The 53,206-nt window shown below is 65.3% G+C and carries 51 protein-coding genes (1 of these 51 running past the window's edge); 34 read left to right on the top strand and 17 right to left on the bottom strand.

Annotation, left to right across the window (positions count from 1 at the left end; genetic code table 11):
• The first annotated feature begins 249 nt into the window (after positions 1–249).
• Positions 250–2,373, top strand: a complete 2,124-nt coding sequence (locus QZ471_RS14690) for an EAL domain-containing protein (RefSeq protein WP_295465000.1) — start codon at positions 250–252, stop codon at positions 2,371–2,373.
• Positions 2,374–2,377: 4 nt separating this feature from the next.
• Here the strand turns inward: QZ471_RS14690 and QZ471_RS14685 are convergent, their stop codons facing one another.
• Complete coding sequence (locus QZ471_RS14685) at positions 2,378–2,839, bottom strand: YaiI/YqxD family protein (protein ID WP_295464998.1); 462 nt, start codon at positions 2,837–2,839, stop codon at positions 2,378–2,380.
• A gap of 100 nt (positions 2,840–2,939) precedes the next feature.
• Here QZ471_RS14685 and QZ471_RS14680 point away from each other — a divergent pair, with 100 nt between their 5' ends.
• Positions 2,940–3,704 carry an SDR family NAD(P)-dependent oxidoreductase gene (locus QZ471_RS14680; RefSeq protein ID WP_295464996.1) on the top strand — a complete coding sequence of 255 codons (765 nt, stop codon included), beginning with the start codon at positions 2,940–2,942 and terminating at the stop codon, positions 3,702–3,704.
• Between the two features lie 9 nt (positions 3,705–3,713).
• On the opposite strand, the gene QZ471_RS14675 is transcribed toward QZ471_RS14680, so the two are convergent.
• From QZ471_RS14675 to QZ471_RS14665, 3 genes are read right to left on the bottom strand one after another with little or no spacing between them, the layout of a single operon-like run.
• A complete protein-coding gene (locus QZ471_RS14675) occupies positions 3,714–4,349 on the bottom strand; it encodes a LysE family transporter (protein WP_295464994.1) in 636 nt (211 codons plus the stop codon).
• Between the two features lie 4 nt (positions 4,350–4,353).
• Positions 4,354–4,932, bottom strand: a complete 579-nt coding sequence (locus QZ471_RS14670) for a mechanosensitive ion channel family protein (protein ID WP_295464992.1) — start codon at positions 4,930–4,932, stop codon at positions 4,354–4,356.
• Complete coding sequence (locus tag QZ471_RS14665; RefSeq protein ID WP_295464990.1) at positions 4,932–6,842, bottom strand: ATP-binding cassette domain-containing protein; 1,911 nt, start codon at positions 6,840–6,842, stop codon at positions 4,932–4,934. The genes QZ471_RS14670 and QZ471_RS14665 overlap by 1 nt, the downstream gene beginning before the upstream one ends.
• A gap of 47 nt (positions 6,843–6,889) precedes the next feature.
• On the opposite strand from QZ471_RS14665, the gene QZ471_RS14660 reads away from it, so the two are divergent.
• Positions 6,890–7,354 (top strand): TIGR02444 family protein, encoded by a 465-nt coding sequence (locus QZ471_RS14660; RefSeq protein ID WP_295464988.1) that lies wholly within the window; start codon positions 6,890–6,892, stop codon positions 7,352–7,354.
• Here the strand turns inward: QZ471_RS14660 and rsd are convergent.
• The 8 genes from rsd to QZ471_RS14620 all read right to left on the bottom strand — a co-directional run bounded on the left by rsd (position 7,351) and on the right by QZ471_RS14620 (position 14,660).
• Positions 7,351–7,827 (bottom strand): sigma D regulator, encoded by a 477-nt coding sequence (gene rsd / locus QZ471_RS14655; protein WP_295464986.1) that lies wholly within the window; start codon positions 7,825–7,827, stop codon positions 7,351–7,353. The two genes, QZ471_RS14660 and rsd, sit on opposite strands and share 4 nt — an antisense overlap.
• A gap of 108 nt (positions 7,828–7,935) precedes the next feature.
• Positions 7,936–8,421, bottom strand: coding sequence for a disulfide bond formation protein B (locus QZ471_RS14650; protein ID WP_295464985.1), 486 nt, complete (start codon positions 8,419–8,421; stop codon positions 7,936–7,938).
• 229 nt (positions 8,422–8,650) lie between these two features.
• Complete coding sequence (locus tag QZ471_RS14645) at positions 8,651–9,859, bottom strand: heme biosynthesis HemY N-terminal domain-containing protein (RefSeq protein ID WP_295464983.1); 1,209 nt, start codon at positions 9,857–9,859, stop codon at positions 8,651–8,653.
• Positions 9,856–11,028: a uroporphyrinogen-III C-methyltransferase gene (locus tag QZ471_RS14640; RefSeq protein ID WP_295464981.1), complete on the bottom strand. Its 1,173-nt coding sequence runs from the start codon at positions 11,026–11,028 to the stop codon at positions 9,856–9,858. The genes QZ471_RS14645 and QZ471_RS14640 overlap by 4 nt, the downstream gene beginning before the upstream one ends.
• 17 nt (positions 11,029–11,045) lie before the next feature.
• Positions 11,046–11,804, bottom strand: a complete 759-nt coding sequence (locus QZ471_RS14635) for a uroporphyrinogen-III synthase (RefSeq protein WP_295464979.1) — start codon at positions 11,802–11,804, stop codon at positions 11,046–11,048.
• On the bottom strand, positions 11,801–12,739 hold the full coding sequence (hemC, locus tag QZ471_RS14630; protein WP_295464977.1) for a hydroxymethylbilane synthase: 939 nt from the start codon (positions 12,737–12,739) through the stop codon (positions 11,801–11,803). The genes QZ471_RS14635 and hemC overlap by 4 nt, the downstream gene beginning before the upstream one ends.
• Before the next feature lie 93 nt (positions 12,740–12,832).
• Positions 12,833–13,579: a LytTR family DNA-binding domain-containing protein gene (locus QZ471_RS14625; RefSeq protein WP_007161369.1), complete on the bottom strand. Its 747-nt coding sequence runs from the start codon at positions 13,577–13,579 to the stop codon at positions 12,833–12,835.
• A gap of 4 nt (positions 13,580–13,583) precedes the next feature.
• Positions 13,584–14,660, bottom strand: coding sequence for a sensor histidine kinase (locus tag QZ471_RS14620; protein ID WP_295464974.1), 1,077 nt, complete (start codon positions 14,658–14,660; stop codon positions 13,584–13,586).
• A gap of 129 nt (positions 14,661–14,789) precedes the next feature.
• Between QZ471_RS14620 and argH the strand changes: the two genes are divergently transcribed.
• Entirely contained in the window at positions 14,790–16,184 is a 1,395-nt protein-coding gene (gene argH, locus QZ471_RS14615) for an argininosuccinate lyase (protein ID WP_295464972.1), read from the top strand.
• A 299-nt stretch (positions 16,185–16,483) separates the two neighbouring features.
• The gene (locus QZ471_RS14610; protein ID WP_295464970.1) at positions 16,484–17,248 is read left to right on the top strand and encodes an endo alpha-1,4 polygalactosaminidase; all 765 of its coding nucleotides are present in this window, start codon (positions 16,484–16,486) and stop codon (positions 17,246–17,248) included.
• Between the two features lie 8 nt (positions 17,249–17,256).
• Here QZ471_RS14610 and QZ471_RS14605 read toward each other — a convergent pair whose 3' ends face one another.
• Together QZ471_RS14605 and QZ471_RS14600 are read right to left on the bottom strand one after the other, a co-directional pair.
• Positions 17,257–18,156: an NAD(P)-dependent oxidoreductase gene (locus QZ471_RS14605; RefSeq protein WP_295465013.1), complete on the bottom strand. Its 900-nt coding sequence runs from the start codon at positions 18,154–18,156 to the stop codon at positions 17,257–17,259.
• A gap of 75 nt (positions 18,157–18,231) precedes the next feature.
• Positions 18,232–19,218 (bottom strand): magnesium transporter CorA family protein, encoded by a 987-nt coding sequence (locus tag QZ471_RS14600; RefSeq protein ID WP_295464968.1) that lies wholly within the window; start codon positions 19,216–19,218, stop codon positions 18,232–18,234.
• Between the two features lie 54 nt (positions 19,219–19,272).
• Here QZ471_RS14600 and QZ471_RS14595 point away from each other — a divergent pair, with 54 nt between their 5' ends.
• Positions 19,273–19,551: a hypothetical protein gene (locus tag QZ471_RS14595; protein WP_295464966.1), complete on the top strand. Its 279-nt coding sequence runs from the start codon at positions 19,273–19,275 to the stop codon at positions 19,549–19,551.
• Here the strand turns inward: QZ471_RS14595 and rnk are convergent.
• The gene (rnk, locus tag QZ471_RS14590; protein ID WP_295464964.1) at positions 19,548–19,931 is read right to left on the bottom strand and encodes a nucleoside diphosphate kinase regulator; all 384 of its coding nucleotides are present in this window, start codon (positions 19,929–19,931) and stop codon (positions 19,548–19,550) included. The two genes, QZ471_RS14595 and rnk, sit on opposite strands and share 4 nt — an antisense overlap.
• 190 nt (positions 19,932–20,121) lie before the next feature.
• Positions 20,122–20,451 carry an iron donor protein CyaY gene (gene cyaY, locus QZ471_RS14585; RefSeq protein ID WP_017639386.1) on the bottom strand — a complete coding sequence of 110 codons (330 nt, stop codon included), beginning with the start codon at positions 20,449–20,451 and terminating at the stop codon, positions 20,122–20,124.
• A gap of 169 nt (positions 20,452–20,620) precedes the next feature.
• On the opposite strand from cyaY, the gene QZ471_RS14580 reads away from it, so the two are divergent.
• The 17 genes from QZ471_RS14580 to QZ471_RS14500 all read left to right on the top strand — a co-directional run bounded on the left by QZ471_RS14580 (position 20,621) and on the right by QZ471_RS14500 (position 39,003).
• Positions 20,621–20,746, top strand: coding sequence for a lipoprotein (locus tag QZ471_RS14580; protein ID WP_007161378.1), 126 nt, complete (start codon positions 20,621–20,623; stop codon positions 20,744–20,746).
• A gap of 9 nt (positions 20,747–20,755) precedes the next feature.
• Positions 20,756–22,003, top strand: coding sequence for a diaminopimelate decarboxylase (gene lysA / locus QZ471_RS14575; protein ID WP_295464958.1), 1,248 nt, complete (start codon positions 20,756–20,758; stop codon positions 22,001–22,003).
• Between the two features lie 12 nt (positions 22,004–22,015).
• Positions 22,016–22,846, top strand: coding sequence for a diaminopimelate epimerase (gene dapF, locus QZ471_RS14570; RefSeq protein WP_295464956.1), 831 nt, complete (start codon positions 22,016–22,018; stop codon positions 22,844–22,846).
• A complete protein-coding gene (locus tag QZ471_RS14565; RefSeq protein WP_295464954.1) occupies positions 22,843–23,529 on the top strand; it encodes a DUF484 family protein in 687 nt (228 codons plus the stop codon). Before dapF ends, QZ471_RS14565 begins: the two co-directional genes overlap by 4 nt.
• Before the next feature lie 18 nt (positions 23,530–23,547).
• Complete coding sequence (gene xerC, locus QZ471_RS14560; RefSeq protein ID WP_295465011.1) at positions 23,548–24,441, top strand: tyrosine recombinase XerC; 894 nt, start codon at positions 23,548–23,550, stop codon at positions 24,439–24,441.
• Positions 24,438–25,148, top strand: a complete 711-nt coding sequence (locus QZ471_RS14555) for an HAD-IA family hydrolase (protein WP_295464952.1) — start codon at positions 24,438–24,440, stop codon at positions 25,146–25,148. The genes xerC and QZ471_RS14555 overlap by 4 nt, the downstream gene beginning before the upstream one ends.
• A gap of 1,061 nt (positions 25,149–26,209) precedes the next feature.
• The gene (locus QZ471_RS14550) at positions 26,210–27,589 is read left to right on the top strand and encodes a pyridine nucleotide-disulfide oxidoreductase (RefSeq protein ID WP_295464950.1); all 1,380 of its coding nucleotides are present in this window, start codon (positions 26,210–26,212) and stop codon (positions 27,587–27,589) included.
• 44 nt (positions 27,590–27,633) lie between these two features.
• Positions 27,634–28,806, top strand: a complete 1,173-nt coding sequence (locus QZ471_RS14545) for a DegT/DnrJ/EryC1/StrS family aminotransferase (RefSeq protein WP_295464948.1) — start codon at positions 27,634–27,636, stop codon at positions 28,804–28,806.
• A gap of 19 nt (positions 28,807–28,825) precedes the next feature.
• On the top strand, positions 28,826–30,361 hold the full coding sequence (locus tag QZ471_RS14540; RefSeq protein WP_295464946.1) for an oligosaccharide flippase family protein: 1,536 nt from the start codon (positions 28,826–28,828) through the stop codon (positions 30,359–30,361).
• A 1-nt stretch (position 30,362) separates the two neighbouring features.
• The gene (locus QZ471_RS14535; RefSeq protein ID WP_295464944.1) at positions 30,363–31,298 is read left to right on the top strand and encodes a glycosyltransferase; all 936 of its coding nucleotides are present in this window, start codon (positions 30,363–30,365) and stop codon (positions 31,296–31,298) included.
• Between the two features lie 56 nt (positions 31,299–31,354).
• A complete protein-coding gene (locus tag QZ471_RS14530) occupies positions 31,355–33,568 on the top strand; it encodes a polysaccharide biosynthesis tyrosine autokinase (RefSeq protein ID WP_295464943.1) in 2,214 nt (737 codons plus the stop codon).
• A gap of 30 nt (positions 33,569–33,598) precedes the next feature.
• Positions 33,599–34,117 carry a transcription/translation regulatory transformer protein RfaH gene (rfaH, locus tag QZ471_RS14525; RefSeq protein WP_295464941.1) on the top strand — a complete coding sequence of 173 codons (519 nt, stop codon included), beginning with the start codon at positions 33,599–33,601 and terminating at the stop codon, positions 34,115–34,117.
• A gap of 33 nt (positions 34,118–34,150) precedes the next feature.
• Positions 34,151–35,149, top strand: coding sequence for a glycosyltransferase (locus tag QZ471_RS14520; protein WP_295464939.1), 999 nt, complete (start codon positions 34,151–34,153; stop codon positions 35,147–35,149).
• Positions 35,146–36,393 carry a glycosyltransferase family 4 protein gene (locus tag QZ471_RS14515; RefSeq protein WP_295464937.1) on the top strand — a complete coding sequence of 416 codons (1,248 nt, stop codon included), beginning with the start codon at positions 35,146–35,148 and terminating at the stop codon, positions 36,391–36,393. The genes QZ471_RS14520 and QZ471_RS14515 overlap by 4 nt, the downstream gene beginning before the upstream one ends.
• A 29-nt stretch (positions 36,394–36,422) precedes the next feature.
• On the top strand, positions 36,423–37,511 hold the full coding sequence (locus tag QZ471_RS14510) for a glycosyltransferase family 1 protein (RefSeq protein ID WP_295464935.1): 1,089 nt from the start codon (positions 36,423–36,425) through the stop codon (positions 37,509–37,511).
• A 55-nt stretch (positions 37,512–37,566) separates the two neighbouring features.
• Positions 37,567–37,755: a hypothetical protein gene (locus QZ471_RS14505; protein WP_295464933.1), complete on the top strand. Its 189-nt coding sequence runs from the start codon at positions 37,567–37,569 to the stop codon at positions 37,753–37,755.
• Positions 37,756–37,800: 45 nt separating this feature from the next.
• Positions 37,801–39,003, top strand: a complete 1,203-nt coding sequence (locus QZ471_RS14500; protein ID WP_295464930.1) for a glycosyltransferase family 4 protein — start codon at positions 37,801–37,803, stop codon at positions 39,001–39,003.
• 3 nt (positions 39,004–39,006) lie between these two features.
• Here the strand turns inward: QZ471_RS14500 and QZ471_RS14495 are convergent, their stop codons facing one another.
• Positions 39,007–39,870, bottom strand: coding sequence for an oxaloacetate decarboxylase (locus QZ471_RS14495; protein WP_295464929.1), 864 nt, complete (start codon positions 39,868–39,870; stop codon positions 39,007–39,009).
• Between the two features lie 226 nt (positions 39,871–40,096).
• Between QZ471_RS14495 and QZ471_RS14490 the strand changes: the two genes are divergently transcribed.
• The 11 genes from QZ471_RS14490 to QZ471_RS14440 all read left to right on the top strand — a co-directional run.
• On the top strand, positions 40,097–41,305 hold the full coding sequence (locus QZ471_RS14490; protein WP_295464927.1) for a methyltransferase: 1,209 nt from the start codon (positions 40,097–40,099) through the stop codon (positions 41,303–41,305).
• Between the two features lie 137 nt (positions 41,306–41,442).
• Positions 41,443–41,655, top strand: a complete 213-nt coding sequence (locus QZ471_RS14485; protein ID WP_295464925.1) for a hypothetical protein — start codon at positions 41,443–41,445, stop codon at positions 41,653–41,655.
• Between the two features lie 469 nt (positions 41,656–42,124).
• The gene (locus QZ471_RS14480; RefSeq protein WP_295464923.1) at positions 42,125–43,534 is read left to right on the top strand and encodes an undecaprenyl-phosphate glucose phosphotransferase; all 1,410 of its coding nucleotides are present in this window, start codon (positions 42,125–42,127) and stop codon (positions 43,532–43,534) included.
• 160 nt (positions 43,535–43,694) lie between these two features.
• Complete coding sequence (locus tag QZ471_RS14475) at positions 43,695–44,132, top strand: low molecular weight protein-tyrosine-phosphatase (protein WP_059230464.1); 438 nt, start codon at positions 43,695–43,697, stop codon at positions 44,130–44,132.
• A 15-nt stretch (positions 44,133–44,147) separates the two neighbouring features.
• Positions 44,148–46,361, top strand: a complete 2,214-nt coding sequence (locus QZ471_RS14470) for a polysaccharide biosynthesis tyrosine autokinase (protein WP_295464921.1) — start codon at positions 44,148–44,150, stop codon at positions 46,359–46,361.
• A 203-nt stretch (positions 46,362–46,564) separates the two neighbouring features.
• Positions 46,565–47,440 carry a glycosyltransferase family 2 protein gene (locus tag QZ471_RS14465; RefSeq protein ID WP_295464919.1) on the top strand — a complete coding sequence of 292 codons (876 nt, stop codon included), beginning with the start codon at positions 46,565–46,567 and terminating at the stop codon, positions 47,438–47,440.
• Positions 47,433–48,173: a WecB/TagA/CpsF family glycosyltransferase gene (locus QZ471_RS14460; protein ID WP_295464916.1), complete on the top strand. Its 741-nt coding sequence runs from the start codon at positions 47,433–47,435 to the stop codon at positions 48,171–48,173. The genes QZ471_RS14465 and QZ471_RS14460 overlap by 8 nt, the downstream gene beginning before the upstream one ends.
• 81 nt (positions 48,174–48,254) lie before the next feature.
• The gene (locus tag QZ471_RS14455) at positions 48,255–49,532 is read left to right on the top strand and encodes a hypothetical protein (RefSeq protein WP_295464914.1); all 1,278 of its coding nucleotides are present in this window, start codon (positions 48,255–48,257) and stop codon (positions 49,530–49,532) included.
• Between the two features lie 69 nt (positions 49,533–49,601).
• A complete protein-coding gene (locus QZ471_RS14450; RefSeq protein ID WP_295464912.1) occupies positions 49,602–50,873 on the top strand; it encodes a flippase in 1,272 nt (423 codons plus the stop codon).
• Positions 50,874–50,900: 27 nt separating this feature from the next.
• A complete protein-coding gene (locus QZ471_RS14445; protein ID WP_295464910.1) occupies positions 50,901–51,935 on the top strand; it encodes a glycoside hydrolase family 5 protein in 1,035 nt (344 codons plus the stop codon).
• A 282-nt stretch (positions 51,936–52,217) separates the two neighbouring features.
• A protein-coding gene (locus QZ471_RS14440) for a polysaccharide biosynthesis/export family protein (protein WP_295464908.1) crosses the window boundary here: on the top strand, positions 52,218–53,206 show its 5' portion. Its footprint extends 124 nt past the window's final position; only the first 989 of its 1,113 coding nucleotides appear in the window; the start codon lies at positions 52,218–52,220; the stop codon falls past the right edge of the window.

Raw genomic sequence — 53,206 nt, 5'->3', positions numbered from 1 at the left:
CAGCGGCGGACCGCCATGGACGTCGTTGCCACTCCTCGCCATAGCCCTGCTATGACTCGTCGCGGCGCCTAGCCCACGAACAAAAATCACTCGCCAATTCTTGCGCGAACTTCTGAAACACCACACTGGCGTCGGCCATCTCCCGTTCCCCTACGCCCGTCGGTACAATTAAAGACGTGGTCGTTCCTGCCGATGTCCTGAGCATCGTCCCCTCCTTTCGTGCCTTCTGCGGCAAGCTGGCGATTGAGCATGCTGAATTTCTCCACCTTGCTTCCCCCTGGTTACCAGGTCCTTGGAGCCTACGACTACGAGGGGTTGCTGGTCGTCTTGTCGTACCTCATCGCCAGTGCTGCCGGCTACACCGCCCTGGCCATGGCCGACTGGGTGACCACCAGCCGTTCGCGCCGTGGCAGCGAGCTGGCCAAGCTGATCGGCGCCATCGCCCTGGGCGGTGGCATCTGGTCCATGCACTTCCTTGCCATGCTGTCGTTCAAGATCAGCATCCATGTGCATTACGACCCGCTGCAGACCCTGACTTCGCTGCTGATCGCCATCGCGGTGTCCTACACGGTGATGCACCTGATCGGGCGCGAGTCCCTCAGCGCGACCCAGTACCTGCTCGCCTCCCTCGCCGCCGGCCTGGGCATCGCCGCCATGCACTACACCGGGATGCTGGCCATGCATTCGGTGGCCCAGCAGCTCTACGATCCGCTGCTGGTCGCGGTCTCCGTGGTGATCGCCAGCCTGGCCTCGCTGGCGGCTCTGCTGCTGGCCTTCCGGCTGCGCGGTCGGACCGGCCTGCGGACCATCTGGCTGCGCCTGCTGGGTAGCCTGGGCCTGGGGTTCGCCATCGTCTCGATGCACTTCACCGGCATGGCCGCCCTGACCCTGGCCGTCCCCGTCGGCTTCGTGTCGGAAGACTCGCCAGGCATGATCCAGCACCTGGAGCTGGGCACCGGCATCGCCATCGGCACCCTCTTCATCATCATGGCTGGCCTGCTCGCCGCCTGGGCCGGCGAGCGCTTCCACGCCCAGCGCCTGCGCCTGGAGCGCGTCTCCACCACCCTCGACCAGATCAGCCTGCACGACCCCCTCACCCATCTGCTCAACGGCTCGAGCTTCATCCAGACCGTCGACCGCGCGGTGAGCCAGGCTCGCAAGGATGAACAATTCGCCCTGCTGATGCTGGACGTCGATCACTTCAAGCGTATCAACGATAGCCTCGGCCATGCCTTGGGCGATGAATTGCTGGTGCAGGTGGCGCAGCGGATTCGTGCGGTGCTGGACAACGATCTGCCCCTGGCGCGCTATGCCGGCGATGAATTCAGTCTGCTGCTGCCACTCGGTACCCGAGGCGACAGCCAGCCGCTGGCCCTACGCCTGCTGGAACAGCTGCGTCCGCCCTTCGAGCTCGCCGGGCAACGTATCGCCATGACCTTCAGTCTGGGTGTCGCCCACTACCCCCTGGACGGCACCGATGCCGGCCAGTTGTTGCGCAGCGCGGGCCTGGCGGTCGGCCACTGCAAGCGCAGCGGACGCAATCGTAGCCTGAGATTCGCCAACGAACTCCAGCGTGAGGCCGACGACCTGCTCAGCCTGGAGATGGATCTGCGCCATGCCCTGACCCAGGGCGGGCTGCACCTGGCCTACCAGCCCATCGTCGTCCCCGACGGCCGACCGGTGGCCATGGAAGCCCTGGTGCGCTGGCAGCATCCGACCCTGGGCGCCCTGAGCCCGGAGCGCTTCGTCCGCGTCGCCGAAGAGACTGGCCTGATCGGCGAGCTGGATGGCTGGGTCATGCGCCAGGCCTGCGCGGATATCGCTCAGCTGTATCGCGAGGGCTATCGCGACCTGCGGGTCTCGGTGAACTGCTCGGCGCTGAATCTCGGCGACCGCCTGCTGCCCCAGGCCATCGCCAGGGCCCTGCAGGCCGAAGACCTGCCCGCTTCGGCTCTGATCCTTGAGGTCACCGAAAACGCACTCATGCACAGCCTCAACGTGGCCATCGAGGTGATCGGCGAGATCCGTAAGCTGGGTGTGCGCGTCTCCATCGACGACTTCGGCAGTGGCTACTCATCGCTGGCCTATCTCAGCCGCCTGCCGGTGGATTCGCTCAAGGTGGATCGCGCCTTCGTGCGCACCATTCCCCATCAGGACAACGACATGGCCATCGCCGCAGCGATCATCGCCATGGCGCACAAGCTGGGGCTCAAGGTGGTGGCCGAAGGGGTGGAGACCGTCGAGCAGCGTGACTTCCTGCACGCCAACGACTGCGATTTCATGCAGGGTTACCTGTTCAGCCGCCCGGTCCCGCTACCGCAACTCAGAGCCTGGCTGCAGCAGCAGGCCAGCGTCACCGCGCTGCCGGCCTGACCGTCTAGCCGACCGCTTCGCGCTGCAAGCGGGTGATCAGGCGATCCAGCGCATTGGCGAAGGCCTGGCGGTCACGGTCGCCATAACCCGCCTGGCCGCCGCCCATCTGGCCCTGGTCGCGCAGATCGCTCATCAGGTTGCGCATGGCCAGGCGCTGGCCCATGTTGCGCTCGTCGAACTCCTGGCCTCGAGGGTCCAGGGCGGCCACCCCCTTCTTCACCAGTCGATCGGCCAAGGGAATGTCGCTGCAGATCACCAGGTCGCCCGGCTGCGCCTGTTCGACCAGATGGTCGTCGGCGGCATCCGGGCCGCTGGGTACCACCACCAGGCGTACACGGGCGAAGGGTGGCTTGATCTGCGGCTGGCCGGCCACCAGCACCACCTCCAGCTTGCGCTTCAAGGCGAACTTGCAGACCAGCTCCTTGGCGGCGCGCGGACAGGCATCGGCATCGATCCACAGGATCACGGGGAAATCTCCGGTAAAAGCCCAGGATACCGCGCCGCGCCGGCGCACCCCAGCGCAGCGGCGCGGTCGGAAGGAATACCTGTCCCCTTGGAGTTCGCCCATGAGCTTCTGGCAACGCCTGGCGCAGCCGGCCCAGGCCCTGGTGTACGGGGCCACCGGCGGTCTCGGCTTGGCCCTGTGCGAACAGCTGCTGGCGCGCGACGACGTTGCGCGGGTCTGGGCCTGCGCGCGCCACGCCGAGACGCATGAGGCCCTGGCAGCGCTGGAGCGGCAGCATGGCCCGCGCCTGCGCCGCCTCGACGTCGATCTGCTCACCACAACCGATCTGGCAGCCCGGCTGGCGGACGAGGTGCCGCGCCTGGATCTGCTGCTGTGCACCTCGGGGCTGCTGCAGGGCGAGCGGGCGCGTGCCGAGAAGAGCCTGGCGCAGGTGGATCGGGCCGGGCTGCTGGAAAGCTATCTGGCCAATGCCGTGCTACCGCTGCTGCTGATCCGCCAGCTGACGCCGCTGCTCAAGGGCCAGCACCCCTGTCAGATCGCGGCACTGTCGGCGCGGGTCGGCTCCATCGGCGACAACCAGCTAGGTGGCTGGTATGGCTATCGGATGGCCAAGGCCGCGCTGAATCAGGGACTGCGCTGCGCCAGCATCGAGCTCACCCGGCTCAATCCCCAGAGTTGCGTGCTGGCTCTGCATCCCGGCACCACGGACACGGCGTTGTCCCGGCCCTTCCAGGCGCGGGTACCGGCGGACAAGCTGTTCACGCCCGCCTATGCGGCAGAGCGCTTGCTGGAGGTGCTGGCCGCCCGTACGCCGGCCGAGACCGGCAGTTTCTGGGATTGGCAGGGGCAGTCGGTGGTCTGGTAGCGCCCGGATTCAGATTGCGGCGCGGCGCACCGTGGACAGCAGCGCTGCGGCGGCGAGAAAGAGGCTGGCGAAGACGCGGTTGGTGATGCGCTGCTGTCGTGGGGTGCGCAGCAGGGTCAGCACCCGGGCAGCCAGCCCGGTGTAGCCGGCCATCACGATCAGGTCGACGCTGATCATGGTCAGGCCGATGATCAGGTACTGCGCAGTCAGGGGGGCGTGGGGATCGACGAATTGTGGCAGCACCGCGAGCAGGAAGATCAGCGCCTTGGGGTTGCTCACGTTGACCAGGAAGCCGCGCAACACCAGCGCAGCGATGCGTGGTGGCAGGCGCTCACCCACCACCTGCTCACCCAGGTCCAGCGGCGCCGCGCGCCATTGGCGGATGGCCAGGTAGGCGAGATAGGCCACGCCGAACCACTTGATGAGCGTGAAGGCCAGCTGGGAGGTGGCGAGCAGCGCCCCGACACCCACGGCGACCACGGCGATCTGCAACGCCAGCCCCAGTTGCAGGCCGAGCGCCGTCCAATAGCCGCGGCGAAAGCCGTGATTGACGCCGGCGCTCATGGAGGCGATGGCCCCTGCCCCCGGCGAGAGGCTGATCAGCCAGCAGGCAATGAAGAAACCGGTCCAGACCTGCAGACTCATGGATTCACCTGTCGAGATGGAAATCGAAGGACCCGTCGGCATCGCGCCAGCGACGGACCGACTTCTGGAAGAACTGGGTATTGGGGATCTGCACCAGGGCGCCTTCCTGCTGCTCGTCCAGCTCCTGCAGGGTCACGAAGAGCATATTGATCGCCACCACCCGGCCCTTGATGCCCGGTTTGTCCGAGGCGTCCAGCACCTCGATGCGATCGCCCAGGCGGAAGGGGCCGACGGTGAAGATCAGCACCGCGCAGAACAGGTTGGAGAGCACGCTCCAGATGGCGAAGAAGGCTACCGCGGCCACGGCGACGAAACCGGAAATGGCCGTCCAGAGCACCGCCGCGGACACCCCGAAGCGCTCCAGGGCCATGAGGATGGCACTGCCCATGATCAGCCAACGCAGGGTGCCGCGCAGCCCAAGGACGATCTGCGGCGGCAGCGGATAGCGTTCGCCCAGCCCGGTGACGGCCCGCGCCACGATGCGTTGCAACACGTAGCCGATGAGCAGCACCAGGGCGACCTGGCCAGCCACCAGCAGGTAGTCGCCCCACCCCGGCAGCCAGGTCTGCAGCCATTCCTTCATCAGGCCCCCTCGAGTTCGGCTTGCAGGCCTTCCAGTCGCTCCAGGGCCTCCAGCCACTGCTCTTCCAACTCGGCCTCACGGGCCTTGGCGGCGGCCTGGTCGGCCAGCGCCTGGCGCAGCTCCTCCTTGCGCGCGGCGTCGTAGAGACCGCTGTCGCCCAACCGCGCTTCCAGAGCGGCGAGCTTTTCCTGCACCTTGCCCAGCTCCGCTTCCAGCTTGTCGGCAGCCTTCTTGAGGGGCGCCAGCTGCTGGCGCAGGGCGGCAGCGGCCTGGCGCTGGGCCTTGCGGTCGGTCTTGTCGACCGCCGCGCCGTCACCGGCAAGGGTCGGCTCCTGGCGGGCGCGGAAGTCCACCAGCCAGCGGCTGTAGTCGTCCAGGTCGCCGTCGAAGGCCTGCACCTTGCCGTCGGCCACCAGCAGGAATTCGTCGGTGGTGCTCTTGAGCAGGTGTCTATCGTGGGAGACGACCAGCACCGCCCCGGCGAACTCCTGCAGCGCCAGGGTCAGCGCCAGGCGCATGTCCAGGTCCAGGTGGTTGGTGGGTTCGTCCAGCAGCAGCAGGTTGGGCTTCTGCCAGGCGATCAGCGCCAGGGCCAGGCGGGCCTTCTCACCACCGGAGAAATTCAGCACCACCTCGTCGCAGCGCGGACCGCGGAAATCGAAGCCGCCGAGGAAATCGCGCAGGCTCTGCTCGCGCTCGCCGGGGGCGATGCGTTGCAGGTGCAGCAAGGGACTGGCCTTGGCGTCCAGCGAATCGAGCTGGTGCTGGGCGAAATAACCGATGGCCAGGTTCTCGCCGCGCTGCAGTCGGCCGCCGAGGGGTTCGAGCTCCGCCGCCAGGGTCTTGATCAGGGTCGACTTGCCGGCGCCGTTGGGGCCGAGCAGGCCGATGCGTGCGCCGGGCGTCAATTGCAGCTTCACCGGATGCAGGATGGTGGTCTCGCCGTAGCCGAGCCGGCCTTCGGCCAGGTCGAGCAGCGGGCTGGACAGCTTGTCCGCCTCGCGGAAGACGAATTCGAAGGGCGAGTCGACATGGGCTGGCGCCAGTTCTTCCAGGCGTTCCAGGGCCTTGATCCGGCTCTGCGCCTGGCGCGCCTTGGTGGCCTGGGCCTTGAAGCGAGCGATGTACTTCTCCATGTGGGCGCGCTGGGCCTGCTGCTTGTCATAGGCCTGTTGCTGCTGCGCCAGCCGCTCGGCGCGGGTCCGCTCGAAGCTGGAATAGCCGCCGCGATAGAGGGTGAGCGTCTGCTGGTCCAGGTGCACCACGTGATCGACCACCGCATCCAGGAAGTCGCGGTCGTGGGAGATGAGGATCAGGGTGCCGGGATAGCCCTTGAGCCAATCTTCCAGCCAGAGGATGGCGTCCAGGTCCAGGTGGTTGGTGGGTTCGTCCAGCAGCAGCAGGTCCGAGGGACACATCAGCGCCTGGGCCAGGTTCAGGCGCATCCGCCAGCCACCGGAGAAGTCGCCGACCTGGCGCTCCATCTGCGCAGCGGTGAAGCCCAAGCCGGCGAGCAACTTGCGGGCCCGGGCATCGGCGGTATAGCCGTCGGCGGCTTCGAAGTCGGCGTGCAGTCGGCCGAGGGCGTTGCCGTCCTGGGCCGCTTCGGCGGCTGCCAGCTCACGCTGGATGCGGCGCAAATCGACGTCGCCGTCCAGCACATAGTCCACCGCCTGCCGCTCCAGGGTATCCACCTCCTGGCGCATGTGGGCGATGCGCCAGGCCGCCGGGATGTGGCAGTCGCCGGCGTCGGCGCCGAGCTGCCCGCGCAACAGGGCGAAGAGGCTGGATTTGCCGGCGCCATTGGCACCGATCAGCCCGGCCTTCTGGCCGGGATGCAGGGTCAGGTCAGCGTTTTCGAGCAGACGCTGGGGACCGCGCTGTAGAGTAAGGTTCTGTAGTCGGATCATGGCGGCGGAGTGTAGCAGCTCCACCACCCACGAACGGGGAGGCGGACATGCAAGAGGACCTGTGGGAATTCGCGTTGGCAGTATACGCCCGGCCCGGCGTGGAAGGCGCCTGTTTGCGTCTGCAGGAAGCCGGCGCCGACGTCTGTCTAGTGCTGACGGCGCTCTGGCTGGATCGCCGCAACTGCGCCCTGGATGCCGAGGGCCTGACCCGACTGCAGCGCGCCTCGCAGCACTGGCAGGACACGGTGGTGCGCCCCCTGCGCCAGTTGCGCCAGGCCTGGAAGGCCGCGTCCAGCGCGGACGAGAGCCTGGCGGCCCTGCGGGAACAGCTCAAGGGTCTGGAATTGGCTGCGGAACGTGAACAGCTCGCGCGTCTGGCGCGACTCGCGGGCCATTGGCCGTGTCGCGGGGCACAGGGCCCGGGAGACTGGCTGCACGCGCTGGCACCGCGCGAGGCAGCCGCAACGGACCTCGACCTGCTGGCCGAGGCAGCGCGGGTGAACCGGGACTAGACCGACGCCAGCCGCGGTTGCTGGTGCGAGGTGTGCAGCACCTCGATCAGGCAGTCTTCGAGTTCGAAGCGCTCGCGCAGGGTCTCGCCCAGCAGCTTGAGTTCGATGGTCAGCAGACCCGGGTCCCGGTAGGCCCCGCGCTCGAATCTGTCGTTGAAGTTCAGGGCGGCGTCGGTCAGGGCCTGCAGGCGCGGATAGACGCTGTCGGCGAACTCGATGGCGCGCTCGTCCTGGAATTCCCGGGCTTCGGCCACCAGTTGCTCGTAGATCTCGAAATGCGCGGTGGACATGTAGTCGACCAGCAGGTCGCAGAGGCGCTCCAGCTCGCTCACCTCGCGTACCGGTGCCAGTAGCGGCTCCAGGTCCAGGGTTTCGTAAGCGGTCACCAGCTCGCGGCGGGCGATTAGCCAGCGGTCGATCAGCTGGTGGACCCCACCCCAGCGTTCCTGGGCATTGCGGCAGGTTTCTAGCATGACGGCAGCTCTCTATACGGGCGAGTCGATCCGGACGCGCGCGCCCGGGGGTTATCAGGAACTATACCGACATCACCTCGCCAGGCGAGTGCCGTTGCTCGGAGAACCTCAGCGACGGCGGAAGATCTTGACCAGACTCAAGGCCATGAGCAGCACGAAGGCCAGCAGGCTCCATTCCGGGATGCTCATGCCGAACAGGGTCCAGTTGACCTCGGCGCAATCGGCGGTGCCATGCAGGACCAGGCGGATGATTTCCTGGAAGGGCAGCGCCTGCATCATGTAGTCCAGGCTCGGCAGGCAAGCCGCCAGTTCCTCTGCCGGCACCGTCTGCAGATAGACCTGGCGGCCGGCGGTAGCGGCACCGCCCAAGGCCAGCAGCAGCAGGATCACGCCGTAGATACGCGCACCGCGCTTGCCGGGCGCCTGGATGCCGGCAATGAGGGCGACCACGCCGACCAGGATGAAGAAGATCCGCTGCACGACGCAGAGGGGGCAGGGCTCGAGGCCGACCACGTGTTCGAGATAGAGACCGACGCCCATGAGCACCGCGCAGGTGGCAGCCATGAACAGGAAGATGAAGCGGGGACTAGTCACGGACGCGCCGTCTCCAACAGGGAATTGGGGCGTTACGGTAGAGAAAGCCCGGGCACCTTTCAAGGACCGGGGTGACACCTCTATCGCCGGACGCTGGCCTGGCGGCCTGCGAAGTGGCCCACACGAGAGGGCATAAGGGGTTCAAAACCGGCTCCCGGGATGGTACGGCAGGCTAACCGGCTCTCGTGCGCGCCCATCGGTTGGCCGCGCACGAGACTCATCAGCCGAATCAGTTGCGCGTAGCCGGCAGCGAAGCGGATGCTGGGTCACGCCACTGGCTCTGCAGGAGCTGCTGGCTGCGACTCACGTCGCCCAACTGGATGGCGACCCGGGCCAGCTCGCCAGCGGTGATGGCGGAAGGACGCTGGGCCAGGCTGGTCTCCAGGTACTCGCGCGCCTTGCCCCAGAGCTGGTTGCTCATACACAGGCGGCCCAGCGCCAGCAGCAGCACCGGGTCCTGGGGACGATCCTTGAGCCAGCCCTCGGCGTGTTGCAGCGGGCGACTGGCGTCACGCGGCCGCAGCTGACCATAGAGTTCGACCAGTCGCTCGTCCCACTGGCGATTGAGGGTGATGTGCAGCACCTCTTCGGCGAGATCGTCGCGGCCGATGGCACGCAGCTGGCGAGCATAGGCCAGCACCACCGCCGGATCGCCCTTGAGCGCCGTGGGCACCTGCTGCCACTGGGCATCCAGCGCGGATTCCGCACCCTGGGGTGGCACCTCGTCCAGGGTGGCGATCCAGACCTTGCGTTCCAGGTCGTCCTGCTCCTGCGGACGCAGCACCTGCTGCTTGCGCAGTTGCGGCAGCAGGGCGATCAGCGCCGGCCAGTCACGCAGGGTCACCTGCAGGCGCTGCAGCTGCAGCAGCACCTCGCCGTTCTTCGGATACTTGGCCTGCAGCGGTGCCAGGCTGTCGCGCGCCTCCAGGTACTGGCCGCGGTCGATCTGCAGCCGGGCCTGTTGCAGGCCGATGGCGAGATCGGCCTGGGGCTCGCGCTCGCGGGCCTGGCGCAGCAGGCGATCGCGCTCTTCCAGGTCGCCCAGCTCGTTGGCAGCGCGAGCGGCGCCCAGCAGGACGAACAGCGGCTGGTCGGCATGTTCGGCCGCGCTCTTCAGGTGCTTGAGGGCGCTGCTCCAGTTGCCTTCGGCCAACTCCAGCTGGCCCTTGTGGCGGGCCTGATCCAGGCGCCGCTGGCGATTGTGGCGCGACCAGGGATTGAGCACCTTGCCGGTCAGCCCCAGGGCGCCCAGCACCAGCTTGAGGATGTACAGCGCGAGCCAGGCAGCCACCAGCAGCGCCAGGAAGGCCCAGAGGCTCGATTCATAGCGGAAGTTGCTGTAGGACAGCAACACGTAGCCCGGCTCCTTGGCCAGCACCACGGCGACGCCCAGGCCGACGAGCAGGGCGAACAGGAACAGCAGGTACAGGCGCTTCATGGGCGATTCTCCTGAGCCGCGCCGGCGGCGGCATTGTTCGGCTGGATTTGCTGGCGTTGCGCGATGTAGGCCTGCAGCGCGGTGAGGGCCGGCGTCAGGTCAGGCGCCTCGAAGGTCACCGGACGCTCGGCCAGCTCCTGCAGGCGCAGCCTGACGGCGCGGCTGTCGGGGTTCTGGTTGTTGAAGTGGGCGGCGAGGACGTCTTCGGCCTGCTCGATGGAGAGGCGATAGACCTCCTGGTTGCCGTTCAGCACGGCCCACTGCGCCTGCTCCAGCGCCAGGCTCATGGCCAGGCGCACCTGGGCCAGGGATTCCTCGGCCAGCAGCGGCCGAATCGGCTGGTCGGCGGAGAAGTCGATGCGGAAATAGCTGGAGATGCGCTGGCGGAAATCCTGCCACCATTGCTGCAGCGCGTTGCTGGGCGGCACCGCGGCTTTCTCCACCCCTGGCTGGTCGGCCACCGTGGTAGAGAAGCGCGGCGGCAGGGGTTCCAGGCTCTGCACCTGGTTGCGCAGGGAGGCCAGCTGGACGAACTGGCCGGTGCGATCCAGATCGGGCAGTTGCCGCAAGGTCTGCTGGGCATTGGCCAACTGCTGGCGCGCGGCGAAGGCGGCCGGATCGTTCTGCGCCTTGAGGATGTCGTCGACGCCCTGCAGCAGATTCTGGGCGCTGGGGACGTCCTGCAGCGCGGTCATGCGCAGGGTCGCCATACGCAGCAGGTGCTCGGCCTCGGTCAGGCGCCAGGCCTGGCGGCTCTGGCCGACCACTTCCTTGAACTGTTCGGCCAGGTGCTGCTGATCGCCTTGCAGGGCGACCAGCTGGCGACGGCGTTCTTCCAGTTCGTTGGCCGAAGGCAATCGACCGAGATCGGCGCTCAGCGCCTGGTTGCGGGTTTCCAGCTGGCGCAGTTGACTGCGCAGATCCTCGGCCTGGGCGGCACCGGCCTGCTCGGCCTGACGTACCTGCTGCAACTGCCAAAGGCTCCAACCGCCCACACCCAGGCCGCCGACGGCCACCAGCAGCGCCAGCACCGCCAGGCCCGAGCCCTTGCCCGAGCCCGAACCCTTGCGACGCGCGTTCACCGGGGGCGGCGCGGGCGGAGGCGAGGTGGGGGTCACGACAGGATCGGGGGAGACGTCGTCGGCGCGGGGGGCTTGAGTTTCGCTCACGGGGATTCCTTGTAGGGTCAATCCGGATGATGTTGGGCAAGTGCGGCAGCGATGGCGCCGGCGTTGGCACCCTGGCAGTCGATCACGCGACGACAGCCACCGGCACGGGCCAGCTCGGCCACGCGGGCACTGGGTACCAGCAGCGGATAGCGACGCACCGCGGGCCAATCCGCACCCGCACAGGCCTGCAGATGCGCGAAACCCTGCCCACTGCTGACCATGATGGCATTCAGGCGTTCCGCTGCCAGGGTCTCTAGGATCAGCCCCGGGGCGTATTCCGGGCACTGGCGGCGATAGAGTTCGAGCACCTCGACGCGAGCGCCGCGGGCCGTGAGGCTGTCGACCAGCAGGTCGCGACCACCCTCGCCGCGTAGCAGCAGCACCTCGGGCTCAGGGCGTTGCAGGGCGTCGGCCAGGGTCGGCAGGGCCAGCAGACCTTCGCTGTCCTCGCGCTCGGGGTAGTGCACTGGCAGGCCGTAGTCGTCGAGCACGGCAGCGGTGGCCGCGCCCACGGCGAACCAGGCCTGCAACGGCGGCTGCGGCCAGTAGCGGTCGAGGGCCGCGAGTCCCAGGCGCGCGGCCGGCTTGCTCACCACCAGCACGGCGGCGTAGCGATCCAGGTCGAGCCAGAGACTGCGCTGCTCGGGCGTTTCCGCCAGCGGCTGGATTTCCAGCAGCGGCAGGCTGGCGCTGGCGATACCGGTCGCCGCCAGGGCCATGGCGAGCGGCGCGTTCTCCTCCGCCGGCCGGGTCAGCAGCAGTCGCCAGACGCTCATGATGCGCCGGAGACCCCATAGACGGCATCGAGGATGCCCTGGGCGCCCTGGGCCAGCAGGTCTTCGGCCACGGCCACGCCCAGGCCGGCGGGATCGTTGAGCGGACCCCGGGCCTCGGCGCGCAGCAGCAGGCCACCGTCGGGCTGGCCGACCAGGCCGCGCAGCCAGAGCAGTTCGCCTTCCTGTACCGCATAGCAGGCAATGGGCACCTGGCAGCCACCGTTGAGGCGGCGATTCAGGGCGCGCTCGGCAGCGACGCGGCGTTCGGTGTCGAGGTGATGCAGGGGTTCGAGCAGCGCATGCACCTCGGCATCGTCGGTGCGGCACTCGATGCCCACCGCGCCCTGGCCGCCGGCGGGCAGGCTGTCCTCGACCGTGAGGGATTCACGGATACGCTCGGCGAACCCGAGGCGGATCAGGCCGGCGGCGGCGAGGATGATGGCGTCGTACTCGTCGGCATCGAGCTTGGCCAGGCGGGTGTTGACGTTGCCGCGCAGAAAGCGGATTTCCAGGTCTGGCCGCAGGGCCAGCAACTGGGCTTGGCGCCTCAGGCTGGAGGTGCCCACCACACTGCCCTGGGGCAATTCGGCAAGACGGGAATAGCGATTGGAAACGAAGGCATCGCGTGGGTCTTCCCGCTCGCAGATGGCGTATAGCCCGAGGCCTGCGGGGAATTCCATGGGCACGTCCTTCATGGAGTGCACGGCGATGTCGGCGCTGCCGTCGAGCAGAGCATTCTCCAGCTCCTTGACGAACAGGCCCTTGCCGCCGATCTTCGCCAGCGGCGCGTCGAGCAGCTTGTCGCCGCGGCTGGTCATGGGCAGCAGGCTGACCCTGAGGCCAGGGTGCGCCGCTTCGAGGCGGGCTTTCACATAGTCGGCTTGCCACAGCGCCAGGGCACTCTGGCGCGTAGCTATACGGATTTCGCGGAGCATGGGCATTACCGGCACGTCAGATTGCCGGCCATCATAGCAGGTCGACCGGCGCCCCCACTGCGACGAGCGCCGGTCGTCGAGCCGGGAGCGACGTCAGATGCTGTGCATCAACCGCCGTACGCCGGCCACATGGCGACGGCTGACGGTCAGCGCATCGCCATTCATACCCTTGAGGAACAGCTGGAAGTGACCCAGCGGGGTGCGCTGCAGCCGCTCGATGCGTTCACGGGAGACCAGCGCATTGCGGTGGATACGCACGAAGCGCTCGCCGAACTCGTCTTCCAGGGCCTTGAGCGGCTCGTCCAGCAGCACCTCGCCACCGGAGTGTCTCAGGGTCACGTACTTGTGGTCGGCGATGAAGTAGACCACGTCGTCCAGCGGGATCAGCTCGATACCCTTGCGGGTCCGGGCGCTGATGTGGCTACGCGGGCCCGGCCCACCGCTGGCGGGCGGCTTGGTCAAGGCGGCCAGTTGCATCCGGTTGGGCCGCTGGGCCTTGCTCAGGGCTGCCGCCAGGTCTTCTTGGCGCACCGGCTTGACCAGGTAGCCCACAGCGCTCACCTGGAAGGCATCGAGCGCATACTCGTCGTGGGCAGTGACGAAGATCACCGCGGGTGGCGACTCACGCTCGCAGAGGCGCGCTGCCACCTGCAGACCGTCCAGACCCGGCATGCGGATGTCCAGCAGGACGATGTCTGGCTTGAGATTTTCAACCAAAGCGAGGGCTTCCTCACCGTTGGTGGCTGTCGGCTCCAGGGCGGTGTAACCGTCCAGTTGCCCCACCAGACGGGCCAGACGCTCGCGCGCCAAGGGTTCGTCATCGACGATCAGGACATTCATAAGCTCAGGCTTCCCGCATGAGTCGCTCGCATGGATAGCGAAGAGACGTTGTATGCCGCTGGTCGCGGCGTTCGATTTTGAGACTCGCAGCTGGTCCGAAAAGTGCCGTCAACCGCGCCTCGATATTGCTTAAAGCTTGACGAGTGCCCTTGGGTGGCCTCGGCTGCTGCTCCACTTCCGGGTCATAGGGGTTGCTGATGACCAGTTCGAACACCCCGTCGCGATAGTCGGCGTAGATGGTCACCAGGCCGCCTTCGATGCGCGGCGCGACGCCGTAGATCAGCGCATTCTCCAGCAATGGTTGCAACGTCAACTGGGGAATCGGCAAGTCGGCCGGCACCCCGTCCACGTCCCACTGCAGCTTCAGGCGATCACCCAGGCGCAGGCGCTCGATGTCCAGGTAGCGGCGTGACAACTCCAGCTCCTCCGACCACCGCACCTTGGTACCGGGCTGGGCCAGGCTGGCGCGGAACAGCGCCGACAGATCAAGTACCGCGCGCTCGGCCTTGTCTGCATCCAGGGCGACCAGGCTAGCGATGCTGTTCAGGCTATTGAACAGGAAGTGCGGGCGGATGCGCGCCTGCAGGGATTCGATACGCGCCTGCAGCTCGGCCTGCTGCTGCCGGCGCCACTGGCTCTGCAGCCAGAAGTAACGCAGCAGCAGCATCGACATGATGAAGGCGATCAGCGCGTGCCTCATGTACAGCCGCACCTCGCCCACCCGCTGCAGCGGGCCGGCCAGTTGCAGCCAGTCGGCCACCAGGGTGCAGAGCAGGGTCAGGGCCACCACGATGGCACAGCAGAGCCCGCCGGCCACCACCGGCCGATGCCGGGCGAGCCAGGGCCGCAGGCGACACAGCAGCGCCGCCGAGAGCAGCACGATCCACTGCACGAAGAGCGAGACCAGCGCCAGGCGGATCCAGTTGAACTGCAGGGTGAAGGGCTCGGCCAGCACCAGTACCAACACCAGCAACTCGGCCAGCACCACCAGGACGAGCAGGGCCTCCGGTTCGCATAGCGCCGGGACGAAGAAGTCATCGACCTTGACTGGCCGGGGGGTTTTGCGGCGTTCGAGTATCATGAGCCGCAGTGTGGTTCAGATACCGCTCGTCGGCAAGTCGGCTCCGTTGATTCCGGCCGGAACCGCTTCAGGACTGCTATCATCGGCACCCTTCAACCTCCACCGACAAGCCCAGCAGCAGGCCGATCCATGAGCAGCGAAAAAACCAACCAGTCCTGGGGCGGACGCTTCAGCGAACCCGTCGACGCCTTCGTCGCCCGCTTCACCGCCTCGGTGGACTTCGACAAGCGCCTCTATCGCCACGACATCCTCGGCAGCCAGGCCCATGCGCGCATGCTGGCCGAGGCCGGAGTGCTCAGCAGCGCCGAGCGCGACGCCATCGTCGCCGGTCTGGACGAGATCCGCGGCGAGATCGAGGCCGGCACCTTCGAGTGGCGCGTCGACCTGGAAGACGTGCACATGAACATCGAGGCGCGTCTGACCGAGCGCCTGGGCGTGGTCGGCAAGAAACTGCACACCGGCCGCAGCCGCAACGACCAGGTGGCCACCGACATCCGCCTCTGGCTGCGCGACGAGATCGACGCCATCCTCGCCGAGCTGAACCGCCTGCAGGAAGGCCTGCTGCAACTGGCCGAGGCCGAAGCCGACACCATCATGCCCGGCTTCACCCATCTGCAGACCGCCCAGCCGGTGACCTTCGGCCACCACCTGCTGGCCTGGTTCGAGATGCTCTCCCGTGACCACGAGCGCCTGGTCGATTGCCGCAAGCGCGTCAATCGCATGCCCCTGGGCAGCGCCGCCCTGGCCGGCACCACCTACCCGATCCAGCGCCAGGTCACCTGCGAGCTGCTGGGCTTCGAGGCCATCGGCGGCAACTCCCTGGACGGCGTCTCGGATCGCGACTTCGCCATCGAATTCTGCGCCGCGGCCTCCCTGGCGATGATGCACCTGTCGCGCTTTTCCGAAGAGCTGGTGCTCTGGACCAGCGCCCAGTTCCAGTTCATCGACCTGCCCGATCGCTTCTGCACCGGCTCCTCGATCATGCCGCAGAAGAAGAATCCCGACGTGCCCGAACTGGTGCGCGGCAAGACCGGCCGGGTGTTCGGTGCCCTCACCGGCCTGCTGACCCTGATGAAGGGCCAGCCGCTGGCCTACAACAAGGACAATCAGGAAGACAAGGAACCGCTGTTCGACGCCGCGGATACCCTGCGCGATTCCCTGCGCGCCTTCGCCGACATGGTCCCGGCCATCAAGCCCAAGCGCGAGATCATGCGCGAGGCGGCCCGCCGCGGCTTCTCCACCGCCACCGACCTCGCCGATTACCTGGTGCGCAAGGGCCTGCCCTTCCGTGACTGCCACGAGATCGTCGGCCATGCGGTGAAGTACGGTGTGGACAGCGGCAAGGACCTGGCGGAGATGAGCCTGGACGAGCTGCGCCGCTTCAGCGACCAGATCGAGCAGGATGTCTTCGCTGTCCTGACCCTGGAAGGCTCGGTCAACGCCCGCGACCACATCGGCGGCACCGCCCCGGCCCAGGTTCGCGCCGCCGTGCAGCGCGGCCGCGAGTTGCTGGCCCAGCGCTGAGGCGCTGCCCCACTGTGGCCGCTGCCTCCCTGGTGGCGGCCGTAGTGGGAGACAATCCCACCCTGCCCTGAATTTGGCGCCGTCTGTCGGCTGCGCCAACGGGTAGAAATGTCGCCAGTAAGGCCCGGGCAGTGCCGGCGGCCTCGGCAACGGGTCTAAGACGCGGATTTCTGATTGAGCCTTCAGGAAGCCCGCGGCAGGACTACCGACCGGCCGTTGATAGGTACGACGACTGGCACTCAGGCCTGCAGAAAGGCAGCCGATACTCGAGACTTGACCAGCCGTTCGAGTCAAGTCTCATGCGCCTTCCAGCCTGTTCCATCCTGTTCTGCGGAATGTTCGCCGCGGCTTCCAGCCACGCCGCCCTGCCCGCCCCTCTGCCGCAGACGCTCACCTGGCATGTCCAGCTGAACGGCGTGCTGCAGAAACCCAATCGCACCCTCTACGACATCGACCTCTACGACACCAGCAAGGCGGTAATCGCCAACCTGAAGGGCAATGGCAAGACGGTGATCTGCTACTTCAGCGCCGGCACCTGGGAAGACTGGCGACCCGATGCCGCCCTCTATCCCAAGGCGGCCCTGGGCAAGGCGCTGGACGCCTGGCCGGGCGAGCGCTGGCTGGACATCCGCCGCGCCGACGTTCGAGCCCTGCTGGCCAAGCGCCTGGACCTCGCCGTGCAGAAGGGCTGCCAGGGCGTGGACCCGGACAACGTCGATGGCTACACCAATCCGAACGGCCTCAAGCTGACCAAGGCCCAGCAGCTGGACTTCCTCAACTGGCTGGCCGCCGAAGCCCACAAGCGTGAGCTGCTGGTGGGCCTGAAGAACGCCATCGAGCTGATCCCCAGCGTCTACGACAAGTTCGACTTCGCTCTCAACGAGAGCTGCTACGACTACGCCGAGTGCAACGCCTACAGCTACTTCCGTACCCAGAAGAAGCCGGTGATGATCATCGACTACAGCCCCTACAGCACCAAGCGCTGCAGCCAGGCCAAGACCTCCGGCTACAACCTGCAGTTCTACCCGCTGTCGCTGGCGGCGCTGGGCACCGCCTGCAAGTAAGGCGGCTCTCAGTCGAGGCCGGCCTTCTTGTGCGACCTCTGCCCCAGCGCGATCCAGTCCAGCTCGCCCTCGCCCTGGGCGACGGCCTCCAGCAGGTTGTCCCTCAGGACGCTGGCGAAGGGGAGCGGCACCGCCTTCTCCTGACCGGCCGCCAGGGCCAGGTTGACGTCCTTGAGGCCCAGGCTGAGCTTGAAGGCCGCCGGCGAGAACTTTCGCTCGGTCAGCAAGCGCCCGTAGTTCTGGTACACCGGCGCGGCGAACAGGGTGCTGGTGAGGATCTCCAGCAGCGCCGCGGGCTCCACGCCATAGCTGCGCGCCAGGGCGGTGCTCTCGCCCATGGTCTCGATGGCACTGGCGATCATGAAGTTGCCGGCGATCTTCACCACGTTGGCCTGCCGCGGCTCCGCGCCCACCGGCCAGGTCTTGCGCCCCAGCACATCGAGCAGCGGCTGGACCTGCGCGATGGCTTGCGGATCTCCCGCCACCACGATGTTGAGCTGGCCACTGGCAGCCACGTCGGTCCGCCCGAACACCGGCGCGGCCACGTAGCCCACGCCCGCCTCGGCATGGCGCGCCACCAGTTCGTCCACCAGGGCCACCGACAGGGTGGCCATGCTGACGTGGATCAGCCCAGCCGGTGCCTGCTGCAGGGCGCCGCTGTCGAGGATGACTTCGCGGGTAGCGGCATCGTTGGCCAGGATGCTGAAGACCACCTCCACCGCGAAGGCCTCCGCCGGGGTCGCCGCCGCCAGGGCGCCCTGATCGACCAGAGCCTGGACCGGCTCCGGGGAGCGATTCCACACCACCACCTCATGACCAGCCTTTAGCAGATTGGCCGCCATACCCTGACCCATGCCACCCAGGCCGATGAATCCGACGCGCATTGGTTTGTCCTCTTGTGCAGTGATGAGAGATGCCAGCCAAGGATGGCCGACAAAAGGTAGCGAACGGCTGGCGGACACGCAGTAGCGTTGCCAGTCGTTCTAGAGCCAGCGGCGAAACTTGAACCAGGCGTAAGGAATCAGCGCCGACACCACCATGGCGCCCAACGCCAGGGGATAGCCGTAGTGCCAGTCCAGCTCCGGCATGAGCTTGAAGTTCATGCCGTAGATGGTGCCCACCAGCGTCGGCGGCAGGAACAGCACCGAGGCGATGGTGAACACCTTGACGATGTTGTTCTGCTCCACGCTGATCAGCCCCAGTGTGGCGTCGAGCAGAAAGCCGATCTCGCCGTTCATCTTCGCTTGATAGTCGCTCAGCGAGCGCACGTCGCGCTCCAGCGTCTTGAACCAGGTCTTGGCCGTGCCGGAAATCCAGGTCGCTCCCGCCCGCCGCAGGTAGGAGACGATGCGGTTGATGCCCAGCAGGCTTTCGCTGAGTTGGGCCAGCAGCTGATTACTGCGGCCCAGTTGCTTGACGATGGATTGCAGGTCGGTCTTGGGTTGCTGCTTTTCCTGATGGGCATCGGCGGGCTCGCGGAACACCGCCCGCGCCAGGCGATTGAGATGCGCCTGCACCGATTCGAGGATGTCCGCGACCCGATCCACTAGGCTGTCCAGCAGGGCGGCGAAGATGACATCGCTGCTGCAATGCTGGCGCGCCTGCTGCTGGGCCTTGCCGAGAAAGGCGCGAAACGCCGCCAGTTCCGAATAGCGGACCGTCACCAGCCATTCCGGGGTCAGCACGAAATTGACCACCGAGGCCCGCGGTTGATGCTCGCTGAAGCCGCTGACCACCGTGGTGGTGAGGTGCAGCGCCCGGTCGGTCTGGTAGAGTCGCGACGACTCCTCGATCTCGGCGATCTCTTCGCGGGTGGGGATGTCCATCGCCAACGCCTGCTCCAGATACCGCTCTTCCTCCTCGCTGGGGTCGAGCAGGTCCACCCAGAGCAGGTCCTCCGGCAGCGGATCTCCCGGCGACAGCGGCTGCGCGACCAGCTCGTTGGCGGACAGGCGATGGCAGGTGATCATCGAAGGACTCCAGGCTGGGATCAGGGGTCGTACTGTAACAAGAGGTATCCAGACATGACTGACCACACCGATGACGAAGAATCCTTCGTCTCCAGCCATTTAATCGAAGCGGTGGAGAACCAGCTCGCCGCGGGCGAGCCGGATTACGTCCAAGCCGTGCTCAACAAGCTCACCCTGGTCGGCTACGAGCGCGAAGACGCGGTGCTGCTGATGGCCCAGGCCTTGGCCTATGAGATCGAGGTCATGCTGGCCGCCGATCGGCCCTTCGATAGCGCTCACTACGAGCAGTTGCTGCGGGCCCTGCCGGAGTTGCCGGAGCGCGCGGAGGACTAGGCTTCGGCGGGCTCCAGCGCCAGCAACTCCACCTGCTGCTCCTTGCCCCCAGGCACCGGCCAGCTGAGCCGCTCGCCGGGTGTAGCGCCAAGCAGGGCGCTGCCGGCGGGTGCCAGCACCGACACCCGACCCGCTTCGCCCGCATCCTCCGGGTATACCAGTACCACCTGATATTCCTTGCCGGTGTCGGTCTCGCGGCAACGCACCCGGGAATTCATGGTGACCACCGCGCCGATCTGCTCGGGCGCCACCACCCGGGCCCTGGCCAGCTCTTCGTCCAGCGCCTCGGCTATTGGGCCGAATTCCGGCAAGTCATTGAGCAGCCGTTCGAGGCGCGGCAGATCGGCGGCGGATACGGTGATGGGCGATGCATGGCGCATGGCGAACTCCTGGGAATGAGACGATGCGGCCCCGACCGCGAGCAGCGGAGGACCCTGGGATGACGGGCTGCGAGAGCCCACTGGGACGCCGCAGCGAAGGCGGCAAAAGAAAACGGCGCTCGAAAGGCGCCGTCAGGTCACGCTAGCACAGGGCGGTCGGCACCGGTCAAGCCGCGCCGACCGCAGGTCGTTACAGCCCGGGCAAGGCCACGCTCTCGCCGGTCTGCTCCAGGGTCACCCGTACCAGCAGCGCGCCGAGGGTCTCGGAGGAGCTGTCGCAGATCCAGTTCTGACCGTCCCAGTCGAAGTGATAGCCGCCCGAGCGCGCGGCGACCCAGAGCTGCACCAGCGGCGGTTGGCGACTGAGGATGACCTGGCTGCCATTGTCGAACTTGATCGTCAGCACGCCGCCGGCATTCTCCAGATCGAGGTCCAGGCCGCTGTCGTCGTAGGCGTCCTCGACCTGGCGCTGGGTCTGGTCGACGAGGTGGTGGAATTGCGCTTCGCTGAGCCGGCTCATGACGATCCTCGAAAGAAGGGAAAGAATCGCCGCACGGTAGCGGGCCGCCCAGATGGCGTCCAGTCGCGGCTTTCGCCGGCCCGTGCGCCTCAGCCATTCGGGCGTGTCAAAGAGTCGCTCAACCCCGTTATACTCGGTGCAATATTCGCTTTAATAAAGGTTTAGCGTCATGAAGCGCCTCTCCCTCCTCTTCATCGCCTGCGCCTGCCTGCTGGCCGGTTGCGGTCAGAAAGGCCCGCTGTACCTGCCGGACGACCAGAAAGCCGCCAAAGAACACCGCCACGACGTGTTCTAAGGAGCCACCATGGAAGTCTTCGCTGTCCGTGCAGGTGAACTGCATGCGGAAGGGGTAGCCCTGAGCGCCATCGCGCGCCAGTTCGGCACCCCTACCTACGTCTATTCCCGAGCCCACGTCGAGGGCCAGTACCGCGCCTATACCGATGCGCTGGCCGGCCTGCCGCACCTGGTCTGCTTCGCCGTCAAGGCCAACTCCAACCTCGGCGTGCTCAACGTCCTGGCCCGCCTCGGCGCCGGCTTCGACATCGTCTCCCGCGGTGAGCTGGAACGCGTGCTGGCCGCCGGTGGCGATCCGCACAAGGTGGTGTTCTCCGGCGTCGGCAAGACCCGTGACGACATGCACCGTGCCCTGGAAGTGGGGGTGCACTGCTTCAACGTCGAATCCACCGACGAGCTGGAGCGGCTGCAACAGGTGGCCGCCGAGCGCGGCGTGGTCGCGCCGATCTCCCTGCGGGTCAACCCCGACGTGGACGCCGGCACCCACCCCTACATCTCCACCGGACTCAAGGAAAACAAGTTCGGCATCGACATCGCCGACGCCGAGGCGATCTACGCCCGCGCTGCCGAGTTGCCGAACCTGGAAATCCTCGGCGTGGACTGCCATATCGGCTCCCAGCTCACCCAGCTGCCGCCCTTCCTCGATGCCCTCGACCGCCTGCTGGCGCTGATCGACCGCCTCGCCGAGCGTGGCATCGTCATCCGCCACCTGGATCTCGGTGGTGGCCTGGGCGTGCGCTATCGCGACGAGCAACCGCCGTTGGCCAGCGACTACATCCAGGCCATCCGCGAGCGCATCGCCGGACGCAGCCTGACCCTGGTGTTCGAACCGGGTCGCTTCATCGTGGCCAACGCCGGGGTGCTGCTGACCCGCGTGGAATACCTCAAGCACACCACCCACAAGGACTTCGCCATCGTCGACGCGGCGATGAACGACCTCATCCGCCCGGCGCTGTATCAGGCCTGGATGGCGGTGGAGCCGGTGGTCGCCCGTCAGGGCGAGGCCCGCCGCTATGACCTGGTCGGCCCCATCTGCGAGACCGGCGACTTCCTCGCCAAGGATCGCGAGCTGGTCCTGGCCGAAGGCGATCTGCTGGTGATCCACTCCGCCGGTGCCTACAGCTTTTCCATGAGTTCCAACTACAACACCCGCGGCCGCGCGGCCGAGGTGATGGTGGATGGCGATCAGGTCCACCTGGTTCGTCGGCGCGAGACGCTGGAAGAACTCTTCGCAGGCGAAAGCCGGCTGCCGGCTTGAGGGGAGCGCTCCATGCAACTGCGCTTCACCAAGATGCACGGGCTGGGCAACGATTTCATGGTCCTCGACCTGATCAGCCAGCACGCGCATATCCAGCCCAAGCACGTCCGCCAGTGGGGGGATAGAAACACCGGCGTCGGCTTCGACCAGTTGTTGATCGTCGAGACCCCGAGCAAGCCGGACGTGGACTTTCGCTATCGCATCTTCAATGCCGATGGCTCCGAGGTCGAGCAGTGCGGCAACGGCGCGCGCTGCTTCGCCCGCTTCGTCTTCGACAAGCGCCTGACGGTCAAGAAGCAGATCCGCGTCGAGACCAAGGGCGGCATCATCGAATTGCACCTCAAGGGCGACGGCCAGGTCCGCGTCGACATGGGCGCCCCGCGCCTGCTGGCGGCCGAGATCCCCTTCGTCGCCGAGGCCGAGGCCCTGAGCCACGCCGTGCAGGTGGCAGGCGAGACGGTCGAGCTGGCGGTGGTTTCCATGGGCAATCCCCATGGGGTGCTGCGCGTCGCCGACGTCGACCAGGCGCCGGTCCTGACCCTCGGCCCCCAGCTGGAATGCCATCCGCGCTTTCCGCAGAAGGCCAATATCGGCTTCCTGCAGATCATCGATGCCCAGCGTGCCCGTCTGCGGGTGTGGGAACGCGGCGTGGGCGAGACCCGTGCCTGCGGTACCGGCGCCTGCGCTGCCGCAGTCGCCGGCATCCGCCAGGGTTGGCTGAAGTCGCCGGTCAGCATCGAGCTGCCGGGCGGTCTGCTGACCATCGAATGGGAAGGGGTGGGCCAGCCGGTGCTGATGACCGGTCCGGCCACCCGCGTCTACGAAGGCCAGGTGAGAGTATGAGCGATACGCCCGAACTCACTCCCGATCTCGTCGCCGACTGGCTGCTGGATCATCCGCACTTCTTCGCCGACCGCGAAGAGCTGCTGGCGGAAATGCGCGTACCGCACCAGCGCGGCACCGCGGTCTCCCTGGTCGAGCGCCAGCTCGGGCTGCTGCGCGAGCGCAACGGCGAGATGCGTCACCGCCTGGCCCACCTCATGGACGTGGCGCGGGACAACGACCGACTGTTCGACAAGACCCGTCGCCTGATCATCGGCCTGCTCGACGCCACCAGCCTCGAAGAGGTGATAGGCACCGTCGAAGACAGCCTGCGCCACGAGTTCAAGGTGCCCTACGTCGGCCTCATCCTGTTCCACGAGCATCCTCTACCGGTGGGCCGCAGCGTCACTCCGGCCGAGGCGCAGAAGGTCATCGGTGGCCTGCTGGGCGGCGAGAAGACCACCAGCGGCGTGTTGCGCGCCCATGAGCTGGCCTTCCTGTTCGGCGATTCGGCCAAGGAAGAGGTCGGCTCGGCAGCGGTGGCCGCCCTCTCCCACCAGGGTCTGCACGGCGTCCTGGCGATCGGCAGCCCCGATCCCCAGCACTACCGCAGCAGCCTGGGCACGCTATTCCTGAGTCATGTGGCGGAAGTCCTCGCCCGCGTGCTACCGCGCTTTCCCGTCCCCCTGCGAACGGTGCGCTGAACCGAGGAGCGGAGCATGCTGCAGGTCCAGCTCGACGCCTATCTCGATCACCTGCGCCTGGAGCGCCAGGTTTCGCCCCACACCCTCGACGGCTATCGCCGTGACCTGCGCAAGCTGCTGGCCTTCGCCGAAGCCGAAGGACTGGCGGACTGGGGCACGCTCGACAGCCGTCGGTTGCGGGCCCTGATCGCCCAGTTGCACCGGGCAGGCGCCTCCAGTCGCAGCCTGGCGCGGTTGCTCTCCGCCTGCCGCGGCTTCTATCTCTACCTGATCCGCGAAGGTTTCTGCAGCCAGGACCCGGCCCATGGCCTGTCGCCGCCCAAGGCGCAGAAGCCGCTGCCCAAGGTGCTCGACGTCGACCGCTCCATGCAGCTGCTCGACGGCGCGGTGGAGGACGACTTCCTCGCCCTGCGCGACCAGGCCCTGCTGGAGCTGTTCTACAGCTCAGGGCTGCGGCTGTCCGAGCTGGTCGGTCTCGACCTTGCGGATGTGGATCTGGCCCAGGGCCTGGTCCAGGTACGCGGCAAGGGCAACAAGGAGCGGGTACTGCCCATCGGCAGCAAGGCCCGGGATGCCCTGGAGACCTGGCTCAAGATCAGACCCCAGGCCGCACCACGTGACGACGCCCTCTTCATCGGTCAGCGCGGCCTGCGCCTGACGCCCCGGGCGGTCCAGCTGCGGGTGCGCGAGGCCGGCGTGCGCGAGCTGGGCCAGCATCTGCATCCGCACATGCTCAGACACAGCTTCGCCAGCCACCTGCTCAGCGCCTCCGGCGACCTGCGCGCGGTGCAGGAGCTGCTGGGTCACGCCGACATCGCCACCACCCAAATCTATACCCACCTGGATTTCGGCCAGCTCGCCGAGGTCTACGACAAAGCCCATCCCCGCGCCAAGCGCAAGGCCAGCCGATGACGATTCGCCTCGTGACCTTCGATCTCGACGATACCCTCTGGGAAATCGCCCCGGTCATCCATTCCGCGGAAGCCCTGCTGCGCGACTGGTTCGCCGCCTCCGCCCCCCGCCTGGGCAGCGTTCCCGTGGAGCATCTCTGGGCGATCCGCGATCGCCTGCTGCAGCAGGACGCCGGCCTCAAGCACCGCGTCAGCGAGCTGCGCCGCCGGGTCATCCACCAGGCGCTGCTGGACGCCGGCTACGCTGAGCCCGAGGCGGCGCAGCTGGCCGAGGCGGGCTTCGCGGTCTATCTGGCCGCACGCCAGCAGGTGACCCTGTTCGAAGACGTCCATCCGACCCTGGAACAGCTCGCCGAGCGCTACACCCTGGGCGTGCTCACCAATGGCAATGCGGATGTCCGCACCATAGGCCTGGCCGACTACTTCCGCTTCGCCCTGAACGCCGAGCAGCTAGGCATCGGCAAGCCCGATCCCACGCCCTTCCGCGAGGCCCTGCGCCTCACCGGCATTCCGGCGACGGCCACCGTACACGTGGGCGACAACCCAGTGGACGATGTGCAGGGCGCCCAGGCGGCGGGCATCCGTGCGGTCTGGTTCAATCCCCTAGGGAATGCCTGGCGCGGCGCGGGTCGCCCCGATGCGGAAGTCCGCACCCTGAGCGAATTGCCGGGCCTGCTCGCCACCTGGTCGGCAACCACGACGGCTTGAATCCTGGCGTTCGGCTCGCGCACGGGAGAGGGTCTGCCGGTCATCCGCGAGCCAGTGGATTCCGTTAACCAATCGCCAAATTATTCGTCACACTTATTCCGACCAACAGCGATCTCTTTGCGACGCCTTTCACTAAACAGCGCCGACCCAGGCAAGAATTTGCCAAGCACGCCTCAGTTGCCCGGTCATTCGGTCGAAACAGCCCCCCTGACCACCTTCTCATCAGACAAATTCCGTCGCCAGCGCTCGCGTTGACAGTCCAAAACCTTTTGACAATCATTGCTCCTGACTCGAAGTAGCGCTGGGATTGCGCGCTGAGTCTGCTGCCGTACAAGGTCAGGGAAGACAGCTTTAACTCTCCCTCCTTTGCGTCTCGCCGATGGTGTTTCAAGTTCCTGACAACTTGGTTTGCAGGTCTTGAATTCGGTAACTAAAGCCCCCTTGATTCATAAAGCCCAGGTGCAAACCCGTGCGGTAGCCTTGTCCAAAAAACAGGGTCCAGAAAAACAAAGGCTGCCAACTCGACCACGGCAACCTGTGCGGTAGCCATGCGTGCACCATGGACAGGGAAAGGGCCAGCTTGCCCCACGCCAGCGAACAGCGGGAGAACACGGATGTCGCCTGATCTGAAGTTACGCGCCGACACCGCTACCGGCCACGCCACGCCAGGCCAAAGGCCCGTCGCGACCGATGCCCAGCGGAGTCCTTGCCGGACTTGCCACGTCATCGCCCGCCGCGTTCGGCGGCGGACTGTTCCGCCCGTGAAGTTCTGTCCCGTACCGCTTGGAAGGGATGGCTACGGCTGCCTCTGAGCTATCCGCGAAACGCTCGAATGGCGGCCGCTCGCCTCTTGGAACAATGGCTGAAGAATAATTAATTAGTTACCGCCGAAGAATTAAGCCTGGTCGTCAAAAGTTGCCTTGCCAGCGGCCACTCGCGTCACTCCAGCCATAAGTCGAATCTTCGCAGCACCCCTTTTCGATCACTGCCGGGCACCTGAACGACCTGTTTCAACACACTTCAACCCGCGTCTTTTCCGGCGCATGCAAGAGGATGGCCCGATGGCAAGGAATGATCTATCGGAAGCGACATTAGGATGTCTAATTGGTGGCGCAGGACCGGCAGGTCTGGGCTTTCTGTTCAATGCCATCAAGCGCGGTGCGGTGGAGCAACTCGCCCGCGCCGGTACCATCATCGTCGATGCCGGTAGCGAACTCGGCGCCGGCAAGCTGGGTGACTACCAGATCATCGCCAACTCGGTGAGCGACGTCTTTCTCGACTGTCTGCGCGACCCGCTGCTGGCGCCCATCCTGGCCCCGCTGCACGCCTCGCCCACCTATCGCCATCTCAAGCTGAACGCCCAGGAAGCGCCGGCGCTGCCCATCGTCGGCCAGCTCTTCCAGCAAGCCGCCGGTCTGGTACTACCCTGGCTCGAACGCCAGTACGGCATTCCCACCTGGCGCCAGACCCGCATCACCGAGGTCACCTGCGAAGGCTCGGGCTACGCCGTCTGGCTGGAACAGGCCGGCGCCATCCGCCGGGTGCGCACCGCCAGCCTGGTACTGAACCTGGGTGGCAAGCAGACGCGCAGCAGCTTCGCCCAGAGCGCCGAGGCACTGGGCCTGCACCTGCCGGAGCGCGCCCCGATCGACAGCTCCGACAGCGTCCTGCGCCTGCAACCCGAGGCGCTGCGCCAACGCTACCGGGCCCGACTCAAGGATGGCGGCCCCATCTGCGTGGTGGGCGGCTCCCACAGTGCCTTCTCCGCACTGGACAACCTGGCCACCGCGCTGCACCACGACGGCCTGCGCGAGCTGACGCTGGTCCACCGCTCGCCGATCCGGCTGTTCTACGAGACCGCCGCCGAGGCCCTGGCCGCCGGCTACGACTTCGATCCGTTGCAGGACATCTGTCCCATCTCCAAGCGGGTCAACCGTTCGGGCGGCCTGCGCTACCGCGCCCACGAGATCGGTCGCCAGGTACTTGCCGGACAGTGCATCGGTGGCACACCGGTCAAGGTTAATACCCTGCGCTTGGATGGCAGCGAGGCGCAGCGCGTCCGTGCCCAGGCGCTGTTCGACGACGCCGCGCTGCTGGTCCAGGGCCTGGGTTATCTGCCCATCGTGCCCGAGCTACGCGACGGGGATGGCCGTCCTCTGACCCTGCGCACCCTGCGCGGCGGCCTGGATTCCGACGCGGCCGGCAGCCCGTTGGACCAGCACGGCCAGCGTCTCAAGGGACTGCACCTGTTCGGACTCGGCTCGGGCCTGGCGGTGGACCCGCGCCTGGGCAGCGAAGCCTCCTTCTCCGGTCGTATCTACGGAGTCTGGCAGTTCCACAACGACGCCAGTCGCGAGGCCCTCGAATCGGTGCTCGACCGCCTGGACAAGCCGCTCAATGCCTTCCGGCAGGCGGGCGACGCCCTCGTCGAGCACGCCTGACCGAACCGACACGTATCAAGGACTCGATAAGCAGGTAACGGATCATGATCAATGTGACCAAGCCCTACCTTGGCGACAAGGAACGCTTCAAGGCGTATATCGACAAGATCTACGCCAACAACTGGATCACCAACCAGGGCCCCCTGCACGCTCAACTGGAAGAGCGCCTGCGCGAATATCTCGGGGTCCGCAACATCATCCTGGTCAACAACGGCACCCTGGCCTTGCAGGTGGCCTACCGCGCCCTGGGGCTCACCGGCAGCGCCATCACCACGCCATTCAGCTTCGTCGCCACCACCAGCACCCTGCACTGGGAGCGCATCCGGCCGATCTTCGCCGACATCCATCCGGAAACCTGGAATCTGGACCCGGCCAACGTCGAGGCGGTCATCGAGCCCGATACCTCGGCCATCGTCGCCACCCACGTGTTCGGCAACCCCTGCGACGTCCAGGGCCTGCAGCAGGTGGCCCAGCGCCATGGCCTGAAGGTCGTCTACGACGGCGCCCACGCCTTCGGCACCCTCTACGAGGGCCGCTCGGTCTTGCAATGGGGCGACATCACCACCGTCAGCTTCCACGCCACCAAGCTGTTCCACACCATCGAAGGCGGGGCCATCATCACCGAGGATGACGAACTCGCCGAGCGCGTCCGCCGCATGATCAATTTCGGCATCGTCGACGCCGAGCGTATAGAAGGCGTCGGCATCAACGCCAAGCTCAACGAGGTGTCCGCGGCCATGGGGCTGTGCATCCTCGATGAGCTGGACGACATCCTGGCCCGCCGCGCCATCATCGGCCGCCACTACGAGACGCGCCTGCAGGGCGCCTTCGAGCTGCAGCGGCCGACCTACAGCAGCCAGCTCAACTACAGCTACTTCCCGGTGGCCCTGCGCGACGAAACGGCGCTGCTGGACACCCGGCAGGCGCTGCATACGGTCGGCATCAATCCGCGCCGCTACTTCTATCCGTCGCTGGAGACCCTGGACTACCTGCAGCCGCAGGCGATCAAGCCAATCTCGCGCAAGCTGAGCCAGCGCATCCTTTGCGTGCCCCTCTACCCGGACCTGCCCGAAAGCACCCAGAACCTGATACTCGAGACGCTGCTCTCGGTGCAGCAGAACAAGACCAGCCTGGAATCCCTGCGGGCGCTCATCAGTCCGGCCCAACTGCTGCCGAGCTGGGATTTCCCCGGCGATTCCGCTCCCGCTCTCACGTGATTCCAACCGGCCCACGCCCATGACCACTCCCGCGAAAATGTCGGTGTTGCGCAACACCCTGATCAACTATGCCGGCCAAGCCTATGCGCTGCTGATCGGCATCCTGATCCAGCCACTGTATCTCGGTCATCTGGGCGCGGAAACCTATGGCCTGATCGGCTTCTTCGCCGTGCTCCAGACCTGGCTGCAACTGCTCGACGTCGGTATCTCCGCCTCCCTGGTGCGGGACGTCGCCCATGGTCGCGGCCAGCGCGACGCCGGGCGTACCCGCGGCCAGTTGCTGCGCTCGCTGGAGTTCGTCTTCATCCCGCTGGCGACCCTGGCCTGCGTCGCCATCGAGCTGAATGCGAGCTGGATGGCCGGGCATTGGCTGAACGTCCAGGGCCTGTCCGAAGAGACGGTGGCGCACTGCATCGGCCTGATGGGGCTGATGATCGCCTTTCGCCTGCTGGCGACGCTGTACAAGAGCGGCGTGCAGGGCGTCGAGCTGCATGGTTGGCTGAACCTGGTCAATGTGGCGATCGCCACCGTCCGCTACTTCGGCGGACTTATCCTGGTGATGTGGATTTCCCAAGAACCGCTGGACTTCTTCGTCTTCCAGGCCTTCGTCGCCGTGTTCGAGATGCTGGTCTATGCGCTCAAGGCCTATCGGCTACTGCCCAACCCCTCCTGGTGGAGCGGCTTCGACTGGCAACGGGTGAAGCCCATCGTGCCCTTCGCGGCGAGCATGTCCTTCACCTCGATCCTGTGGATCGCCCTGACCCAGCTGGACAAGCTGGTGCTGTCCAAGGCCCTGCCATTGGCCGAGTACGGCTACTTCAGCCTGGTGGCGCTGATCTCCACCGGCATCGTCACCCTGACCAATCCCCTGGTGCAGGCGCTGCTGCCGCGGATGACGGTACTGGTCTCCCAGGGCCAGGCACTGGAGCTGGAACGGCTCTACCGCAACGCCGCCCGCTTCGCCTTCGCCATCCTGCTGCCGCTGGCGGCCCTGGTGGCCTTCCATGGCGAGGCGCTGGTCTTCGCCTGGACCGGCGACCGGGTCTCCGCCCACTGGAGCGAGCCGATCCTGTTCTGGTACGCCCTGGGCGCGGCGCTGCTGGCGCTCAGCCAGTTCCAGTTCTACCTGCAGTACGCCTATGGCAAGTTGCGCCTGCACGTCTGGTACAGCCTGGTCTCGGCACTGATCTCGGTGCCGGTGGTGATCCTGGTGGTACTGCACTACGGCGCCCACGGCGCCGCCCTGGCCTGGTTCTGCATGCGCCTGATCCCCTTCGTGATCTGGCCGGCGATCATCCACGGCCGCTTCGCCCCGGCGCTGCAGCGCTACTGGAACCAGGACCTGCTGGTAGCCGTGGTGGTGACCGCCCTCGGCGTGGGCCTGAGCAAGCTGCTCTACCAGGAAATTCAACCGCAGGAGCGGCTCTCCATCCTGATCACCCTCGCCCTGGGCGGCGGCCTGACCTTGCTGCTGATGGCCCTGGCCTATGTGCTCTGTTCACCGAAGCAGACGCGTACGCGTCTGTTCTCCCACCTCTCCAAAGCAGGAATCTGACATGGACGTTCGGACCGAAGCAGCGATCATGAGTCTCTGGCCGGCGCAATACAGCCGCCCGCTGGTCAGCATCGTCTGCCTGACCTTCAATCACCGCGACTTCATCGGCCAGGCCATCGACGGCTTCCTGATGCAGGAAACCGACTTCCCCTTCGAGATCCTCATCAACGACGACGCCTCCACCGATGGCACCCGGGACATTCTCCAGGCCTACGCGCAGCGCTATCCCCGGCTGATCCGCCTGATCCTGCAGCAGGAAAATCAGTATGCCCAGGGCAAGCCCTATGGCATGCCGGTGTTCCAGCAGGCCCGCGGCGACTACATCGCCTATTGCGAGGGTGACGACTACTGGACCGACCCGCGCAAGCTGCAGCTGCAGGTGGACTTCCTCGAGCGCAACCGCGACTACGCCCTGACCTTCCACGCCTCCTATGCCTTCAACAGCCAGGGCATCGTCAATCCCCAGCGCTTCGACGGTCGCGATCACTACGACCGCAGCCAGACCGAGCTGAAACAGGCCCTGCCGCTGTCCACCCTGACCGCCTGCTTCCGCAACGTGCTGCGTGGCCTGCCGCCGGAACTGGAGACCGCCGCGCTCATGGACATCGTCTGGTGGTCGCTGCTCGGCGCCCACGGCAAGGGCAAGTTCCTGGCCGAGATCCGTCCCGCCGCCTACCGGGTACACGAAGGCGGGATCTTCTCCATGCGCGCCAGCCAGAAGCGCCTGCAAATGGACCTGCACACCCAGTACTGCCTCGCCAACTACTACTACCGACTGGGCGAGCGCGACCTGCACGTCTTCTTCCTGCGCCAGGTGCTCAACCTGTCGCTGTCGTCGATTCCGCCCAAGCAGAAGCTCAGGGCGCTGGCGCGCGCGGTATGCAACATCGTGCTCAACCTCGGCCGGCGCTTCGCGCCCAAACGCATCACCTACTGAACCACTCCTGGCAGTTTCCCTGCTGCGACGTATCCAGCCAATTAGGAAGGACCCCCATGACCGCCATGCAGCGATCTTCGTTCGAGCAACAAGACGAGCAACACCTGGACCTCAAGACGATGGCGCTCACGCTGCTCGATCACAAGAAGCTGATCGCGGGCATCACCGGGGGCTTCCTCGCCCTGGGCATCGCCTATGCCGTGCTCTCCACCCCGCAGTACGTCGCCGGGGCGATGATCCAGATCGAGCCGAAGAAGAACGCCCTCACGGCGGTGGCAGAAACCGTGGTGCGGCCGAATTCGGCTTCGCCGGCGGTAGCCGAGATCGAACTGCTGAAATCGCGCGCGGTGCTGGCCAAGACCGTGGAGAACCTGCGCCTGGACATCGAGGCCAAGCCGCGCTTCTTCCCCCTGATCGGCCACTACCTATGGCGCACCTACGACGCCGACCACCCGGGCCAACTGGCCGATAGCTGGCCACAACTGCGCCGCTTCGCCTGGGGTGGCGAGAAGATCGACGTCTTCCAGTTCGACGTCCCGGACGAGATGTACGGCGAGCACCTGACCCTGGTGGCCGGCAGCAATGGTCGCTATCGCCTGCTGAACAAGGACCAGCAACCGGTGCTGGAAGGCCAGGTCGGCCAGCTGGCGGCCGGCAATGGCTACCGCATGCAGGTCAAGACCCTGACCGCGCGCCCAGGCACCGAATTCAAGGTGACCCGCAATCGCGTCATCACCACCGCGCAGCTCTACCAGAATCGCATCAAAACCAGCGAGGCCGGCAAGGAGTCGGGGATCATCTATCTGTCCCTGGCCGACGAGAATCCGGATCTGGCCAAGGGCGTGCTGGCCGAGATCAGCCGCCTGTACGTGCTGCAGAACGTCGAGCGCAGCTCGGCGGAAGCGGCGCAGCGCCTGGACTTCCTGCGCAGCCAACTGCCGGGGGTGCGCAAGGACCTGGAGAGCGCCGAGGCGGCCCTCAACAACTACCAGACCAACAGCCGCTCCGTGGACATCAGCCTGGAGACCAAGGCCGTCCTGGACAAGATCGTCGCCCTGGACACCTCCATCTCCCAGCTCCGGCTCAAGCAGGCCGAATACGATCGCCTCTACACCCGCGATCACCCGACCTACAAGACGCTGCTGAACCAGCTCGACCAGCTGGAAGTGGAGAAACGCAGCCTGCAGCGCAAGGTGGAAGCCCTGCCCAGCACCCAGCAGGAACTGCTGCGCCTGAACCGCGACATGAAGGTCACCAACCAGACCTACCAGTTGCTGCTCAATCAGGCCCAGGAGCAGGACATCATCCGCGCCGGCACCATCGGTAACGTACGCCTGGTCGACAACGCCGACGTCAACCTCGACGAGCCGGCGACCAACCGCAAGATCGCCCTGGCCCTGGCGCTGCTGCTGGGCCTGGTCACCTCGGTGATCGTGGTCTTCGTCCGCCAGGCCTTCCAGAAGGGCATCGAGAGTCCAGACACCGTCGAGCAGATCGGCCTGCCGGTCTATTCCACCCTGCCCTTCACCAAGGACCAGGAGCGGCTGAACCGGCGCCTGAAGAAGAAGGGCCGCACCGGCGAGCCCACCCTGCTGAGCGTGGTGCAACCGGCCAACCTGGCGGTGGAATCCCTGCGCAGCCTCAGATCCAGCCTGCACTTCGCCATGCTGGAAGCCAAGAACCGGGTGATCATGATCTCCAGCCCGACCCCGGGCGTGGGCAAGTCCTTCGTCTCCAGCAACCTGGCCGTGGTGGTCGCCCAATCGGGCCAGCGCGTGCTGCTGATCGACGCCGACATGCGCAAGGGCTATCTGCACCGCATCTTCGGCCTGAATCCCCAGGCGGGTCTGTCCGAGCTGCTGACCGGCCGCAGCAAGCTGCGCGAGGCCATCGTGCCGAGCGGCGTCGCCCAACTGGACGTCATCGGCTGCGGCCAGGCCGCGCCGAATCCGTCGGAGTTGCTGATGCACGCCAACTTCTCCCGGCTGCTGGACGAGGTGGGCAGCCTCTACGACCTGGTCATCGTCGACACCCCGCCGATCCTGGCGGTGACCGACGCCGCTCTGGTCGGCCGGCTGGCCGGCACCACCCTGCTGGTCACCCGCTTCGGCCAGAGCACCCTCAAGGCGGTGGAGAACGCCCGGCGCCGCTTCGCCCAGAACGGCATCAGCATCAAGGGTGCCATTCTCAACGGCATGCAGCGCAAGGCCTCCACGGCCATCGAGGACGATGGCGCCTACGGCTATTACGAATACGGCCCCCGTACCTGATCGCCCGCCCTCCAGAGAAGGAACTCAGCCATGACCGCCAGCCACTGGTACCTGGTGCAAACCAAGCCCAATCAGGAAAGCCGCGCCGAAGAGAATCTGCTGCGCCAGGGTTTCGTCTGCTTCCGGCCGCAACGGCCGCGACCGGCGCTGGCCAGGAGCCGGGCAGCCGCCAGCGAGTCGCTGTTTCCGGGCTATCTGTTCATCCAGCTCGATGACGTCAACGACAACTGGTACCCGATCCGCTCGACCCGTGGGGTCAACCGGATCGTCAGCTTCGGCAGCCAGCCGACCGCGGTAAGCGAAACCATCATCGAGGCCATCCGCCAGCGCCTCGCCGCCCCGGCGAGTCCGCAACCGGCGCACCAGCCGGGCGCCCTGGTACGGGTGCACTACAGCCCGGCGCTGGAAATGGACGCCGTCTTCCTTAGTCCCGATGGCGACGAGCGGGCGATCATCCTGCTGCGCATCCTGCAGCGCGAACAACGGGTCAGTGTGGCCCTCGAGCAACTCTCGGCGCCGGCTGCGGCCGGCCAACGGCTGCGCGCCTGACCAGGCTCCACGGACCCTTTGGAGGAATCTTCCATGCAACCCAAGACCACGGTCGTCACCGTCACCTACGGCAATCGCCTCCGCTACCTGGAGCAGCTCATCACCCGCACCCTGGCCGAGCGCTCCGTCCACCAGGTCATCGTCGTCAGCAACGCGGCGACCGTACCCCTGGACGGCCTCGAAGCCCGCTGGCCCGGCCAGGTCAAGGTCATCGCCCTGAGCGAGAACACCGGCTCCGCCAACGGCTACGCCGAGGCCCTGGACGCTGCCCTGGCCAGCGACACCAGCCACATCTGGATGATGGACGACGACAATGCGCCCCTGGGCGACGCCCTGGACATCCTGCATCGGCAACTCGACCAGCTCGGCCGTCAATACGGCCAAGACAAGGTCGCCGTACTCGGCTACCGACCGACCCAGCAGGCCGACATCGCCCAGTGCATTCCCACCAAGATGATCACCCAGCCGCGTTCGAGCTACTTCGGCTTCCACGTGGCGCGCATCCCCTACAAGATCTGGCGCCGCACGCCCTGGGGTCGTCCCCGTGGCGGCGCGCCGGCGGCCCTGGTGGAGCTGCCCTTCGCGCCCTATGGCGGCATGCTCGCCCATCGCAGCCTCTATGAGCGCATCGGCCTGCCGCTGCGCGAGCTGGTGCTCTATTCCGACGACACCGAGTACACCTACCGCATCACCCAGGGCGGCGGAAAGCTGTTCATGGTCACCGGGGCGGAACTGGAAGAGCTGGAGCATTCCTGGAACATCAAGGAAAACACCAGCAACGTCTACCAGAACTACCTCAAGGCCGGCTCGGACTTCCGCGCCTACTACGCCGCCCGCAACCAGGCCTGGTTCGACAAGAACGTCTGGGCCAGCTCGCGACCGATGTATCGCCTCAACCGCTACGTCTTCCACACCCTGCTCAAGCTGTTCGCCCGCGATGACCAGAGCCGTCAGCGCCTGGCCCTGATCCGCCGAGCCGTCGCGGACGGCGAGACCGGCGTGCTGGGCATCAACCGCAGCTACCCGCTATGAAACTGCTCTTCCTGAACAGCTTCTATCCGCCCCATGTCGGGGGCGGTGCGGAGCTCATCCTGCAGCGCAGCGTGGAAGGCTTCCAGCAGCGCGGCCACGAGGTGGCGGTGCTGGTCACCGGCCCGGAGCCTGGGCTCCGGCAGGAGCAGGTCAACGGCGTGCGGGTCCATCGCGCCGGCCTGCAGAACTTCTACTGGCCCCTGACCCAGCAACGCCCCGGGTCGCTGGCACGCTTCGGCTGGCACTTCCGCGACCGCTACAACGCGGCCATGCGTGCCCCCCTGCGCCAGGTGCTGGCGCAGGAAAAGCCGGACCTGGTGGTGAGCCACAACCTGTCCGGCTGGTCGGTGGCCGCCTGGGACGAGATCCGCGCCAGCGGTACGCCCGTCGTTCAGGTGCTGCACGACATGTACCTGCTGTGCCCGAAGAACACCCTGTTCAAGCAGGGCAAGAGCTGCCAGCAACTGTGCGGCAGTTGCTCCGCCCTGCGCCGTCCCCATGCCGAGTTGTCGGCCCAGGTGGACGCCGTGGTCGGGGTCAGTCGCTATCTGCTGGATACCATGGTCGGCAAGGGCTACTTCCGCGACGTGCCGAGCGAGGTCATCCACAACGGCAGCCTCATCGCCGGCAGTACCGCCACCGTGCCGACCCCGCGCCAGGGCGAGCTGGTCCGCTTCGGCTACATGGGCACCCTGGCGGAAAACAAGGGCGTCGGCTGGCTGATCGAGCAGTTCCAGCGCTTGCCCCTCAACGCCACCCTGACCATCGCCGGCAAGGGCCAGCTGGACTACGAGGCGCAGCTCAAGGCCCTCGCCGACCCGGCGAAGGTGCGCTTCGTCGGCTACCAGCAGCCCGCCGACTTCTACCGCGAGATCGACGTCTTCGTCGCGCCCTCGCGGTGGGCCGAGCCCTTCGGCATGGTCGCCGTCGAGGCCTGCGCCTTCCAGAAACCGGTCATCGCGACGCGCATGGGTGGCCTGCCGGAAATCGTCCGCGATGGCGTGAACGGCCTGCTGTGCAATCCCGAGGATCGCGATTCGCTGGGCCGCGCCCTGCAGCGTCTCCACGACGACGCCGAGCTGCGCCAGCGCCTGAGCTTGCTCAGCCGTAGCGCAGTGGCGCCGCTGCTCAGCCTGGAACCCATGCTCGACGACTACCAGCGCCTGTTCGAACGGGTGCTGGGCCAGGCGCCACAGGACCGGCCCAGGCAGACCCTCGTCACCCACACCCAGCTTTCCAACTGAGTCACCCAGCTTAGGGCAGGGGCCGCATCATGATCATCGTCAACTCCCGCTTCATCACCCAGGACCTGCGCGGCGTCCAACGCTTCGCCGAATGCATCTCGCTGGAACTGGCGGCGCTCAGGACCGACCTGCGCTTCGTCGCGCCACCCGGCGTGGTGCGCCCCGACGTGGCCAAGCGGCTGAACATCGAAATCATCGGCACCCGCCAGGGCCAGCGCTGGGAGCAATGGGACCTGCCCAACTGGCTGCGCGCCCAGGGCAACCCGCTGCTGCTCTCGCTGTGCAGTACCGCGCCGTTGCGCTACGCCAACCAGATCGTCACCCATCATGACATCAACTACGTGCGCTTCCCGGAAAGCTATTCCTGGAAATTCCGTACCTCCTACCGCTGCCTGATTCCCCTGCTGCTCAAGCGGGCGCGTTCGTTGATCACCGTCAGCGCCTTCTCCAAGCAGGAGATCTCCCGCTTCTACCACTATCCGGAGGATTCGATCAGCGTGGTACCCAACGCCGTCGCCGAAGCCTTCACCCTGGGCGAGCAGGCGCCAGTCACCGGCACGCCCTATCTGCTGGCGGTCTCTTCGCCCAGCTATCACAAGAACTTCACCCGGCTGCTGGAAGCCTTCGCGGCACTGCCGCGGGACCTGGCCGTCGAACTGCGCATCGTCGGCGACGGCCATGCCGTCTTCGGCCAGACCGACCTGACCACCCTGGCCGCCAGGGACCCGCGAGTGAAGCTACTCGGCCGGATCGACGACGACGAACTGGCGCGCCAGTACCGCCAGGCCACCGCCTTCGTCTTTCCGTCGCTCTACGAAGGCTTCGGCATCCCGCCCCTGGAAGCCCAGGCCTGCGGCTGCCCGGTGATCTCGGCCAACACCGCCTCCCTGCCGGAAGTCCTGCAGGACAGTGCCCACTACTTCGATCCCCACGACGTCTCCAGCATCACCGCGGCGATGTGGGCCGTACTGCTCGATCCGGAGCTGCGGGCGTCTCTGAGGACCAAGGGACTGGCCAACATCCAGCGTTTCAGCTGGAGGACCTCTGCCGGTCGCGTCTCCGACCTGCTCGACGCAGCCCTGGGCAGCGCGCCGAGCGCAGCGGCCAGGGCTGCCTGAGACAAGACCTTCGAGCGTGCAACCGGCATCAGTGAACCCAGCGAGCAGCCCCCTCATGGAAGAGACCACCCTAGCCAAGGAAGACCGGAACGTGCCTACCGAGGCCGCGCTGGCGCCACCGAAATCCGTGCCCACGCCCTGTCCAGCCATCCCCCTGCCTGAATTCGACAGCACGCAGGACGGCATCGAAATCACCCGGCTGCCCTGGGGGTATGCCGTGACCCGAACACCCCGCACGCCCTGAATCAGCCCCAGCACCTGATTTCATTTCTCGATTAAGGAAGACGACATGAAAATCGCCATCGTTCACGACTGGTTGGTAACCTTCGCTGGCGCCGAACGCGTGCTCGCTGAACTCCTGGATATCTGGCCGGAGGCCGACCTGTTCAGCGTCATCGACTTCCTTTCGGATGAAGACCGCGCCCAGCTCAAGGGCAAGCAGGCGACCACCACCTTCATCCAGCGGCTGCCCCAGGCCAGGAAGCGCTACCAGACCTACCTGCCGCTCATGCCCCACGCCATCGAGCAGCTCGACCTGTCGGGCTATGACCTGATCATCTCCAGCAGCCACGCGGTGGCCAAGGGCGTGCTCACCGGCCCCGACCAGTTGCACATCAGCTACGTCCATTCGCCGATTCGCTACGCCTGGGACCTCCAGCACCAGTACCTCAAGGAGGCCAATCTCAACCGCGGTCTCAAGGGCAAACTGGCACGCATCATCCTGCACTACGTACGCATCTGGGATCAGCGCACCGCCGCCGGTGTGGATGCCTTCGTCGCCAACTCCCACTTCATCGCCCGGCGGATCAGCAAGGCCTATCGCCGCGACGCCAAGGTCATCTATCCCCCGGTCGACATCAGCCGCTTCACCCCCAGCGGCGACAAGGAAGACTTCTATCTCACCGCTTCGCGCATGGTGCCCTACAAGCGCATGCCGATGATCGTCGAGGCCTTCAGCGCCATGCCCGACAAGAAGCTGGTGGTGATCGGCGCCGGACCGGAGTTCGAGAAAGCCAGGGAAGTCGCCGGCCCCAACGTCACGCTGCTCGGCTACCAGGATTTCGAGGTCCTGCTCGACCACATGCGCCGGGCGCGGGCCTTCGTCTTCGCTGCCGAGGAAGACTTCGGCATCACCCCCATCGAAGCCCAGGCCTGCGGTACGCCGGTCATCGCCTTCGGCCGTGGCGGCGTCCTGGAAACCGTACGGGGACTGGATGCGCAACACCCCACCGGGGTGTTCTATGCCGAACAGACCCTGCACTCGCTTTGCGCGGCAGTGCACCAGTTCGAGGCACTGGAAACCCCTATCAGTCAGCAGGCTTGCAGACACAACGCCGAACGCTTCGCCATCAAGCGCTTCCGCCAGGAAATGCGCTCTTTCGTCGAGGCCCGCGTGGCGGCCCTGCACCTGCCCACCGATATCGATCTCGATACTGTCGTCACGCCCTTTCCCAGCAAGGGCATGCAGCCGAGTTCGTTGAATACCGCCTGAGCGCTATTCCTTCACGTCCATGAATTCCTGCGCCCAGACGCGATATTCCCGCAGCGTCGAGTACTTGGTGGACAGCTCGGAGGCGGACAGATCCGACGCGGTGATGTGCCGCTGCTCGCGCAGGCAGTCGTAGGTCGCCTTGATCGCCGCGAAGTAGGCGGCATGCCCATTCACCACCACCCGCACCCCGGCCTTGGCCAGGCGCGCGTTGTCACGCAGTTGGGGATTGCCGTAGGTCACCAGCATCACCGGCACGCTCAGGTGCTGGGTGATCTCTTCCAGATGGTCGAAATCGCGGATGCCGACCATGCAGATGCCGTCCGCACCGGCCGCCTCGTAGGCCTTGGTCCGGGCGATCACCTCTTCGGTGCTCAGCTCGGTGGCATTGGTCCGGGCGAAGATGCTCATGGCCTCGTCGATGCGGGCCTCCAGGGCACCCTTGATCTTGCCGATGCCTTCCTCGACGCTCACCAGATCGGTGGACTTGCGCCCATAACCGGCGGGCAGCACGGTGTCCTCGATGGTCAGGGCCGCGACCCCGGAACGCTCCAACTCGGTGATGGTACGCATCACATTGAGGGCGTTGCCGTAGCCATGGTCGGCATCGGCGATGATCGGCAGGCGCGCGACGCGCCCGATGCGGGTGGCCTGCTCGACGAACTCGCTCAGGGTGATCAGCGCGAAGTCCGGTGCCGCGAGCACCTGCAGGGAAGCCACCGAGCCGCCCAGGATGCCCATCTCGAAGCCGAGATCGTTGGCGATGCGCGCCGACATGGGATCGAATACCGAAGCCGTGTGATAGCAGCTTTCCGATTTAAGCAAGGCTCTGAACGCTAAGCGCAGCTTATGCGGTGAGGTTGGCTTCATGACAATTTCCTTCAGGACTGAACCGGATGGCCAATGTTAGCGCGGCAAGTAGTGGTCACACGATCAGAAGTCTGGCTTTCAGATAAATCGATTCATCCAGCGGACCCCCGGTCAGGCAAAAGATCGGCACCAGGAGCCCAGCGCCGACGGAAAATTCGATATCCGTGACGCGCCAGGGCAGAGACAATAGCGGACCGCCGCATCAGCCGTCACCGCCTGCCCCAACATGCACGCCACCGCCTTCGCCACCCGTTTCCACGCCCTGGATGCCTTCCTCACCGAATACCAGGACCTCTGGCGCCCACGCCCCTTCGTGGCGCTGCAGCTACCCTGGGAAGCGGATCACCCGGCGCTGGCCGCCTGGCTGCGCGCCCGCAGCCTCACGGCTGCCGAGGCCGTCCACAACGCCCCCCATACCCTCGCCGGGCCGGAGCCCTTCGCGACCCTGGCGCGCCGTTCCGCAGACCTGAGCCAGATCGGCGAATGCCCGGACGTCCCTCAGGACCACCCGCCCCGGCGCCAGGATGTCGATATCCCGGGGCGCAAGTGGCAGCAGATCGATGCCTTCGGGCGCAAGCTGGCCTTCACCCGCCCCGTGCAGCGCTGGGTCGACTGGTGCGCGGGCAAGGGCCACCTGGCCCGGCAGTTGGCCAGCGCGGAGCGGCCGGCCCTGTGCCTGGAGTGGGATGCGGCGCTGGTAGAGGTAGGCGAGCAGCTCAGCCGGCGCGCCGGGCTACCGGTGCAGCATCGGCAAGTCGACGTGCTCCAGCCCATAGCCGCCGCCACCCTTGGTGGCCAGGACACGCCAGTCGCTCTGCATGCCTGCGGCGACCTGCACACCCAACTGCTGCGGGTGACGGTGGCGAATGGCTGCCAGCAACTCGCCCTGGCGCCCTGCTGCTACGACCGCATCGCCGAGCCGATCTACCGGCCGCTGTCGAAGGCCGCCGCCGGTACTGCACTGCGCCTGGAGCGGGAAGACCTGCGCCTGGCCCTGTGCGAGACCGTCACCGGTGGCCAGCGCGTACGTCGCGACCGCGATCTGTCGATGGCCCGGCGACTGGGCTTCGACCTGCTGCAGCGCGAACTCAGCGGACACGATGTCTACCTCAATACCCCACCGCTACCCAGCCACTGGCTGCGCCAACCCTTCGCCGCCTTCGGTACGGAACTGGCCCGCCGCAAGGGCGTGACACTCCCGTCGGGGATCGACTGGCCGCTGTGGGAGCGCCGAGGCTTCCAACGCCTCGCGGAAGTTCGTAACCTCGAACTGGTAAGGGGCCTGTTCCGCCGTCCGCTGGAACTCTGGCTGGTACTGGACCAGGCGCTGTTCCTGCAGGAGCGGGGTTATCGGGTGCAGCTGGGGACCTTCTGCCCGTCCAGCCTGACACCGCGAAATCTGCTGCTGACGGCGGAAAAGCCTGCCCCGAATTAGTGCCACAGCCGCTCTACCCTGCACGTTTGTCGGATTTTGGGCGACGAAAGGAAAAAAATACCTTTTGGTGATGGACTTCTCACAAAGTCTGCACAATAGTTAGGTTGCAATCTCGCAAAACAGCAGGAATAACAAAAATGCGCTACTACCTGCCCGTTTGGACCGGCGTCGCCGGTTGCCTCGCCTTCGCCCAAGCCCAGCTGCCCTGGCTTGCGGTCGCGTCCCTCCTCGTCAGCTGGTCTTTCTTGCTGTTCTCACCGGACAATTCGAGAAATTCGGCCTGGCACTCCAAGCTCTCCACCCTCTACGTCGATCCCCGTTTCAACTTCCAGTCCCATCATCGTCACTGAGTCGATGCCTAGGCCAGGGACTGGCCTGTAACCGCCTCAGCGCGCTGGGCTGTCTCATCGTTTAGTGATGCACTGCACAAATCCCGCATCCCGTCTGCAGCGCCGACGGAACGTTCGCGCGCGCTAAGTCGTCCCGACCTGCCACTCATCCGGCGCAGATGCCGTGGAAGTGTGCCGCCCGCCCGCTCGGACTGTGACGCACTCCGCCCTTCTCAGCTCTAGCCTCCCCTCCTTCGTCCGCATGGCGTGCTAATTGCCCCGATTTGGGCCAGCTCGACAGCGTCTGCGCGTCTTTCTACCGTGTGAACCTCTTAATCAGTGCCGAGTCCTAACGTCGCTACAGCCATCATGGCCCTTAGCGATCGGCAGTCCGCCGCCGATCCCAGAGCGCCATAGTGAACATTCAGACGCTGGTAGCTGCTCGCCCAGTTGAAAGTTCGTGCATCGGTACACGCACAAGGATGGAACCATGAATTTGAAAGAACGCGGCATTTTGCATACGAACTCCTCGGCAATCTCGCTCGCGCACCGCCTGCTCGATCTCGCCGTGATCACCTTGAGCGCCTACGTGGCCGGCACCTGGGCGTCGGCGACCGGCATGCGCCCCGAGCACTGGGTCGTCATCTTCCTGTCCTTGTTGATCTTCCACTTCGTCACCGAGCTGAACCACGTCTACGGTTCCTGGCGCGGCGAACGAATCACCGACGAACTGCTCAAGATCGCCACCTATTGGGTGCTGACCTTCGCCACCGTGTTCATGGTCGACTACTTCTTCTTCGACCAGTCCTATCTCTCGCCCGGCGTGATGCAGATCTGGCTCGGCCTGACCCTGGGTACGCTGTGCGGTTACCGCATCCTGTTGCGCTCGGTCATGCACTCGCTGCGCAAGGCCGGCATCAATACCCGTAACGTGGCCATCGCCGGCAACGGCATGGTCGCCCAGCGCCTGGCGCACACCATCAGCACCGCGCCCTGGATGGGCCTGCGCATCGCCGGCTTCTACAGCGATAGCCAGGACACCGGCGAAGAAGGCGTGGCCAGCCCCACCCTGAATGGCGACCTCGAGCGCCTGATGCAGGACGTGCGCTCCGGCCAAGTGGACAAGGTCTATATCACCCTGGGCATGGCCGACCAGAGCAAGATCAACTGGCTGGTGCAGGAGCTGAGCGACACCACTGCCTCGGTCTACATCATCCCGGACATCTTCATGTTCCACCTGCTGCACGCCCGCAGCGAAAGCCTCGATGGCCTGCCCAGCATCAGCATCTTCGATACCCCGATGGATGGCGCCAGCCATATCGTCAAGCGCATCGAGGACATCGTGCTGTCCTCCATCATCCTGGCCATGATCTCCCTGCCCATGCTGGCCATCGCCATCGGCATCAAGATCACCTCGCCTGGCCCGGTCTTCTTCAAGCAGAAGCGCTACGGCATGGACGGCAAGCCGATCGAGGTATGGAAATTCCGCAGCATGAAGGTCATGGAAAACGGGGCCAAGGTCACGCAGGCGACCAAGAACGACTCGCGCATCACCCCCTTCGGTGCATTTTTACGACGCACTTCTCTGGATGAATTGCCTCAATTCATTAATGTACTCCGCGGCGAAATGTCCATCGTCGGTCCCCGCCCCCACGCCGTCGCTCACAACGAGCAGTACCGCAAGCTGGTGCAGGGCTACATGCTCCGCCACAAGATGAAGCCCGGCATCACCGGTTGGGCTCAGGTCAATGGCTGGCGCGGCGAAACCGACACCCTGGACAAGATGCAGAAGCGGGTCGAGTTCGATCTGGACTATATCCACCACTGGTCCTTCTGGTGGGACGTCAAGATCATCTTCCTCACCCTGTTCAAAGGCTTCATCAATAAGAACGCATACTGAGATCGGCCGGGTTTAATCGACCCGCCCCTCAGGACGACGATCTGGAGCCTGGACTCCTGACTTTAATGACATCGGCAGGAAGCAAAGCCTGAGGGACAGGCTTTGCTTGAATATCTGCCGCCACGACCTGTTGTCCGGACGACAGGAAAGGTTTCGAAGAATGATCAAGTCGATATTGGTTGTATGCGAAGGGAACATATGCCGCAGCCCGGTCGCAGAAGCGCTACTGGCCAAGGCCTTGGAAGGCCGTGACGTGGAAGTCGGCTCCGCCGGTATCCGCGCGCTGGTCGGCCACGGCATCGAGAAGACTGCACAGGAGGTACTGCGAGAGAACGGTATCGAATTCACGACCCACCAAGCCCGCCAGGCGGACGCAGAGATGCTGCGCAAGGCGGATTTGATTTTGACCATGGAAGAGTTTCACTCACGCTCCGTCGAAAGTATTGCCCCGGAAGTTAGGGGTAAGGTTTTTCTGATCGGGAAATGGTTGAGCAATCAAGAAGTACCAGACCCTTATCGCCTTTCTAAAGAGATGTTCCAGAATGTACACATACTTTTGACGCGCTGTGTAAACAGTTGGCTTCCATACATCAAATAGGGAAGAAGGAATTTCATGACCACGATGCCTCGCTTTACTCCCGAACTTAAGAACGAGTCGGACATCAACTTCTCCGCACTCTTCGGCATGCTCATCGATTACAAATGGCAACTGCTGTCGGTAATCGGCATCTTCGCGGCCCTGGGTATCGGCTATGCCGTGCTGGCCACGCCGATGTACTCGTCCAACGCCATGATCCAGATCGAAATGGAAAAGAAGGGCGTGACCCGCCTGACCGACCAGACCTCCGGCATGCCGCCGCCCATGCCCGAAGCCGTGACCGAGATCGAGCTGCTGAAGTCGCGCTCGGTGATCGGCAAGGCCATCGAGAACCTCAAGCTGGATATCGAGGTCAAGCCGCGCTATTTCCCCCTCATCGGCAACTTCGTCGCCCGTCGTTTCGAACCGCAGAACGACACCGACGTCGCCTCGCCCCTGCTGGGCCTGAACAGCTTCGCCTGGGGCGGCGAGAAACTGGTCATCGACCAGTTGGAAGTGCCTGACAGCAACCTCGACAAGCCGATGAAGCTGAAGGTCGAGGACAACCAGAACTTCACCGTCTTCAACGCCGATGACGAAGTGGTGCTGCACGGTGGCCTCGGCCAGCCGGTGAGCAATGCCGGTTACCAGATCAAGGTGACCACGCTGCAGGCTCGCCCGGGCACCGAATTCACCATCATGAAGAAGCGCTTCTCCAAGACCATTCAGGAGTACCAGGGCCGCATCGTCGCCGGTGAGCGCGGCAAGATGTCGGGCATCATCGGTGTCGGTCTGCAGGACCCCGATCCGCTGAAGGCCCAGGCCATCGTGCAGGAAGTGGCGGACATCTACGTTCAGCAGAACATCGACCGCAACGCCGCCGAGTCCACCCAGAGCCTGGAATTCCTCCGCGCCCAGATCCCGGTGGTCAAGGCTGACCTGGAGAAAGCCCAGTCCGCGCTGAACTACTACCAGACCAACAAGAAGTCGGTGGACATCGACAGCGAGACCAAGGGCGTCCTGGAACAGACCGTGGCTCTGGACAACCAGATCTCCGAGCTGAACCTCAAGCGCACCGAGATGGACCGCAAGTTCACCCGTCAGCACCCGGCCTACCAGGCGCTGATGAGCCAGCTGGGCCAGCTGCAGGCCGAGCGCGCCAAGCTGCAGAAGCGCGTCGAAGTGCTGCCGGAAACCCAACAGGAACTGCTGCGCCTGAACCGCGACATCGAAGTGACCGGCCAGACCTATGCGCTGATGCTGAACAAGGCCCAGGAGCTGGAAGTCATCCGCGCCGGTACCGTGGGTAGCGTCCGCATCATCGACAACGCCAACGCCAACGTCGACGATCCGTCCGCACCGAACAAGCCGCTGATCATCGCCGTCGCCATCATCCTCGGCGGCATCGTCGGCCTGGCCATCGTCTATACCCGCCACACCCTGCGTCGCGGTGTCGAGACCCCGGAAGCCATCGAACAGATCGGCCTGCCGGTCTACGCCTCGATCCCCTACAGCAAGAACCAGGCGGACACCACCAAGGTGCTGGGTACCAAGCAGCCGGGCCAATCCTCGCTGACTGCCATCACCCACCCCACCGACCTGAGCACCGAGGCGCTGCGCAGCCTGCGTACCAGCCTGCACTTCGCGATGATCGAGGCGAAGAACAACATCCTGATGATCTCCGGTCCGAGCCCGGGCGTCGGCAAGTCCTTCGTGTCCTCGAACCTCGCCGCGGTGATCGCCGAATCCGGCCAGCGCGTACTGCTGATCGACGGTGACATGCGCAAGGGCTATCTGCACAAGCTGATGAACACCAAGCAGCAGGACGGCCTGTCCGATCTGCTCAGCGGTCGCATCGCGCTGAACGACGCCATCAAGAAGACCGAAGTCGGCAGCCTGGATTTCGTCTCCTGCGGCCAGTTCCCGCCGAATCCGTCGGAACTGCTGATGAGCCTGAGATTCACCACCGTGCTGAAGAAGTTCAGCGAGCTGTACGACATCGTGATCATTGATACCCCGCCGATCCTGGCGGTGACCGAGGCCGGCATCATCGGCAGCCACGCCGGTACCAGCCTGATCGTCGCCCGCTTCGGCGTGAACAGTGTCAAGGAGCTGGAAGCGACCAAGCGCCGCTTCGACCTCAACGGCATTCCGCTCAAAGGCGTGATCTTCAACGCCGTGGAGCGCAAGGCCAGCAACTACGGCTCCTACGGCAACTACCACTACTCCTACGAGCAGGGTAAGAGCTGAGGAACCACCCGGCTGGACGGTGTCAGCGCCGTCCAGTCCATCCCTTCAGGGATCGCGGCTGTATTCGTGCACGCGTATCGAACGACAAGAAACTACCTCACACAGCGACTTCGAAGGGTTCTACCTGGGACCCGGCCACGCTTGGCAGCCTTGCATCTCGACGCTGTACCGGATTGATGATTCTGAAGAATAGGAACACGCCAATGAACGTAGTCATGGTGCTCAACTACAAGGCACCCAACGAAACCATCAGTTGCGTGGAGAGCATCCTCAAGCAGTGTCCATCCATCGACCACGCGGTCGTGGTGGACAACGACTCCCAGGATGGCTCCATCGATGTCCTGCAGCGCTGGCAAGCCGACAACGGTCTGAGCCAGGTCACCGTCCTCGCCAGCCCGCGCAACGATGGCTATGCCGGTGGCAACAACTACGGCATGCGTTGGGCGCTGGACAACCTCCCGGTCAAGCATTTCTGGGTCGTCAACAACGATGCCTACGTCAAGAACGATGCCTTCGCCCCGCTGTTGGCGGAGCTGGAGCGGGCGCCCAAGACCATCGTCGGCTCGGTGATCCTCAGCTCCCAGACCGGGCGCCTGGAATGCTATGGCGGCGGCATCCTCTATCCGCTGCTGGGCAAGTCCAAGCTGCTCGGCAAGGACATCGACGTGGCCGACATCGCCAAGTTGGAACGCGAGCCCGACTACATCATGGGCTGCAGCATGGCGTTCTGTGCCAGCCTGCTCACCGAGATCGGCTTCATGGACGAAGCCTACTTCATGTACTCCGAAGAGGTGGACTGGCAGTACCAGGCCAAGCGCAAGGGCGTCGCCCTCAAGGTGCTACGGGAGAGCCAGCTCTATCACTATGGTTCCATGAGCTCGGGCGGACGCAGCGCCTTCTATCACTACTTCCGCAATCGCGCCGCGACCCGCTTCAATCGGAAATTCCACGGCACCCCCTACGCACTGGTTTCCGCCGTGCTGCTGTCGGGCATCACCGTGCTCAAGGAATTCAAGAATCCGAAACTGGCCTGGTCCGGTGTCAAGGGCGCCTTCAAGGGAGCGACGATGCATGTCTGACCTACGCACCCAAGCCTTCGGGATCGATTTTTTCACCGGGACCAAGGAAGACCTGCTCAACGCCATCGACCAGGACATCCACCGGCCGTACAGCTACATCGTCACGCCGAACATCGACCATGTCGTGCAGTTGCAGAGCAACGCGGACATGCGTGAGTCCTACCGGCGTGCCGGCAAGCGCATCTGCGACAGCCGCATCCTGCTGCCCATCCTCAGATCGCTGGGCGTCGCGGTACCCGAGGTCATCACCGGTAGCGACCTGACCCTGAGCATCCTGCGCAAGGCCAACGACCAACGGCTGTCGGTGGTGCTGATCGGCGCCAGCGAAACCGACGTGGGCAAGCTGCGGCGGATGTACCCGCACATGCAGCTGGCGCACTACAATCCGCCGATGGGCTTCATCAACGATCCGGTGGAGACGCAGAAATGCGTCGACTTCGTGATGCAGAATCCCTCGGAGTTCATCCTCTACGCCGTGGGTGCGCCGCGGCAGGAGAAGCTGGCGCGGCAGATCGACAGCAGCCAGCGCACCGGCGTGGGCCTGTGCATCGGGGCATCCATCCTGTTCGCCGTGGGCACCGTCAAGCGGGCCCCCCAGTGGATGCAGAAGGCGAAGCTGGAGTGGCTGCACCGGATGTGCTCGGAGCCCAAGCGACTGGCCAAGCGTTACGTCCACGACGCCCTGAGCATCCTGCCCATCTATCTCAAGGAACGCAGCAGTAGACGTACCTGAGGTGCTGCCCTGCAGCACGCCAAGCAAGGAAGATGACCACCGGACGCCTCGTCCGGTGGTCCCGTCTGGATGGGTAGAGCCATGAGCATTCTTAGTAAAAGTACCGTTTCCTTCGTTCTCTTGATCCCGTTGCTGATCCTGCATCTGGACGTGTTCGGCGAAAGCCCGCACAACCCGGTCGGCATCCTCTATCTGAACGAGTTGTATCTGGCCATCTGCATGGCCTTCACCTTCTTCTACCTGCTGACCAGCATCGGTACCCAGCAGCGCGAATTCAAGATCCTGATGACCTACGCCGTCTACTCGTCGGTGGTGTTCATCGGGCTGCCGGCGATCTTCTCCTTCCTCTTCTATGGCCAGCCGATCTTCTACGGCCTGATCGAAGAGCGCCGCATTCTGTTCGCCTTCGGTTTCGCCACCCTGATGTTCCTCGGCCGCAACATGAGCGCCTCCCAGTTCGAGAAGGCCCTGCTCATCACCGCCCTGGTAGCGGCGACCCTGGCCTGGATGTTCAAGTTCGGCGTCCTGCCGGATCTGCGCGACAAGCAGTCCTCCTTCGACCGCCCGGATCGTTCCTCCATCGGTGCGCCGGCGCTGTGTCTGGCCTATTTCTACTGCATCCAGACCTGGAACAAGGGCATCTCGCCCATCGACGGCTCGGCGCGCAGCAAGACCGTCCACATCGTGCTGGCCATGGTGTTCCTGCTGACGCTGGTGTTCGCCACCCAGACCCGCCAGTTGATCGTGCTGGCGCTGGTGTTCACCGTGTTCTGCCTGAAGAGCAAGTCGATCGTCTGGATCTGCGTATCCGCGCTGCTGCTGTCGCCCTTCTTCATCTTCCCGGACCTGATGAAGGTGCTGGGTCTGAATCTGGACTTCTATGCCCAGTCGGTGCAGGACGGCCCCACCGACGGCGTGCGTGAGCAGACCATCGGCTACATCTTCTCGCACCTGAGCCAGAACCACTGGCTGCCCAGCGGCTCGCTGTCGCTGATGTGGAACAACGGCTTCATCCCCTACTTCGGCGAGTACTTCTTCCTTTCCGACGTGGGTGTGTTCGGTACGCTGTTCCGCTTCGGCTTCCTGGCCTTCATCATCATTCCGGTGTCGCTGTTCCTCTACTATCGCTGGGCGAAGATGCTGCACCGCGATACCGGTTTCGTGGTGACCGCCACCCTGGCGCAACTGGTGATCTGGCCGCTGGCCGGTTTCTTCGAGTACCTCCAGGCCACCATCTGCTACCTGCTGGTGATCCAGGCCATGCGCTCGCTGCACCACTACAGCTCCGCTCCGGTCCAGGAGACCTACGTCAGCAGTCCCTATCCGCGTCCGAGCAGCTCTCTGGCTCGCCCGGCCTGATCCCTCGCGCGCTCCGGCACGCGTCAAGTGACGCGTGCCGGAGCGCCCTCAGGAGTCTTCACCACCACGATGTCGATGATCAAAAACAGCACCTGGAACATCCTGGGTGTCGTCATTCCCAGTGCCATCGCGCTGCCCACCATGGGCGTGCTGTCGCGGCTGCTCGGCGTCGAGCAGTTCGGCCTCTTTACCCTGGCCTTCGCCATCGTCGGCTATGCCACGCTGTTCGATGCCGGCCTGTCGCGCGCGGTGATCCGCGCCGTGGCCATGCACCATGGTGACAAGGCGCTCAACCGTCTGGTCATGGGCACCGCCACCGGCGCAGTGATCGGCCTCAGCGTGCTGGCCACCCTGCTGCTCTGGTTCGGTGCGGGCAAGGTGGTGAGTCTGCTGCACGTCTCGCCCGAACATTTCGACAACGCCGTGGCCGGCTTCCGCTGGCTGAGCCTGTGCGTGCCACCCTTCCTGCTGGCGACGGTCTGGTTCGCCTATCTGGAAGGCAACGAGCGTTTCGGCGAATTCAACATCCTGCGTACCTTCTCCAACAGCCTGCTGGCCATCGCGCCACTGATCGCCGTGCTGATCGAGCCGAGCTTTTCCGCCACGGTGATCGGCCTGGTGCTGGCGCGGGTCGTATCCATGGCGTTGGCCTATTGGCCGCTGTACAAGGACTTCCCCGAGGGCATCCGTACCTTCAAGGTCGCGGTGTTCAAGGAGCTGCTCCGCTTCGGCAGCTGGATGACGGTGAGCAACATCATCAGCCCGCTGATGGTCTATTTCGACCGTTTCGTGCTGTCGCACATGGTCGGTGCCCAGCGCGTGTCCTTCTATACCGCGCCGGCCGAGGCGGTCTCGCGGATGCTGATCATCCCCAACGCGGTAGCGCGAGTGGTGTTCCCGCTGCTGAGCAAGAGCGGCGCCGATGCGGCGCGCCAGGCCAACAAGGCCTTCTGGGGCCTGTTGCTGATCAGCCTGGCGATGGTGCTGCCGATCCTGATCCTGGCGCCCTGGATCATGACCGTGTGGATGGGCCCGGAATACGGTGGCGATGCCGCGCAGATCCTGCGCATCCTGGTGGTCGGCTTCATCTTCAACGCCCTGGCGCAGATTCCCTTCGCCAAGATCCAGGCCCGCGGGCATTCGCGGACCACGGCGATGATCCACCTGGCCGAGCTGCTGCCCTACCTCGGCCTGCTAGTGATCTGCATCCAGCATTTCTCCATCATGGGTGCGGCCATCGCCTGGACGATCCGCGTCACCGTGGACTATCTGGCGCTGGAATTCTTCGCCCGCCGCACCGCGCCCCTGGTGCAGACCCCGGTTTATCAACAGAGCCCTTGAATGGTAGAGGTGCTGTCCGTGTCACGAGTGAAACGTCGTATCGGTTGTGGCCTGCTGGCCACCGCATTACTTTCCGCGGCGCTTTATGGAAAGGCTCAGGCAGAGCAGAAGCCCCCCCGGGTGGATCTCATCGGTATCAATATGTCGGCAGCCGGCTTCGGCGGCCAGGTGCTGCCAGGGGTGGAAGGGACCAACTACTTCTATCCCACCGAGGACTACTTCCGGCGCTACGCGGCCAAGGGCATTCGCTTCATCCGCTTCCCCTTCCTCTGGGAGCGGGTACAGCCGCAACTCGGCGGCGAGTTGGACCAGGACCAGATCGCCCTGCTCACCCGCACCCTGGACTTCGCCCAGAAGTACCAGATGCGGGTGATCCTGGACCTGCACAACTACGCCCGCTATCGCGGCCAGCTGATCGGCTCGCCGCAGGTTCCCTACGCCAGCTACGCCGATGTCTGGAAACGCCTGGCGACCACCTTCCAGAAGCATCCGGCGCTGTACGGCTACGACATCATGAACGAGCCCCACGACACCCAGGGACTCTGGCCCCAGGCCGCGCAGACGGCGGTGGACAGCATCCGCACCGTGGACCGGCAGACACCGATCTTCGTCGAGGGCGACGGCTGGGCCGCGGCCCATCGCTGGCCCCAGGTCAACGGCAACCTGTTGATCAAGGATCCGGCGGACAACCTGATCTACGAGGCCCATATCTATTTCGACGAAGACTCCAGCGGCAACTACGCCACTGGCCTGCGAGGCGCGCACGCCATGATCGGCGTGGAGCGCGTGCGGCCCTTCGTCGAATGGCTGAAGGCGCACAATTTGCGCGGCTACCTTGGCGAATATGGGATACCTGCACACCCGCAGTGGCTGGAAGCCATGGACAATCTGCTGACCTACCTGGGCGAGCAGTGCATTCCCAGCAGCTACTGGGCCGCCGGCCCCGGCTGGGGCGACTACCCGTTGGCCATCGAGCCGAAGAACGGCGCCGAGAAGCCGCAGGTGGCCCTGCTGGAAAAACACCTGCAGCAGCACGAATGCACCGCCATAGGCCCGCTTTAAGGAGATATGACAGTTTTCGAACGGCATCACCTTTTTCGGTGCCAGGCGCGCTGAACTCGATGGCTAAGGGCCAGTCTCAGACCAGCAGACTCAAGAGCTCGTACAACTACATCAGAGGCCTCGAGTCATTTCGCGTCCAAGACATGCTCGCCGCATGGAACCCGGCCCCTTATCAGGGCCGTCCCGTCTTGCGAAGGAACCCCATGAACAACCGGCTCGTTGCATCTGCCTACCGTTTTATTCCTCTTGCTCACACTCAATCAGCAATCAAGGACGAATGACATGAAAACCAAACTTACCGCTCTGGCCTTGCTGTCTGGCATCGTCCTTCAGGGTTGCGCCTATTCCCCAGGTCAGTACCTGGATCAGGATGATCTGAAGAGCGATCCCAGCATCCAGGGCACCAAGGTCCAGTTGATCCCGATCACCAGCTCGTTGCTGATGAACCAGGACGCCGCCTCCCTCTCCAAGGCGCCCGACCTCAAGCCTTTGCTGGACTACAAGCCCCAGGCCTACCGCGTCGGTGCCAGCGACCTGCTCTACATCACCGTCTGGGATCACCCGGAACTGACCGCTCCGTCCGGCGCCCAGCAGCAGCTGGAAGCCAACGGCCGCCTGGTGCGTCCGGATGGCACCCTGTTCTACCCCTACGTCGGCACCGTGCGCGCCGCCGGCAAGACCCTGGAAGAGATCCGTACCGACATCTCCCGTCGTCTGGCCACCTTCATCGACAATCCCCAGGTCGACGTCAGCGTGCTGAAGTTCGGCAGCCAGAAGGTCACCATCTCCGGCGCCGTGAACAAGGGCGACGCCATCCCGCTGACCACCAAGCCCATCACCCTGGTGGAAGCCCTGGGCCAGGTCGGCGTGGCCAACACCGGCGGTGCCGACCTGACCGGCGTGACCCTGGTACGCGACGGCAAGGAATACCGCCTGGACACCGACAGCCTGAACCGCAAGGACTCCAAGCTGTACGGCATCTACCTGAAGGACGGTGACAGCATCCACCTGCCCTACAACGACGCCCGCAAGGTCTATGTGGTCGGTGAAGTCCGCTCGCCCGCCGCGGTCAGCTACAAGATCACCAACCTGAACCTGATGGAGGCCCTGAGCCAGGCCGGTGGCATCCAGCAGGAAACCGCCAACGCCGACGCCGTCTACGTCATCCGCGGTCCGGAAGACCTGAAGGCACCGGGCGCCACTGCCCAGGTCTTCCACCTGGCAGCGAAGAACCCCACCGCCTACGTGCTGGCGCAGAACTTCCACCTGCA

It is taken from the genome of uncultured Pseudomonas sp. (genome assembly GCF_913774235.1).
Lineage (GTDB): Bacteria > Pseudomonadota > Gammaproteobacteria > Pseudomonadales > Pseudomonadaceae > Chryseomonas.
The sequence above is the reverse complement of the archived record's forward strand: the minus strand, read 5'-3'. Positions and strand labels throughout refer to the sequence as shown.

Coding starts and splice junctions, on each gene's coding strand:
- QZ471_RS14490 (WP_295464927.1), top strand. CDS start 40,097: ATGCACGCCACCGCCTTCGCCACCCGTTTCCACGCCCTGGATGCCTTC.
- QZ471_RS14455 (WP_295464914.1), top strand. CDS start 48,255: ATGAGCATTCTTAGTAAAAGTACCGTTTCCTTCGTTCTCTTGATCCCG.
- rsd (WP_295464986.1), bottom strand. CDS start 7,827: ATGCTAGAAACCTGCCGCAATGCCCAGGAACGCTGGGGTGGGGTCCAC.
- QZ471_RS14670 (WP_295464992.1), bottom strand. CDS start 4,932: ATGAAGGAATGGCTGCAGACCTGGCTGCCGGGGTGGGGCGACTACCTG.
- dapF (WP_295464956.1), top strand. CDS start 22,016: ATGCAACTGCGCTTCACCAAGATGCACGGGCTGGGCAACGATTTCATG.
- QZ471_RS14625 (WP_007161369.1), bottom strand. CDS start 13,579: ATGAATGTCCTGATCGTCGATGACGAACCCTTGGCGCGCGAGCGTCTG.
- QZ471_RS14450 (WP_295464912.1), top strand. CDS start 49,602: ATGTCGATGATCAAAAACAGCACCTGGAACATCCTGGGTGTCGTCATT.
- QZ471_RS14610 (WP_295464970.1), top strand. CDS start 16,484: ATGCGCCTTCCAGCCTGTTCCATCCTGTTCTGCGGAATGTTCGCCGCG.
- QZ471_RS14565 (WP_295464954.1), top strand. CDS start 22,843: ATGAGCGATACGCCCGAACTCACTCCCGATCTCGTCGCCGACTGGCTG.
- QZ471_RS14665 (WP_295464990.1), bottom strand. CDS start 6,842: ATGATCCGACTACAGAACCTTACTCTACAGCGCGGTCCCCAGCGTCTG.
- QZ471_RS14485 (WP_295464925.1), top strand. CDS start 41,443: ATGCGCTACTACCTGCCCGTTTGGACCGGCGTCGCCGGTTGCCTCGCC.
- QZ471_RS14495 (WP_295464929.1), bottom strand. CDS start 39,870: ATGAAGCCAACCTCACCGCATAAGCTGCGCTTAGCGTTCAGAGCCTTG.
- QZ471_RS14465 (WP_295464919.1), top strand. CDS start 46,565: ATGAACGTAGTCATGGTGCTCAACTACAAGGCACCCAACGAAACCATC.
- QZ471_RS14540 (WP_295464946.1), top strand. CDS start 28,826: ATGACCACTCCCGCGAAAATGTCGGTGTTGCGCAACACCCTGATCAAC.
- QZ471_RS14470 (WP_295464921.1), top strand. CDS start 44,148: ATGACCACGATGCCTCGCTTTACTCCCGAACTTAAGAACGAGTCGGAC.
- rnk (WP_295464964.1), bottom strand. CDS start 19,931: ATGCGCCATGCATCGCCCATCACCGTATCCGCCGCCGATCTGCCGCGC.
- argH (WP_295464972.1), top strand. CDS start 14,790: ATGAGCAGCGAAAAAACCAACCAGTCCTGGGGCGGACGCTTCAGCGAA.
- QZ471_RS14505 (WP_295464933.1), top strand. CDS start 37,567: ATGGAAGAGACCACCCTAGCCAAGGAAGACCGGAACGTGCCTACCGAG.
- QZ471_RS14520 (WP_295464939.1), top strand. CDS start 34,151: ATGCAACCCAAGACCACGGTCGTCACCGTCACCTACGGCAATCGCCTC.
- QZ471_RS14535 (WP_295464944.1), top strand. CDS start 30,363: ATGGACGTTCGGACCGAAGCAGCGATCATGAGTCTCTGGCCGGCGCAA.
- QZ471_RS14550 (WP_295464950.1), top strand. CDS start 26,210: ATGGCAAGGAATGATCTATCGGAAGCGACATTAGGATGTCTAATTGGT.
- rfaH (WP_295464941.1), top strand. CDS start 33,599: ATGACCGCCAGCCACTGGTACCTGGTGCAAACCAAGCCCAATCAGGAA.
- QZ471_RS14595 (WP_295464966.1), top strand. CDS start 19,273: ATGACTGACCACACCGATGACGAAGAATCCTTCGTCTCCAGCCATTTA.
- QZ471_RS14480 (WP_295464923.1), top strand. CDS start 42,125: ATGAATTTGAAAGAACGCGGCATTTTGCATACGAACTCCTCGGCAATC.
- QZ471_RS14555 (WP_295464952.1), top strand. CDS start 24,438: ATGACGATTCGCCTCGTGACCTTCGATCTCGACGATACCCTCTGGGAA.
- QZ471_RS14645 (WP_295464983.1), bottom strand. CDS start 9,859: ATGAAGCGCCTGTACCTGCTGTTCCTGTTCGCCCTGCTCGTCGGCCTG.
- lysA (WP_295464958.1), top strand. CDS start 20,756: ATGGAAGTCTTCGCTGTCCGTGCAGGTGAACTGCATGCGGAAGGGGTA.
- QZ471_RS14690 (WP_295465000.1), top strand. CDS start 250: ATGCTGAATTTCTCCACCTTGCTTCCCCCTGGTTACCAGGTCCTTGGA.
- QZ471_RS14680 (WP_295464996.1), top strand. CDS start 2,940: ATGAGCTTCTGGCAACGCCTGGCGCAGCCGGCCCAGGCCCTGGTGTAC.
- QZ471_RS14660 (WP_295464988.1), top strand. CDS start 6,890: ATGCAAGAGGACCTGTGGGAATTCGCGTTGGCAGTATACGCCCGGCCC.
- QZ471_RS14600 (WP_295464968.1), bottom strand. CDS start 19,218: ATGATCACCTGCCATCGCCTGTCCGCCAACGAGCTGGTCGCGCAGCCG.
- QZ471_RS14515 (WP_295464937.1), top strand. CDS start 35,146: ATGAAACTGCTCTTCCTGAACAGCTTCTATCCGCCCCATGTCGGGGGC.
- cyaY (WP_017639386.1), bottom strand. CDS start 20,451: ATGAGCCGGCTCAGCGAAGCGCAATTCCACCACCTCGTCGACCAGACC.
- QZ471_RS14620 (WP_295464974.1), bottom strand. CDS start 14,660: ATGATACTCGAACGCCGCAAAACCCCCCGGCCAGTCAAGGTCGATGAC.
- QZ471_RS14530 (WP_295464943.1), top strand. CDS start 31,355: ATGACCGCCATGCAGCGATCTTCGTTCGAGCAACAAGACGAGCAACAC.
- QZ471_RS14545 (WP_295464948.1), top strand. CDS start 27,634: ATGATCAATGTGACCAAGCCCTACCTTGGCGACAAGGAACGCTTCAAG.
- QZ471_RS14635 (WP_295464979.1), bottom strand. CDS start 11,804: ATGAGCGTCTGGCGACTGCTGCTGACCCGGCCGGCGGAGGAGAACGCG.
- QZ471_RS14580 (WP_007161378.1), top strand. CDS start 20,621: ATGAAGCGCCTCTCCCTCCTCTTCATCGCCTGCGCCTGCCTGCTGGCC.
- hemC (WP_295464977.1), bottom strand. CDS start 12,739: ATGCTCCGCGAAATCCGTATAGCTACGCGCCAGAGTGCCCTGGCGCTG.
- QZ471_RS14675 (WP_295464994.1), bottom strand. CDS start 4,349: ATGAGTCTGCAGGTCTGGACCGGTTTCTTCATTGCCTGCTGGCTGATC.
- QZ471_RS14510 (WP_295464935.1), top strand. CDS start 36,423: ATGATCATCGTCAACTCCCGCTTCATCACCCAGGACCTGCGCGGCGTC.
- QZ471_RS14475 (WP_059230464.1), top strand. CDS start 43,695: ATGATCAAGTCGATATTGGTTGTATGCGAAGGGAACATATGCCGCAGC.
- QZ471_RS14460 (WP_295464916.1), top strand. CDS start 47,433: ATGTCTGACCTACGCACCCAAGCCTTCGGGATCGATTTTTTCACCGGG.
- QZ471_RS14500 (WP_295464930.1), top strand. CDS start 37,801: ATGAAAATCGCCATCGTTCACGACTGGTTGGTAACCTTCGCTGGCGCC.